Here is a 56,434-nt window from a genome sequence, read left to right as displayed (position 1 = left end):
TCCCGGTCCCGGTCGACCACGACAAGCGCCTGCAGACCGTCGCCCTCGCCCGCGAGCTGGAGCGCTGCAAGGAGTCCGGCCTGGTCCCCATGGCCGTGGTCGCCACCGCGGGCACCACCGACTTCGGTTCCATCGACCCGCTGCCGGAGATCGCCGGGCTGTGCGGGCAGTACGGCACCTGGATGCACGTCGACGCCGCCTACGGCTGCGGGCTGCTCGCCTCGCTGAAGTACCGGGACCGCATCGCCGGCATCGAGCACGCCGACTCGGTCACCGTCGACTACCACAAGTCCTTCTTCCAGCCGGTGAGTTCCTCCGCCGTGCTGGTGCGGGACGCCGCCACGCTGCGGCACGCCACCTACCACGCCGACTACCTCAACCCGCGGCGCGCGGTGGCCGAGCGCATCCCCAACCAGGTCGACAAGTCCCTGCAGACCACCCGCCGCTTCGACGCCCTCAAGCTGTGGATGACGCTGCGCGTGATGGGCGCCGACGGCATCGGCCGGCTCTTCGACGAGGTGTGCGACCTCGCCGCCGTGGGCTTCCGGATGCTCGCCGCCGACCCGCGCTTCGACGTGGTCGTCGAGCCGAGCCTGTCCACGCTGGTCTTCCGCTACATCCCGGCGGCCGTCACCGACCCGTCCGGGATCGACCGCGCCAACCTCTACGCCCGCAAGGCCCTGTTCGCCTCCGGCGACGCCGTGGTCGCGGGCACCAAGGTGGGCGGGCGCCACTACCTGAAGTTCACCCTGCTCAACCCCGAGACCACGACGGCCGACATCGCGGCCGTCCTCGATCTGATCGCCGGCCACGCCGAGCAGTACCTGGGAGAGTCCCTTGACCGCGCTTGCTGACACCTCGACGAGGACCTACGACTTCGTGGGGATCGGGCTCGGGCCCTTCAACCTCGGCCTGGCCTGCCTCACCGAGCCCATCGCCGAACTCGACGGCATCTTCCTGGAGTCCAAGCCGGACTTCGCATGGCACGCCGGAATGTTCCTGGACGGTGCCCATCTGCAGACGCCGTTCATGTCGGACCTGGTCACCCTCGCCGACCCGACGTCCCCCTACTCCTTCCTCAACTACCTGAAGGAGAAGGGCAGACTCTACTCGTTCTACATCCGGGAGAACTTCTACCCGCTGCGCGTCGAGTACGACGACTACTGCCGCTGGGCCGCGAGCAGACTGAGCAGCATCCGCTTCGGCACCACCGTCACCGAGGTCATCTACGACGGCGAGGCGTACGTGGTGCGGACCGACACCGGTGAGTCCTTCATCGCCCGCCACCTCGTCCTCGGCACCGGCACCACGCCCCACGTCCCGGAGGCCTGCCGGGACCTGGGCGGCGACTTCATCCACAACTCCCGCTATCTGCACCACAAGGAGCAGCTCCAGCGGAAGAAGTCGATCACCCTGGTGGGCAGCGGCCAGTCCGCCGCCGAGATCTACTACGACCTGCTCAGCGAGATCGACGTCCACGGCTACCGGCTGAACTGGGTGACCCGCTCCCCGCGCTTCTTCCCGCTGGAGTACACCAAGCTCACGCTGGAGATGACGTCCCCGGAGTACATCGACTACTACCACGCCCTGCCGGAGCAGACCCGCTACCGCCTGATGGCCCAGCAGAAGGGCCTGTTCAAGGGCATCGACGGCGATCTGATCAACGAGATCTTCGACCTGCTGTACCAGAAGAACCTCGGCGGCCCGGTGCCGACCCGGCTGCTCACCAACTCGGCCCTCACCGGCGCCCGCCACGAGAACGGCACGTACACCCTCACCTTCCACCAGGAGGAGCAGGACAAGGACTTCGAGATCGAGTCCGAGGGGCTGATCCTCGCCACCGGCTACCACTACGTCGAGCCGGAGTTCCTCAAGCCCGTGCGCCAGCGGCTGCGCTACGACTCGCAGGGCAACTTCGACGTCGCCCGCAACTACGCCATCGACGTCACCGGCCGGGGGATCTTCCTGCAGAACGGCGGGGTCCACACCCACAGCATCACCAGCCCCGACCTGGGCATGGGCGCCTACCGCAACTCGTACATCATCCGGGAGCTGCTCGGCACCGAGTACTACCCGGTCGAGAAGACCATCGCGTTCCAGGAGTTTGCCGTATGACCTTCACCTTCCGTCCCGTCGACCCGCTGAAGGACGCGGAACTGCTGCACGCGTGGGTGACCCACCCCAAGGCCGCCTTCTGGATGATGCAGGACGCCAGGCTGGAGGACGTCGAGCGCGAGTACATGAAGATCGCCGCCGACGAGCACCACCACGCGTACCTCGGCCTGCACGAGGACGGCACGCCCGCCTTCCTGATGGAGAAGTACGACCCCGCGCACCGGGAGCTGGTCGGGCTCTACGAGCCGGGGCCCGGCGACGTCGGCATGCACTTCCTCACCCCGCCGACGGACCGGCCGGTGCACGGGTTCACCCGGTCCGTCATCACCGCCGTGATGGCGCACCTCTTCGAGGACCCGGCCGTCCGGCGGGTCGTGGTCGAGCCGGACGTGGAGAACAAGGCCGTGCACGCGCTGAACGAGGCGGTCGGGTTCGTGCCCGAGCGCGAGATACAGAAGCCGGAGAAGAGGGCCTTGCTGAGTTTCTGCACCCGGGAGCAGTTCCTCGCGGCGACGGGAGTGGCCGCGTGAACCTCGCCGACGCCGTCGCCCATCTGACCCCCGAGCACTGGGAGCGGGCGAGCCGCCTGCTGATCCGCAAGGCGCTCGCCGAGTTCGCGCACGAGCGGCTGATCGAGCCGGAGCGGACCGGCGAGGGCAGCTACGTCGTCCGCTCCGACGACGGGCTGACCGAGTACCGCTTCACCGCCGCCCGCCGCGCCCTCGACCACTGGCAGGTGGACGCGGCCTCCATCACCCGGCACCGGGACGGGGCCGAACTGCCGCTTGCGGCCCTGGACTTCTTCACCGAGCTGCAGAAGTCCCTCGGCCTGAGCGACGAGGTGCTACCGGTCTACCTGGAGGAGATCTCCTCCACCCTCTCCAGCACCTGCTACAAGCTCACCAAACCGCCCGTCACCGCCGCCGAGCTGGCCCGCGCCGACTTCCAGACCGTCGAGACCTCGATGACCGAGGGCCACCCCTGCTTCGTCGCCAACAACGGGCGGCTCGGCTTCGGCATCCACGAGTACCTGTCCTACGCGCCCGAGGCGGCCGGCCCGGTGCGGCTGGTGTGGCTGGCCGCGCACCGCTCGCGGGCCGCGTTCACGGCCGGCGTGGGCATCGAGTACGAGTCCTTCGTCCGGGACGAACTGGGTGCCGAAACCGTCGAGCGCTTCCACGGCGTGCTGCGCGGCCAGGGACTCGACCCGGCCGACTACCTGTTCATCCCGGTCCACCCCTGGCAGTGGTGGAACAAGCTCACCGTCACCTTCGCCGCCGAGGTGGCCCGACGGCACCTGGTGCTGCTCGGCGAGGGCGACGACGAGTATCTGGCCCAGCAGTCCATCCGCACCTTCTTCAACCGCTCCGACCCGCACAAGCACTACGTCAAGACGGCCCTGTCGGTGCTCAACATGGGCTTCATGCGCGGGCTGTCCGCCGCCTACATGGAGGCCACCCCGGCGATCAACGACTGGCTGGCGCAGCTGATCGAGCGGGACGAGGTGCTGCGCTCCACCGGCCTGTCGATCATCCGGGAGCGGGCCGCGGTCGGCTACCGGCACCTGGAGTACGAGCAGGCCACCGACCGCTACTCGCCCTACCGCAAGATGCTGGCGGCGCTGTGGCGGGAGAGCCCCGTGCCCTCCCTGAAGGAGGGCGAGCAGCCGGCCACCATGGCCTCCCTGGTGCATGTGGACCACCAGGGGGCGTCCGTCGCCGGTGCGCTGATCGAGCGGTCGGGCCTCGCCCCCGCCGAGTGGCTGCGCCGCTACCTGCGGGCCTACTACGTCCCGCTGCTGCACAGCTTCTACGCCTACGACCTGGTGTTCATGCCGCACGGCGAGAACGTCATCCTGGTGCTGAAGGACGGCGTGGTGCAGCGGGCGATCTACAAGGACATAGCCGAGGAGATCGCGGTGATGGACCCGGAGGCGGTGCTGCCGCCGGAGGTCTCCCGCATCCGAGTGGAGGTCCCGGAGGACAAGAAGCTGCTGTCGGTCTTCACGGACGTCTTCGACTGCTTCTTCCGCTTCCTGGCCGCGAACCTCGCCACCGAGGGCGTCCTCGACGAGGACACCTTCTGGCGCACGGTCGCCGAGGTCACGCGCGAGTACCAGGAGTCCAGGCCGGAACTCGCGGAGAAGTTCCGGCAGTACGACATGTTCGCCCCGGAGTTCGCGCTGTCCTGCCTCAACCGGCTGCAGCTGCGCAACAACCAGCAGATGGTCGACCTCGCGGACCCCTCGGGCGCCCTCCAGCTGGTCGGCACGCTGCGGAACCCGATCGCCGGGTTCTGACCCGCCCCGCAGGCGGGCATCCAGACGGACGGGCACCCCGGAGTACGGTCCTCCGGGGTGCCCGTCAGCGCGTTCCGGCGCCGGTGTCAGTCCTCGTCGCGCAGCTGGGCGGCCAGCTCCGCCAGCGCCTCGGCGTGCGGACGGGCGGCCGTCCGGCGGTGGTTCAGCCGGTGGTGTCCGGCCAGGGCACCTGCGGCGACCGGTAGTAGCCGATGCCGAGGGCCTCCCAGCGCGGGGCCTGGGCGGCCAGCCGCTCGCGGTAGTCCGCCCAGTCGTGGGTGGCGGCCGGTGACCAGCCGAGCTCGGCGACGCCGGGCAGCCTCGGGAAGGCCATGAACTCCAGATGCCCGGAGTTCTCCAGCGTCTCCGTCCACAGCGGCGCCTCGACGCCGCGGATCGCGGAGGCGGGGGCGCCGGGCAGATAGGTGCCCGGGTCCCAGTCGTAGGACCGCTGCACCTCGACATAGCCGGCCCAGGACAGACCGAGCGGGGTGTTCTTGTCGTACTTCATGTCGAGGTAGACCCGGTCGGCGGGCGAGAGGATCAGCCCGGTGCCGTTGCGCGCGGCGGCGGCCACGCGTTCCTTCTCCGCGTCGCTGGTGCGGTCCAGGCCCCAGTACTGAACGAGCGCGCCGGGCGCCGGGTTGGCGCCGGTGAGCTGGTGCCAGCCGATGACGGTCTTGCCGTACTTGGCGACGACCGGCTGCACGCGGTCCATGAACGTCACGTACTCGTCGTGCGGGGTGGCGTGCGCCTCGTCGCCGCCGATGTGCAGATAGCGGCCCGGGGTGAGCGCGGCCACCTCGCGGATCACGTCCTCGACGAAGTCGTAGGTGATCTCCTTGCCGACGCACAGCGAGCTGAAGCCGACCGCGGTGCCGGTGTACAGCGGCGGTGCCACGCCGTCGCAGTTGAGCGGGGCGTAGGAGGCGAGGGCGGCGTTGGTGTGGCCCGGCATGTCGATCTCGGGCACGACCTCCAGGTGGCGGGAGGCGGCGTAGCGGACGATCTCCTTGTAGTCGGCCTTGGTGTAGTAGCCGCCGGGGCCGCCGCCGACCTCGGTGGAGCCGCCGTAGGTGGCCAGGCGCGGCCAGGAGTCGATGGCGATGCGCCAGCCCTGGTCGTCGCTGAGGTGCAGATGCAGCTTGTTGAGCTTGTAGAGGGCGATCTGGTCGATGTAGCGCTTGACCTCGGCGACGGAGAAGAAGTGCCGGGAGACGTCCAGCATGGCGCCGCGCCAGCGGAAGCGCGGGCGGTCCTCGATGGTGCCGCCGGCGACCAGCCAGGGGCCGGGCTGCACGGAGTCCTTCTCCACGGCGGCGGGCAGCAGCTGACGGAGCGTCTGCACGCCGTGGAAGAGCCCGGCGGGCCGCGCGGCGGTGATGGTGACGCCGGAGCGCCCGCTGCGCAGGCGGTACCCCTCGTCGCCGAAGGGGCCCTTGCCCAGGCGGAGTTGGATGCCGCCATGGCCGTGGGTGGTGACCGGGAGCCGGTAGCCGGTGGAGGGCCGCAGGACGTCGGCGAGGTACTGCCCGACGGAGCGGGCCTCGCGCGAGCCGTCGGTGCGGATGTGGGTGCCGCGGGTGATGCGATAGGGGGAGCCGCCCGGCTGCACCGAGGCGGGGGCCGGGACGACGCGATCGAGCGGGACGGGGGCGGGGGTCCGGTTCTCGGCGGCGGCGGGGGCGGCCCCGGTGACGGAGACGCCCAGAGCCGTGGCGAGCAGCAGGGAACCGAGAAGGCGGAACGTTCTGTGGTGCGGTCGTACACAGCGTTCTCTCACAACCGTGTCCCTTCCGTGCGCAGTTGCGCTCAAAGAGGTCTGGACCACCCTCTCGCGAGTGAGGTGGAACAATCCAGACCATGGCGGAAATCATCCAGAGGGACGGCACCTGGACCTTCGACGGCGATGCACTCCGGCTGACCCCCGGACGGGACAAGAGCGTCGGTCTGCTGCGCAGGACCCTGGGCGAACTGGTGGTGCCGCTGGGCGCGTTGGCGGGGATCTCGTTCGAGCACGGCAAGAAGTCGGGGCGGCTCAGGCTGCGGCTGCGCGACGGCGCCGACCCGCTGCTGCTGGCGACCGGCGGACGGCTGACCGAGCCGCACGACCCGTACCAGCTGGTGGTGGACTCCGACCGGTACGGCGTCGCCGAGTACTTCGTGGACGAGGTGCGCAACGCCCTGCTGCTGGACGAGGTTCCGTCCGGCCCGGTGGACTCCCTCCTGCTGCCGGGTCCCTCCGTCCTGCTGTCCGTCTCCGCCGGGGACGGCACGGTGAGCTTCGACGGGGAGCGGGTCCGCCTGGAGTGGAACTGGAAGACGGAGGACGCCAAGGCCGCCGCGGGCACCCGCACCCTGGCGCTTGAGGACATCGCCTCCGTGGAGTGGCAGCCGGCCGCCGGCCTGGAGAACGGCCATCTGCGGTTCCATGTGCGGGGCGCCGCGACCAAGGCGCCCGCGAAGTACGACCCGAACGCGGTGGAGCTGTGGGGCTTCAAGAAGGACCCGCTGATGGCGCTGGTCGCCGCCGCCGTCCAGGCCCGCCTGCCCCACCCGAAGGCGGCCGGCCCGGCCCACAGCCTCCAGAAGGCGCCGGACACCTCCGCACCGGCTCCCGCCGACCCGCCCCCCCCCGCTCCCGCTCCCGCCCGGGCCGAGGACGATCATGACGCCCTGCTCCGCCGCCTGCGCGAGCTGGGCGAACTGCACCGTTCCGGGGTGCTCACCGACGAGGAGTTCTCCCTGGCCAAGCAGGCGATCCTGAAGCGCATGTAGCAGGACTGCCACAGTCCTGCCCGATATCGGGCAGAATTTTTGCGTCAGAGTCCCCGGTAATCCAGGATCATCGAGTGCACGACGAACTTGTTGATCACCTGACGCGGTCCACGCCCCTCAGCCGGGGCGAGGCGCTGCGGGTGATCCAGGACGTGCTCGCCTACTTCGACGAGACGACCGAGGAGTACGTCCGTCGCCGCCACCGCGAGCTCCAGGCCCAGGGCCTGGTGAACGCGGCGATCTTCGAACGGATCTCGGCGGACCTCAGATATCGCGCGGTAGCCCCGCCGGAGCTCTCGCTCCGGCAGCTGCGGCGCATCGTCTACGGCTAGGAACACACCCATATGTGCGGAATCGTCGGATACATCGGCAGACGTGAGGTCGCTCCCCTGCTGCTCGAGGGACTGCAGCGCCTGGAGTACCGGGGCTACGACTCGGCGGGCATCGTCGTGACGTCCCCGAAGACGGCCGGCCTGAAGATGGTCAAGGCCAAGGGCCGGGTGCGCGACCTGGAGGCCAAGGTCCCCGCCCGCTTCAAGGGCACGGTGGGCATCGCCCACACCCGCTGGGCCACCCACGGCGCCCCCTCCGACGTCAACGCCCACCCCCACCTGGACGCCGAGGGCAAGGTCGCCGTCGTCCACAACGGCATCATCGACAACGCCGCCGACCTGCGCCGCAAGCTGGAGGCGGACGGCGTGGAGTTCCTCTCCGAGACGGACACCGAGGTGATCGTCCACCTCATCGCCCGCTCGCAGGCGGAGAAGCTGGAGGACAAGGTCCGCGAGACCGTGCGCCTCATCGAGGGCACCTACGGCATCGCCGTGGTGCACGCCGACTTCCCGGACCGAATCGTGGTGGCCCGCAACGGCTCCCCGGTGGTGCTCGGCATCGGCGAGAAGGAGATGTTCGTCGCCTCGGACATCGCCGCTCTGGTCGCCCACACCCGCCAGATCGTCACCCTCGACGACGGCGAGATGGCCACCCTCAAGGCGGACGACTTCCGCACCTACACCACCGAGGGCACCCGCACCACGGCCGAGCCCACCACCGTGGAGTGGGAGGCCGCCTCCTACGACATGGGCGGCCACGACACCTACATGCACAAGGAGATCCACGAGCAGGCCGACGCCGTGGACCGGGTGCTGCGCGGCCGGATCGACGACCGCTTCTCCACCGTGCACCTCGGCGGCCTCAACCTGGACGCCCGCGAGGCCCGCCGGATCCGCCGGGTGAAGATCCTGGGCTGCGGCACCTCGTACCACGCGGGCATGATCGGCGCCCAGATGATCGAGGAGCTGGCCCGCATCCCCGCCGACGCCGAGCCGGCCTCGGAGTTCCGCTACCGCAACGCGGTCGTGGACCCCGACACCCTCTACGTGGCCGTCTCCCAGTCCGGTGAGACCTACGACGTGCTGGCGGCGGTGCAGGAGCTGAAGCGCAAGGGCGCCCGGGTCCTCGGCGTGGTCAACGTGGTGGGCTCCGCGATCGCCCGCGAGGCGGACGGCGGCATCTACGTCCACGCCGGCCCGGAGGTCTGCGTGGTCTCCACCAAGTGCTTCACCAACACCTGCGTCGCCTTCGCCCTGCTCGCCCTGCACCTCGGCCGCACCCGTGACCTCTCGGTCCGCGACGGCAAGCGGATCATCGAGGGCCTGCGCAAGCTCCCGGAGCAGATCGCGGAGATGCTCAAGCAGGAGGAGGAGATCAAGCAGCTGGCGCTGAAGTACGCCGAGGCCCGCTCGATGCTCTTCATCGGCCGGGTCCGCGGCTACCCGGTGGCCCGCGAGGCATCCCTGAAGCTCAAGGAGGTCTCGTACATCCACGCCGAGGCCTACCCCGCCTCCGAGCTCAAGCACGGCCCGCTGGCCCTGATCGAGCCGGCCCTGCCGACGGTCGCCATCGTCCCGGACGACGACCTGCTGGAGAAGAACCGCGCCGCGATGGAGGAGATCAAGGCCCGCAGCGGCCAGATCCTCGCGGTGGCGCACCAGGAGGAGTCCAAGGCCGACCACACCATCGTGGTGCCGAAGAACGAGGACGAGCTCGACCCCATCCTGATGGGCATCCCGCTCCAGCTCCTCGCCTACCACACGGCCCTGGCCCTGGGCCGGGACATCGACAAGCCCCGCAACCTCGCCAAGTCGGTGACGGTGGAGTAGGACCCGGCCGGTGACGGTCGAGCAGGGCCTGACCGGTGACGGTCGAGCAGGACCCGGCCGGTGACGGTCGAGCAGCACCCGGCCCCCGACGGCCGGGCAGGGCCCGCTCAGACGTCCGAACGGACCCCAGGTGTGCCACCCACACACCGGGGTCCGTTCTCGTTCGCCGGGAGCCGCCCAACTCCCGGCCGCCGACGGGCTTTCACACGGCTAGCCGGTGGCCGTCACTCCCCGGCCCGCGCGCCGCGGAAGCACCGTCGGCCAGTGCGCGTACGCGGCCGTCGCCGCGTACCAGGCGACCGCCCCCGCCGCGACGGCGAACCAGCCGCCCACCTTCGCCAGGCCGTCGTTGCCGGCGAACGAGGCGACCGCCATCAAAACCAGCGCGACCAGGAACAACCCGTAGGTGCCCTTGGCGAGTTGGTCGCCCGGTGCCGCGGTGAGGGTCAGCGCCACCAGCGCGAACAGCAGCAGGAACAGGCCCGTGGCGTTGGCGGACGCCGGCTCGGCGACCGCCCAGGTGAACCACAGGGCGCCGAGGACCGTGTACGCCGTTCCGGAGACCGAGTCACGGTCGCGGAAGGCGAACAGCCCCACGAGGAACAGTGCGACACCGCCCACGTACTGGGCGATGGATCCGGCATCGGCCGCGGTCACGCCGTTGATGACACCGGTGGTCCCGAGTCCGAAGGCCAGCAGGGTGATGCCCAGGGCGAGTCGGCCGACCACGGTGGTGATTCCGCTTCCCGCGGAGACGTCGTTGTCCACGGCGGGCTCCCTTCGTGCATGTGCAGTTGTGCGGTGAGCGATATATGCCCTTCACAAGGGCACAAACACCTCTACGCGCGAGTAGGTTCACACATCCGCGGAAGGGGCTGACGAGTTCCCAGATCTCATCTCGCCTGGGACAACGAGCAGTTACGGAATCACAACGACGGGCCGCTGCGCCCGCTTGGCGAGCCGCCCGGCCACCGAGCCGAAGATCCGGCCCACGATGCCGTGCGTGGAGCCCACCACGATCGCGTCGGCCTCGTACTCCCGGCCGACCTCTTCCAGTTCGTGACAGATGTCACCGCCGCGCTCGACCAGGATCCAGGGCACCTCGGCGAGGTAGTCGGCACAGGCCAGCTCCAGGCCCAGCACCTCGGTGCGGTGATCCGGGATGTCCACGAAGACCGGCGGCTCACAGCCGGCCCACACCGTGGTCGGCAGCCGGTTGGCGACATGGACGATGATCAGTCCGGAGCCGGAGCGCCGCGCCATGCCGATCGCATAGGCGAGGGCCCGCTCGCTGGAGGTGGAGCCGTCGAAGCCGACGACCACTCCGTGCCGGAAGGCGGGATCACAGGAATGGCGTGGCTGTTCCGCCGCCAGAGGATCGGCCGCCGTCGGGTCGGCGACCGGCCGCTTGCGGTCCGCTGGTTCGAAGAATTCGTGACCGGCCATGGCTGTCTCGGCGTTGTGATCCTTTTATGGGGGACGACAGTGTGCGGCGGAGCTGTGTCCGGGAATGGTCTTCCCAACCCCATACCCCCAAGGGTACGGCGGCACGCCTCCTAAGCCCAGATCCCGTACACGCTGGCAGCGGGTTCCCCGGAGCATGCACGAGCCGGTGCCCGTAACGCAACGGTTGCTGCGTTGTACAGGCGGTTTGCACAGGATTCAACATTCCTCTGCTCTCCGGGCTCGTCCCGCTGCTTTCCCGGTTGTCGGGGCGGGAAACGCGGGGACGGTGCAGTGACCGAGAGCAGCGCCGCGCGTTGAACTGAGTGAGCCACGCCACAGGGAGCACGCCATGCCCGGACCCGGTCCCGCCCCGGAGGCGGACCGCGCGATCACCGACGTGGTCCGCTGGGCGGCGTTCAGCTGTCTGCTCGTCCCCGTCGTCCTGCTGTGGTGCGGCTCCTCCCTGGCCGGCGCCACCGGCGTGGCCCTGGGCCTCGCCGCCGTCACCGGCGCCTGTCACGTCCTGATCCACCGCTCCGCAGGGGCCGCCGCCCGGCCGCTCGGGGGCGGCGCGACGGGCGGCCCGCCCGCCGGATCACCGCCGCCGCAGGGGTCGCCTCAGGCCGGTGCGCCGCGGCGCGGCCGGCGCCGCCGGCCGTCAACGGCCGCCCTCCGCAGCCGGGGTGGCACCCACCGAAGCGGGCGGCGCGGCGGAGATACACCGGTCGGCTGACCGGTTTCCATGCACCGGGCCGCATGTTTTCAGCCAACTTCCGGTTCCTGTGCATCACCGCCCCGCACCACCCGGTAACCCGCATCCGACCTGCACGGAAAGGGTCGCACGGGGTCTGCGCACCCTACGGGGTTTGGCCACTGCGACGAGGCGTACTTCCCTGCACCCTCCCCTAGTGCAACGCTTCGTGATCGAATGCTTCACGCCAAGTTGCCAAGTCGACAATGAGCCGGGTGCCGAACTGGCCACCCGGGCGCGACCGGACACAGTAGATTCGATCTTGACTGTTACGGCGGGGGACTCGTGCAAAACCGAGGGGAAACGTGCAGGAGCGACACGACCGAGGAGCCACGACCACCGAGGGGGGCTTAGCAGCATGAGCCACGACTCCACTGCCGCGCCGGAAACCGCGGCCCGGAAACTCGCCGGGCGCCGCCGCAAGGAGATCGTCGCGGTGCTGCTGTTCAGCGGCGGCCCCATTTTCGAGAGTTCCATACCTTTGTCGGTGTTCGGGGTTGACCGCCAGGACGCCGGCGTGCCGCGCTACCGACTGCTGGTGTGCGGCGGCGAGGAAGGCCCGCTGAGGACCACAGGGGGCCTGGAACTCACCGCGCCACACGGCCTGGAGGCGATCTCCCGCGCGGGCACGGTCGTCGTACCGGCCTGGCGCTCGATCACCTCACCGCCACCGGAGGAGGCGCTGGAGGCGCTGCGCCGCGCCCACGAGGAGGGCGCACGCATCGTCGGGCTGTGCACCGGCGCCTTCGTCCTCGCGGCGGCGGGACTGCTGGACGGCCGTCCGGCGACGACCCACTGGATGTACGCACCGACGCTGGCGAAACGCTATCCGTCGGTGCACGTCGATCCCCGCGAACTCTTCGTGGACGACGGCGACGTGCTCACCTCCGCGGGCACGGCCGCCGGGATCGACCTGTGTCTGCACATCGTGCGCACCGACCACGGCAACGAGGCGGCCGGAGCGCTCGCCCGCCGTCTGGTGGTGCCGCCGCGCCGGAGCGGAGGCCAGGAACGCTACCTGGACCGCTCTTTACCGGAGGAGATCGGCGCCGACCCGCTCGCCGAGGTCGTCGCCTGGGCGCTGGAGCACCTCCACGAGCAGTTCGACGTGGAGACGCTGGCCGCCCGTGCGTACATGAGCCGTCGTACATTCGACCGCCGCTTCCGCTCGCTGACCGGCAGCGCGCCGCTGCAGTGGCTGATCACCCAGCGGGTGCTGCAGGCGCAGCGGCTGCTGGAGACGTCGGACTACTCGGTGGACGAGGTCGCCGGCCGCTGCGGCTTCCGCTCACCGGTGGCGCTGCGCGGGCACTTCCGGCGGCAGCTGGGCTCCTCCCCGGCCGCCTACCGGGCCGCCTACCGTGCGCGGCGCCCGCAGGGCGAGCGGAACCAGGGCGCCGACGGCGGTGCGCAGACCGCGCAGGGGGGCACGGCCGCACCGGAACCGCAGCAGCCTCCGGCCCGGCCGCAGGCGTCGCTGCACCCGGAGGGCCAGGTCCCGCACCAGTCCCGGCGCTCGGCGAGCGCCGCGCTGGGCCTGACGGCCGCGGGCAGCGTCCCGGGCCAGCGCGGCGCACCGTGAGCCGGCCGCCACGATGAGCGACGTACGGGCCGGGGGTCATGAGGCCCCCGGCCCGTCCCGCATGCCCGCCACCGCCCGCGGCGGGCACAAGAGCGACGACCCCACACCCCCTGCGCCGCGGTGCGCCGTAGGGTGAGACACATGAACGATCGCATGGTGTGGATCGACTGCGAGATGACCGGCCTCTCGCTGTCGGACGACGCGCTCATCGAGGTGGCCGCCCTCGTCACCGACTCCGAGCTGAACGTGCTCGGGGAGGGCGTGGACATCGTCATCCGTCCGCCGGAGCGGGCACTGGAGACGATGCCGGAGGTGGTGCGTCAGATGCACACCGCGTCCGGGCTGCTCGCCGAGCTGGAGGGCGGCACGACACTCGAGGACGCCGAGCAGCAGGTCCTCGCGTATGTGAAGGAGCACGTCAAGGAGCCGGGCAAGGCCCCGCTGTGCGGAAACTCGGTCGGTACCGACCGCGGGTTCCTCCTGCGCGACATGCCCACCCTGGAGGACTACCTCCACTACCGCGTCGTCGACGTCTCGTCGATCAAGGAGCTGGCGCGCCGCTGGTATCCGCGGGCCTACTTCAACAGCCCCGAGAAGAACGGCAACCACCGCGCCCTCGCCGACATCCGCGAGTCCATCGCGGAGCTGCGCTACTACCGCGAGGCCATCTTCGTGCCGCAGCCGGGGCCCGATTCCGACACCGCGAAGAAGATCGCCGCCAAGTACGTTCTGCCTGCTCAGTAGGCAGAACGGGGGGCCTGGAGGGGGCGCCGCACAAGTCGTGCGCGAGCACCCCTTCGGACCCTGTACACTTTTTCTCGGCCGGTCAGGGAGAACGACTTCTTCCCAGCACCGGTCGTGGTGGGTGTAGCTCAGCTGGTAGAGCACCTGGTTGTGGTCCAGGATGTCGCGGGTTCAAGTCCCGTCACTCACCCTGAATGACGAGGGGCTGACCTGTGAAAACGGGTCAGCCCCTCGGCGTTGTCCGGGGCCTCCGGCGCTCAGGACGACGACCGCTCCACCAGCTCCGTCGGCAGCACCACGTGGCGGCGCTCGAGGGCGCGGGAGACCGCCGGGCGGCGGTCGGCTATCTCGGCGAGCAGCAGGTCGATCATGCTGCGGCCCATCTCCTCTATGGGCTGGCGCACGCTGGTCAGCTGCGGGTCCATGTGGCGGGCGATGGCCGAGTCGTCGTAGCCGACCAGCGCCACGTCACCGGGGATGCGGCGGCCCGCCTCGCGCAGGGCGTGCCGGGCGCCGGCCGCGGTCACGTCGGAGGCGGCGAAGACCGCGTCCAGGTCGGGCCGGCGTTCGAGCAGCGCGGCCATCGCGCGGCGGCCGCCCTCCTCGGTGAAGTCGCCCGGCTCGACGAGGAGTTCGTCCACCTCGTGGCCCGCCTCGCGCAGCGCGTCGCGGTAGCCGTCGATACGGCGCTGGGCACCGTAGACGTCCAGGCGGCCGGTGATGTGGGCGATGCGGCGCCGGCCGCGGGCGAGCAGATGCTCCACCGCCTGCCGGGCACCGCCGTAGTTGTCGGAGTCGACCGAGGTGAGTGTCTCCTCGGCGGACCTCGGGCCGCTGATCACCGCCGGGATGTCCAGCTGGGCGAGCATGTCGGGCAGCGGGTCGTCGGCGTGCACGGAGACCAGCAGCACCCCGTCCACCCGGTGGGCGGCCAGGTACTGGGCGAGACGCTGCCGCTTGCGGTCGCTGCTGGCGAAGGTCAGCAGCAGCTGCATCTCGGTGTCGGACAGCGCCGAGCCGACGCCGCGCAGCATGTCGGAGAAGTACGGCTCGGCGAAGAACCGGGTCTCCGGCTCGGGGACCACGAGGGCGATCGCGTCGGTGCGGTTGGCGGCCAGGGCGCGGGCCGCGGTGTTGGGGACGTAGCCGAGTTCGGCGACGGCGGCCTCCACGGCGGCACGGGTGGCCTCGCTGACCCGGGGCGAGCCGTTGATCACGCGGGAGACCGTGCCGCGGCCGACGCCGGCGCGCGCCGCCACCTCTTCGAGGGTGGGCCGACCGCCGCTGCGGCCCCGCGCTCCGTGGCCTGCCATCGAAGCCCCGCCTTCCGTCGTAGGTCACCGGCTGGAATGTAACAGCCCTGCAGACCGCCATGGCCGGACGGCGGCCGCGGCCACCGGTCCCCGGCGCCTTCGGGCCACTTCCCCCGGTCCGGTTAACAGCCCGATAACTGAACGCAATTCGCTCCGTCTGCTCCCTTGACACCCCCGGCCGGAGCCGCGACTCTTCAACACATCACTTGTGGGAGCGCTCCCACAGTACCTGACACATACACATCCCGCACGTTCCCCGCCCGAGCCGCAGCGAGCACACTACGGGCCCGACCATGCCGTTGGCCGGGGGGTCGGCACGTCAGGGCAACAGGAGGACCGCAATGCGAGCACGTACCCTCCCCCAGTCTCGATCGCGCTCGAAACGGGGGAAGCCTTTCGCGCGCAAGGCGCTGGCCGTCGCGGCCGTGGTGTCGCTGGGCACGGGGCTGCTGGCCGGCTGTGCCGACGACGGCGGTGACGACGGCTCCGGCTCCTCGGCCGGCGGCGAGGGCAAGACCACGATCACCCTGGGTCTGTTCGGCACCTTCGGCTTCAAGGAGGCCGGCCTCTACGACGAGTACGAGAAGCTCAACCCGGATATCAAGATCGCCGAGAATGTCGTCGAGCGGAACGAGAACTACTACCCGGCGCTGCTGAACCACCTCACCACCAACAGCGGCCTGCAGGACATCCAGGCCGTCGAGGTCGGCAACATCACCGAGATCGTGAACACCCAGGCCGGCAAGCTCGAGGACCTGTCCAAGGCGCCGGGCGTGAAGAAGAGCAACTGGCTGGACTGGAAGTGGCAGCAGGCCACCACCAAGGACGGCCAGACCATCGGCCTCGGCACCGACATCGGCCCGATGGCGATCTGCTACCGCAAGGACCTGTTCGAGAAGGCCGGCCTGCCCACCGACCGCGAGGAGGTCGGCAAGCTCTGGGAGGGCGACTGGGCCAAGCTGATCGAGGTCGGTGAGGACTACCAGAAGAAGGCCCCCAAGGGCACCACCTTCATGGACTCCCCCGGCGGCCTGATCAGCGCGATCCTCAGCAGCGAGAAAGAGCGCTTCTACAACTCCTCCGGCGAGATCATCTACAAGACCAACCCCGCCGTGAAGCGGGCCTTCGACCTGACCGCCGAGGCCGCCGAGAAGGGACTCGTCGGCGCCCAGACGCAGTTCCAGCCGTCCTGGGACCAGACGATCGCCAACAGCAAGTTCGCCGCGATCTCCTGCCCGCCGTGGATGCTCGGCTACATCAAGGGCAAGTCGAAGCCGGACGCGGCCGGCAAGTGGGACGTGGCCCTGGCGCCCAAGTCCGGCAACTGGGGCGGCTCCTTCCTGACCGTGCCCAAGAGCGGCAAGAACGTCGAGGAGGCCAAGAAGCTCGCCGCCTGGCTGACCGCGCCCGAGCAGCAGGCCAAGCTGTTCAGCGTGCAGGGCAGCTTCCCGAGCTCGCCTCCCACCTACACCATGTCCGAGGTCACCGGTGCCAAGAACGACATGACGGGTGACGCGCCCATCGGCAAGATCTTCGCCGAGGCGGCCAAGCAGATCCCGCTCCAGGTCATCGGCCCGAAGGACCAGATCATCGGACAGGGCCTGGCGGACAACGGCGTCATCCTGGTCACCAAGGGCAAGTCGCCGGAGGAGGCCTGGGAGACGGCCACCAAGACCATCGACAACAACCTGGACAAGTGACCCGCATGGCCACCCGCCACGTCACCGCCGCGCCCCCCGCCAAGGGGGGCGCGGCCCCGGGCCGCCCACCCGGTGCGACGAAGACCAAGGGCCCCATGGACAAGGACGAGCGCCGCCGGGCCAGGCAGTCCCGCCGCTGGCAGCGGGACGTCCGCTGGAGCCCGTACGCCTTCGTCTCCCCGTTCTTCCTGCTGTTCCTCGCCTTCGGCCTGTTCCCGCTGATCTACACGGGCTGGGCCTCGCTGCACCAGGTGGAGCTGACCGCGCCCACCGAGATGAACTGGGCGGGGCTGCGCAACTACACCCGGATCTTCGACGACGACTTCTTCTGGAACGCGGCGCACAACACCCTGACCATCGGCCTGATCTCCACCGTTCCGCAGCTGCTGATGGCCATGGGCATCGCGCACATCCTCAACTACAAGCTGCGCGCCTCGACCTTCTACCGGGTCGTGATGCTGGCCCCGTACGCCACCTCGATCGCCGCCGCCTCCCTGGTCTTCGTGCTGCTCTTCGGCCGCGACTACGGCATGATCAACTGGGGGCTGGACCTCATCGGCATCGACCCGGTGGACTGGCAGGGCGACAAGTGGCCCTCGCAGATCGCCGTCTCGACCATCATCATCTGGCGCTGGACCGGCTACAACGCGCTGATCTACCTGGCCGCGATGCAGGCGATCCCGCAGGACCTGTACGAGTCGGCGGCGCTGGACGGCGCCAACCGCTGGCAGCAGTTCCTGCATGTGACGCTGCCGTCGCTGCGCCCCACGATCCTGTTCACCGCGGTCGTCTCCACCATCGGCGCCAGCCAGGTCTTCGGCGAGCCGCTGCTGTTCGACGCCAACAAGGGCGCCTCCGGCGGCGCGGAGCACCAGTTCCAGACCCTGGGCCTGTATCTGTACGAGCAGGGCTGGGTGAACCAGCACCTGGGCCGTGCCTCGGCGATCGCCTGGACGATGTTCGCGATCCTGATCGTCATCGGCATCGTCAACTACGTCATCTCGCGCCGGCTGCGCGCCAGTAGTTAAGGAGTTCCGGCCGTGACGACGACGGACACACCCCCCGCCGCCCCGACCCCCGCCAAGGAGCAGAAGCACTCGCGCCTGCCGAAGTCGGCGCGGGCCGGCGGCACGCTGCACGGCGGCCCGATCGCCTACGCGATCCTGGTCGTGTTCACCATCCTGTCGCTGTTCCCGCTGGTGTGGACGGCGATCGCCGCCTCCCGGGACAACCAGCGCCTGGCGCAGACGCCGCCGCCGTTCTGGTTCGGCTCCCATCTCTTCAAGAACCTGGAGATCGCCTGGAAGGACGCCAACCTCGGGGAGGCGTTCCTCAACACCACGATCGTGGCGGGCATCTCGGCGGTGACCATCGTGGTGCTGTCCACGATCGCCGGGTTCGCCTTCGCCAAGCTGCGCTTCAGAGGCCGCAACGCGATGATGCTGATCGTGATCGGCACGATGATGGTGCCGCCGCAGCTGAGCGTCATCCCGCTGTACATGATGGTGGCCAGGCTGGACTGGACCGACCAGCTCCAGGCGGTCATCTTCCCATCGCTGGTGAGCGCGTTCGGCGTGTTCTTCATGCGGCAGTACCTGCTCCAGGCGCTGCCGGACGAGATCATCGAGGCGGCGCGGGTCGACGGCGCGAGCAGCTGGCGCGTGGTGTGGCACGTGGTGTTCCCGGCGGCGCGGCCGGCCATGGCCGTGCTGGGCATGCTGATGTTCGTGCAGGCCTGGAACGACTTCCTGTGGCCGTTCCTGGTGCTGACCCAGAGCGGCAACCCGACCGTGCAGGTCGCGGTCGCGGGCCTGGGCCGCGGCTACACCCCGGACCAGTCCCTGATCATGGCCGGTGCTCTGCTGGGCACGCTGCCGCTGCTGCTGGTCTTCGCGATCTTCGGCAAGCAGATCGTGGGCGGCATCATGCAGGGCGCGGTGAAGGGCTGACGCCCCCGCCGCGCGGGCTGTCCCGACGCGTCCGCGGGGCCGGGTCACCGCCGCCCCGGCCCTCCCCCTCCTCCACCTATCTGTCGGTCTTCCACGACCATCTATGGGAGCGCTTCCATGTCTGACTCCGCCACGTCGGCGACCCCGGCGACCTTTCCCCACTCCTTCCTCTGGGGCGCCGCGACCTCCGCGTACCAGATCGAGGGGGCGGTGCGGGAGGACGGACGGACCCCGTCCATCTGGGACACCTTCAGCCACACGCCGGGCAAGACGGCCGGCGGCGACACCGGTGACATCGCGGTCGACCACTACCACCGCTACCGCGAGGACGTGGCGCTGATGGCGGAGCTGGGCCTGACCGCCTACCGCTTCTCCGTCTCCTGGTCCCGGGTCCAGCCCACCGGCCGGGGCCCGGCGGTCCAGCGCGGCCTGGACTTCTACCGGCGGCTGGTGGACGAACTGCTGGAGCACGGCATCAAGCCGGCCGTCACCCTCTACCACTGGGACCTGCCGCAGGAGCTGGAGGACGCGGGCGGCTGGCCGGAGCGCGCCACCGCCCACCGCTTCGCCGAGTACGCGCAGCTCGTCGGCGAGGCGCTCGGCGACCGGGTGGAGCAGTGGATCACGCTCAACGAACCCTGGTGCAGCGCCTTCCTGGGCTACGCCTCCGGGGTGCACGCCCCCGGCCGCACCGACCAGCAGGCCTCGCTGCGGGCCGCCCACCACCTGAACCTGGCGCACGGTCTGGGCGCCGCCGCCCTGCGCTCGGTGATGCCGGCCCGCAACTCGGTCGCCATCAGCCTCAACTCCTCGGCGGTACGGCCCCTTTCACCGGACAGCGCGGCGGACCTGGCGGCGGTGCGCAAGATCGACGACCTGGCCAACGGGATCTTCCACGGCCCGATCCTGCACGGCGCCTACCCCGAGACCCTGCTGGAGTCGACCTCCGCGATCACCGACTGGTCCTTCCTCCAGGACGGCGACCTGGACCTGATCCACCAGCCGCTGGACGCGCTGGGCCTCAACTACTACACGCCCACCGTGGTCTCGGCGGCCGCGCCCGGCGCCGAGGTGCCGCGGGCGGACGGCCACGGGGCCAGCGAGCACTCGCCGTGGCCCGGCGCCGACGACGTGGCCTTCCACCAACTGCCCGGCGAGCGCACCGAGATGGGCTGGTCCATCGACCCGACCGGCCTCTACGAGCTGATCATGCGCTACACCCGTGAGGCCCCGGGCCTGCCGCTGTACATCACCGAGAACGGCGCGGCCTACGACGACAAGCCCGACGCCGACGGCCGGGTGCACGACCCGGAGCGCATCGCCTATCTGCACGGCCACCTCACCGAGGTGCGCCGGGCCATCGCCGACGGCGCCGATGTGCGCGGCTACTACCTGTGGTCCCTGCTGGACAACTTCGAGTGGGCGTACGGCTACGAGAAGCGCTTCGGCGCGGTCTACGTCGACTACGCCTCCCTGGAGCGCACGCCCAAGTCCAGTGCCCTGTGGTACGGGCGGGCGGCCAGGTCGGGCGCGCTGCCCGAGCCGGAGCGGATCTGACCGTTCCGCACCAGACGGGGGGCGGGGCGCGGCGCCCTAGGGGAGTGCCGCGCCCCGGCTTCCCCCCCATGGGTGCCTGACTCCCCTGACCTCCAAGCCGGGTCAGGGCGCGCGGACGCCCCGGCCTGGTGCTGGGGGGGAACCGGCCGGGGCGTCGCGCTCCCCGTTTTCCTCAGTGGCTCGTGCGTCTCAGTGCCGCGCCTTCCTCATGAGGTGTCTTCGCTCTCACAAGGCGTCGCCGCCGCGGCTCACTGGTAGGCCGCGAACTCCTTGCTGAAGGCGAAGGGCTGCTGGTCGATGGAGCTGCAGGTGGCGTCGGCGGACGGCTTCGGGCCGCCGGGGCAGGCCTTGTCGCGGGTGCCGGACCACATCGACAGCCAGCCGAGCCCCTTGGACTTGGCGAAGTTCACCAGCTGGGTGGCGTCGTCGGTCTTGAAAACCTCGGTGACCACGTCGTTCACGCCGATCATCGGGGTGACGGCCACCTTCTTCCACGCCTCGTCGTCGCTCAGCCCGAGCACGCCCTTGATCTGGGCCTGGGTGGCGGTGGCGGCCTGCTCGGCGTAGGTGCCCATGTCGTCGCTGAAGGCGGGGCCGTAGTCCATCGCCATGATGTTGACGGCGTCGATCCGCACGCCGTTCTTCCTGGCGTCCTCGAGCAGGTTGACGCCGTCCTGGGTGAGGCCCTGCGGCATCACCGGCAGGGTGAAGGAGACGTCCAGGCCGGGGTGGTCCTTCTGCAGCTTGGCGATCGCCTGGGCGCGGCGGGTGTTGGCCGCGGCGTTGGGCAGCGCGCCGCCCTCGACGTCGAAGTCGACCTTGGTGAGGTCGTAGGCGTCGACGACCTTCTCGTAGGCCGCCGCGAGCGCGTCCGCCGAGGTGCAGGTGGTGCCGAGTTCGGAGCCGGCCGCGCCGCCGAAGGACACCCGGACATCGCCGCCCTTGGCGCGCAGCTCGCCGATCTGCCCGGCCACCGGGTTGCTGCCCAGGTCGCCGGTGCCGCCCCACTTGGGGGTGCAGCCGCCGCCGTCGGTGATGAAGGCCAGGTTGTAGTGCTTGACGCCGGTCGCCTCGGCGGCGGCGAGCAGGTCGAAGGCGGGCTGGAGGGAGGTGTCGACGTAGGGGGCGAACCTCGCCGATGCCTTGGTGCCGTTGCCGGGGTCCGCGGTGGGCTCCGGCTTCTCGGTCTCGGACGGCTTCTCGGTGGGCGTCGGCGACGGGGTGGAGGCGGGGGTGCCGGTGGGACGGCCGCTGGGCTCCGGGGCCGGGCCGCTGTCCGACGAGCAGCCGGCGCCGTCGATCCGGCAAGCGGTGGGGTTCGCGGTGCCGTTGACCACGAAGCCGACGGTGACGGACTCGCCGGGGGCCAGTCCGTCGGTGTCCCACTTGGGCGGGGTGACGGTGACGCGCTGCCCGTTCACCTGGGACTCGCCGTTCCACAGCGAGCTGAGCTTGCTGCCGGCCGGCAGCTCGAACTCCAGCTTCCAGTCCGCGTCCGGCCGGCCGCTGTCGTTCTTCACCACGTACTGGGCGGTGTAGCCGGTGGACCATTCGCTCGTCTTCGTGAACACGGCACCGACACCGGCCGCCGAGGCGGTGCTGGTGAACACGAGCGCGCCACCGCCGGCCACGGCTGCGGCGACCACGGCTCCGATCGCCTTGTTCCTGCCACTGATCCTGCGCCGGTGGGTGCTCATCGCGTGCCTGCCTTCGCTGCTGGTCATGGGGGATTCGATGCGCCCGGTGGATGAGGGGGTGGGCGCGGCAGCACGCTAGCGAGCCGGATTCGGACAAATGACCTGATCCGGCCACCGGTCGAGGATCTTAGGGTGCGCTTAAGGAAGGGATCGGGGACGGTTAAAGGTCGAGACCAATCGGCGGGAGAGCGATCTCCCGGACCGCCTGCGCCGGACCGCTCCGCGGTGGCCGCGCCGCCCCGGTGTCCGCTGGCGTCCGTCGAGTTGGATCCACACGCGAACCTCGGTCCCGCCGAGCACCGAGGAGCCGATCCGTACGTCGCCGCCGGTCGACTCCGCGAGCCGGCGCACGATGTCCAGGCCGAGCCCGGTCGAGCCGTCGCTGCCCGAGCCCCGGCCGCGGGCCATCGCCGCCTCGGGGTCGGGTATGCCGGGGCCCGCGTCGGAGACGAGCACGATCACCGCGTCCTCGCCGTTGTGCACATCGACCGCGAAGGCGGTGCCCTCCGGGGTGTGCCGGAAGACGTTGCCGAGCAGCGCGTCGAGGGCGGCGGCCAGATCGGCGCGGGCCACGGGGATGCGCACCGGCCGGTCCGCCCCGGCCACCCGCCACTTGCGGCCCTCGTCCTCGGCGAGCGCGGACCAGAACGCCATCCGCTCGCGGACCACCTCGGCGGCGTCACAGCCGGCGCCGGGACCCGCGGCGGCCGTCTGCGGTTTGGCCTCCCGGGCGGTGCGGATGATGGTGTCGACCTCCCGCTCCAGCTGCTCGACCGCGGCCCGGGTCTGCTCGGCCGCCGGACCGTCGCCGAGCGAGGCGGCGTTGAGCCGCAGCACGGTGAGCGGGGTGCGCAGCCGGTGGGAGAGGTCGGCGGCCAGCTCCCGCTCGTTGGCGAGGAGCTGGACCACCTGGTCGGCCATGGAGTTGAACGCCACGGCGGCCAGGCGCAGTTCGGTGGGCCCTTCCTCGGGCACCCGGGCCCCGAGCTTGCCCTCCCCCAGCTCGTGCGCCCCCTCCACCAGCCGCTGCGCCGGGCGCACCATCCGCACGCCCAGCCGGTCGGCCACCGCCACCGAGCCCAGGACCAGCGCGACCCCGACCCCCGCCAGCACCGCCCAGGCCGTGCCGACCCCGGCGGTCACCTCGGACTGGGGGACGTACACCTCGACCACGGCGATCTCACCGGTGCTCAGCGCGACCGGCTGCAGCAGCGCCGAGCCGCCGGGCACCGAGGCGGTGGAGGCACGCCCCACCTTGCGTACCGCCGCGACGTCCACGGCGGGGGCGCGGCCCCGCCCGATGTCCGAGGCCTGCTCGCCGTCCGCGGCCGGCAGGTGCACCGCCATCTCGCCGCCGGCCGAGGCGACGACCCGTTCGAGCTGGTCGCGGTCGGTGGTGATGGACAGCGCCGGGGCGAGTGCCGCGGCCTCCCGCTCGGCGTTGGAGAAGGCCCGGTCCCGGGCCAGTTCCCGGATGACCAGGCCGAGCGGCACCGCGAAGGCGAGCACCACCATCGCGGTGACCGCCAGCGACACCTTCACCAGGGCCCATCTCATCGTGCCTGCTCCGCACCGGGCGCCGCCTCCGCGGGCGGCTCCAGCTTCACGCCCACGCCCCGCAGGGTGTGCAGATAGCGCGGCCGGGCCGCGGTCTCGCCGAGCTTGCGGCGCAGCCAGGACAGATGGACGTCGATGGTCTGGTCGTCGCCGTAGGACTGCTGCCACACCTCGGCCAGCAGCTCCTTGCGCGGCACCACCACTCCGGGCCGGGCGGCGAGAAAGGCGAGCAGGTCGAACTCACGTCTGGTCAGATCCAGCCGCACACCGTCCAGTTCGGCCTGGCGGCGCAGCGGGTCGACGGTCAGGCCGCCGACCTGCAGCACGGGCGACGGCTCCGCCTCGGCCCCGCCGGACCTGGCGCGGCGCAGCACCGCCGCCATCCGGGCCGAGAGATGCTCCACGGAGAAGGGCTTGGTCAGGTAGTCGTCCGCGCCGGCGTTCAGCAGCCGCACGATCTCCGTCTCGTCGTCCCGGGCGGTGGCCACGATCACCGGCACGTCCGTGATCCCGCGCAGCATCTTCAGGGCCTCGGAGCCGTCCAGGTCGGGCAGTCCGAGGTCCAGAACGACCACGTCGAAGCGGAAAAGGGCGACCTCGCGCAGCGCCTCCAGCGCCGTGCCCACGCTGCGCACGGTGTGCGAGGCGTCGGTGAGGTGCCGGATGAGCGCCGAACGTACGAACTGGTCGTCCTCGACCACGAGAACACTTGCCATGGGCGGCACCGTACGCCATACGGGCGACCCCGGCGCCGGGCTGTGGACAACTCCGAAGCCGCCTGCGAAGCCCGTCCCGTCCTGCCCGGGTCCTGTCCCCGGACCGCGACACGAGTGTGGCGGGTGAGGCAGTATGGGCCGACGATGCGCAGAGGACTCGTACACGTACTGGCCTGGCTGCTCGCCACGGGCGCGGCGGTCACGCTGTCGTGGTGGGGTGTCCACACGGTGATGGCGGCCACCGCCTACACCCCACCCCGCGCCCTGTCCGTCTCGGCGGCCGACTCCACGACGCAGGAGTCCAAGCCGGTGTCGTCCTCCACGCGACGCCCGTCCGAGACCGGGGGCGCGGAGGACACCGAGAAGGCCGCGAAGAGCGGCGGGGACACCAAGGCCCCGGCGACTCCCTCGACTCCCGCCGGCGGGAAGTCCGCATCGGCCCCGGACCGGACGCAGGCACCCGCGCCCACCGCCTCCGGCCAGGTGAAGAGCTACGACACCAAGGGCGGCCGGGCGGTGTTCGACCTCGGCGAGACCTCGGCGACGCTGGTGTCGGCGACGCCGGGTGCCGGCTGGTCGATGCAGGTGTGGAAGACGGAGACCTGGATCCGGGTGGAGTTCAGCTCGGGCGCGGACAGGGTCTCGGTGTTCTGCACCTGGCACGACGGTCCGCCGCGCGTGGAGACCGGGACGTACTGAGGCGGATCGCCGCGCACCACCCGGCCGTTCGGCCGCCCGGTCGTCGCGTCGCTCGGCCACTCGCCACTCGGCCACTCGGCCGCTCGGCCGCTCAGTCCCTCCGTCGCTCAGCGGAAGACGGACGGCGGAGGCGCCGGCGAGGCGACCGCCGCGTGATCGGTCACCGGCACGGCCCCGCCCGTGAAGTCGCGCAGCTCCCTGCCGTGCTGGACCCGCCCCGGATGCGGGTCGGAGGCGGACCGGCGGGTCAGCTCGGCGACCGGCAGGGGCGCGTCGGAGGCGACCAGCACCGCGTTGCCGAAGCGCTTGCCGCGCAGCACCGCCGGGTCGGCGATCAGCGCGAGTCCGGCGAACCGGGCGGCGGCGGTGGCGATCTGACCGCGCAGGTACGGCAGCGGCGGGCCGTCGGCGATGTTGGCCGCGTAGATCCCGCCGGGTGCGAGCGCCCGGCGCACCTCGTCGAGGAACTCGGTCGAGGTCAGATGGGCCGGGGTCCGTGCCCCGCTGAACACGTCGGCGATGACCAGGTCCGCCCATCCGTCGGGCACCTTGGCGAGCCCGTCCCGGGCGTCCGCCGAGCGCACCCGGATGCGGTCCCTGGGCGGCAACGGCAGTGTGCTGCGGACGAGTTCCACCAGCGGTGCGTCCCGCTCGACGACCTGCTGGGTGGAGCGGGGCCGGGTCGCGGCGACGTACCGGGCGAGGGTGAACGCGCCGCCGCCCAGGTGCACGGCCCGCACGGGCTTCCCGGCCGGGGCGCACAGATCGACGACATGCCCGAGCCGCCGCTGGTACTCGAAGGAGAGGTACTCGGGGTCGTCGAGATCGACGTACGACTGCGGGGCCCCGTCGATCAGCAGGGTCCAGCCGCGGGCCCGGTCGGGGTCGGGCACCAGCTGGGCGAGCCCGCCGTCCACCTGAACGGCGAGATCCTCGCGTTCGCTCTGCCGCCGCCTCCTGGCCTTTCCCATGCCCGCATTGTCACAAGCGGCCCGCTCACCCGCCGTGGCGGCGGTCCCGGCCGGGCGGCCTCATCCGCTCACTGGCAGCTGTCGGCCGCGTCGATCAGGCGCCGCGCCTCGCCCAGCGCCTCCCGCAGCACCGCCGGGTCCGTCGCCAACTCCGCCTCGCCGGGCGGCAGCAGCCACTCCCCCGTCTCCGCCACCGGTTCCGTCTCGGTGCAGACGCTGCCCGGCACGTCCCACGCCGCGGCCGTCCCCGGCGGCACCAGGAAGGCGAGCGTGTCCCCGCCGTCGTCGTGCAGCACGGGCCCCACCGCCTCGTCGCCGGCCCCCCGCCGCAGGATGTCCACCGCCTCCAGGCCCTGCCGGGCCGGCACCGTCACCACATCGCACGCGGCAACCGGGGCGCCCACAGAATCCGCCGAACCTGCCGCACTGGTCACCATCTCGGCCTCCACACCAACTCCGCGCACGGAACCCTGCACAGGGTTCAACGCCGCGAGGCGTCAACGGCTACGCCGGAAGTGCGCCGCAAAGGATGGCACTTCATGGCAGATCACGGATGAGATATCCGGTTTTGTAGCCAAACCCTGCGTGGCGGCTCCGTCACAGCAGGTACGTTCTTGCCCGCCGGAAACAGGGCGTCTCACGGGCAAACCGCCCGCGACTCACCCCGCTTCCGGCATGGTTCGACGGTTCGCAGAGAGGACCCGGCCATGGCGTCGTCAACGGTGCCCTCACCCCAGCCAGCCCAGCCGCACCGGCCACCCCGGCCGAATCTCGTCTTCCGGGAGCTGCGCGGATCGCGCTCCCCTGCCGAGTTCGCCGCGGCGGTCCGCCGGGCCGCCCGCGAGATCGGCGAGCGGGTCAGCTGCGACGCGCGGTACGTGCACCGGGTGGAGACGGGCGAGATCCGCTGCCCCAACTACGCCTACGAACGGGTCTTCCTGCACATGTTCCCCGGCCGCACGCTCACCGACCTGGGCTTCCTGCCCCGCTCGGCGGTACGCGGGCGCCGGGCGCGGTACGACGACGGGGCCACGCCCCCGCCGGACACCGCGGACCCGGCGAACGCGACGAGTGAGACCAGCGGGGCGTACGAGCCGTATGACACGTATGACACGTCGGACCCGTACGACACGCACGACAACGAGGAGAGCGACGTGCTGCGTCGCGCATTCATGACCGGCGGCGGTGCCACGGTGGCCGCCGCCTCACTGGGCCCGCTGGCATTCGCCGCGGACGCCTCGGCGGCACAACGCACGGTGCGCCGTGCCGGGGCCGGCGACGCGCGCGCCCTGGAGGAAGCGGTGCGCCGGATCCGGCTGCTGGACGACCGGCACGGGGCCGACGGGCTCTACCGGCGGGCGGCCGCCCCGCTGCGCGCCGCCTACGCCCTGCTGGACGCGGGCACCACCCGGCAGCGCACGGCGGACCGCCTGTACTCGGGCGCGGGTGAACTGGCGATCTCGGTGGGCTGGCTGGCGCACGACTCGGGCCGCTTCGACGACGCGCGCTCGCACTACGCGGAGGCCCTGGCGACCGCGCGGATGGCGGGGGACGCGGGCCTGGAGGCGCACGGCTTCTGCAACACGGCGTTCCTGGCGCGGGACGCGGGCCGGCCGCGGGAGGCGGTGCGGGCGGCGCAGGCCGCCCAGCGGGTCGCCCGCCCGCTGGGCTCGGCCCGGCTGATGTCGCTGCTGGCGCTGCGGGAGGCCGGCGGCTGGGCGGGGCTCGCCGACCGCGCGGGCTGCGAGCAGGCCCTGGCCCGGGCGCAGGCGTACTTCGACCGCGGCCCGAGCGACGCCGACCCGGAGTGGATGACCTTCTACGGCGAGGCCGAGCTGGAGGGTCTCGAGGCGCAGTGCTGGTCGACGCTGGGCGACTGGCCGCGCGCCGCCCGGCACGCCCGCCGGGCCGCGGAGCTGCAGGACCCGCACTTCACCCGCAACATCGCCCTCTACACGGCGGAGCTGGCCGACGACCTGGCCCGCGGCGGACGTCCCGACGAGGCGGCGGACGCGGGCATGCGGGTGCTCGACCTGCTGACGGACGTGCAGTCGTCCCGTGTCCAGACGATGCTGGTGGGCACCGCCCGCGTGCTGCTGCCGCACCGCCGCACCTCGGGCGTCTCGGCCTTCCTGGACCGTCACGCCTCGCTGTCCGAGCCGGGCTCCCGCTCGCTGTCCGCGTAACCCGCCCGCGGTTCCTGCAAGGTCCCCTGCTCCTCGCCGCTGCCGACGTATGCCCGCGTACGTCCACGTATGCCTGCGTGCCGTCCGCGTCAGCGGCGAGAGGCGGGACCTTACGGGACGAAATTCACAGGCATGATCTCCCCGCGATCGCGCACCCTGTTCCGGAGCAACCCCGAGGGCGATCTCGACGTCTCTCAGGGCCGAGGGCGCCCCACGCGAGGCGTCTACCACACCGTAGAGTGGCTGACCGCCGACGGGCCGCGTCGCACGAAGAAGAACGGGGAGGGCGGTCGGATGCCGCACAGCGAGACACCGGGCACCGAGGGAGCCCCGGCGACCCGGCTGCGCTGGTGGACCGAGCTGCCGCTGATCGTCGTGGTGTACGCCTGCTACTCGGCGGGCCGGCTGATCGTACGGGGCGATGTCGCGGACGCCGTGGACCACGGTCTGGCGATCCTGCGAATAGAGAAGGCGCTGTACCTCAACGCCGAGCACCCGCTGAACCGCCTCTTCACCAACGAGCCCTGGATCGGCATACCCGCCGACTTCTGGTACGCCTCCCTGCACTACCTGGTCACGCCGGCGATCCTCGTCTGGCTCTTCCGCTCCCGCGCCGTGCGCTACCGCGCGGAGCGCACCTGGCTGATGACCTCGACGTTCATCGGTCTGATCGGCTTCACCCTGCTGCCCACCTGCCCGCCGCGGCTGCTCGAGGCGCGCCACGGCTTCGTGGACACCATGGCCCAGTTCAGCTCCTGGGGCTGGTGGGGCGGCGAGGCGAGCGCCCCGCGCGGCCTGGGCGGCATGACCAACCAGTACGCGGCCATGCCGAGCCTGCACGTCGGCTGGGCGCTGTGGTGCGGAGTGATGCTGTGGAAGTACAGCAGCAGCCGCTGGGCCCGGACCGCCGCCGTGGTGTACCCGCTGGTGACGACGATCGTGGTGATGGGCACCGCGAACCACTACTTCCTCGACGCGGCGGCCGGTGCCGCCGTGATGGGCGCCGGTCTGCTGCTCACGCCGTTCGCGATGCGCACCGCGGACCGGGTCGAGTCGCGCCTGCGGACGGGCGCCGCGGCGGCCGTTCCCGCGGCGGGCTCCGCTTCCGGCGCGGCGGTTACGCCGTCCGCCGCCGCGGACACGTCCGGTGCGGGTTCTCCGATTGTCAGTGCCGGATGCCAGACTTCCGCGGGTGAGCGAATTCCACGGCAGCGAGCGTCACGGTTCGAGTCTGGAGCCGAGCAGCCGGGTGCCTCCTCCTCGGACGCGGGAGAAGGCGCTGCGGCACCGGCTCGCTGAGCTGCGCGGCCCGGAGGTCCAGGCCAAGGCGCTGGACGCGCGGGCCCTGGCCGCCCTCGCCGCCAACCCGGGCTGCCGGCGCCGCGCCATCCTCGACGGCGCCGGGGTGGACAAGGCGAGGCTGGCGAGCGCGCTGGGCGCCCCCTCGGTCTTCGGTCAGTCGCAGTTCGCCTTCGTGCGGGGCAACGCCTTCGAGGCGAAGGTCAAGGCCGACGGCGGCACGGAGCTGCTGCGGCTGGCGCACGAGAAGCTGGACCGCTCGGCCGAGCCGCCGGCCGGCGCGAGCGTGCCGGACCTGACCGCGCAGGGCCCCGAGGGCCGCACCGCGCGCACCGTCCTCGCCCTGCGCGAGGCCACCGAGGCGACCGGCACCTGGACGCTGCTGGACCACCCGATGCTCGCCCTCGACGTGGCGGGCTCCCCCGCCTTCCTGGAGCCGGACGCGGTGATCGTGCACCCCGACGGCAGCTGGTCCGTCGTGGAGATCAAGTCGTTCCCCATGCTGGACGGCTCCGCCGACCCGGCGAAGGTCGGCGCCGCGGCCCGGCAGGCGGCCGTGTACGTGCTGGCGCTGGAGGAGGTGGCCGCGCGGCTCGGCCCTCCCGCCCGGGTGCGCCACCGCATCCTGCTGGTCTGCCCCAAGGACTTCTCCAACCTGCCCACGGCCTCCGCCGTGGACGTGCGCAAGCAGCGCGCGGTGACCGCCCGGCAGCTGACCCGGCTCACCCGCATCCAGGAGATCGCCGACGCGCTCCCCGAGGGCGTCTGCTTCTCGCCCGAGCTGCCCGCCGAGCAGCTGGCGGCAGCCGTGGAGTCGGTCCCGGCGACGTACGCGCCGGAGTGCCTGTCCGCCTGTGAGCTGGCCTTCCACTGCCGGGAACGGTCCCGTGAGGCCGGCGCGGTGACCTGCCTGGGCCGCCCGGTCCGCGCCGAGCTGGGCGGTCTGTCGACGGTCGACGAGGTGCTCGCGGCGGCCCGCGGCGAGGCCGGCGACCCGGAGGATCCGGCGGTGGCGGCGCTGCGCCGCGCCGCGGCCCTGCGCGCGGAGGCGCTGGCGGCGCGGGAGGTGACCGGGTGTCGCTGATCACCACCCTGGCCCGTCTCGAGGCGGTCAGCAGCGGCCGGGCGCAGCCCGCCGCGACCGTCCGGCACCGGCATCTGTCGGACCGTCCGCTGGTGTTCGTCCCGCTGACCACCGCCGGTGAGGCGGGCGCCCCGCTCGGCGCGCTGGTCGGCACCGACCGGGACGCGCCGAGGCTGCTGGTGGTGCCCCAGCCGCGCGACCGGGACCTGCGGTTCGCGTTCCTCGCCGAACTGGCCGACGTGGTGCTGCCGTACGTCGACTCCTACGGCGAGACGGTGGAGGCCGCCGAGCGCACCGAGACCGATCCGGAGACCGGCAAGCGGGTCAAGGTGGAGGTCGAGCTGTGCGCGGACGCGCCCCAGCTGATCGTGCCGAGCCGGGCCGGCATCGAACTGGTGCGGCTGCTGGGCCGTTCGATGCGCTTCCGGCGCACGGCCGAGGAGGACCCGCAGGCTCCCTTCCCGGCGCCGCCGCGGGTGCCGCTGCTCGGGCGGTGGCTGACGCACTTCGGGGAGCGGGCGCGGGTGCCCGGGTCCTCGCTGCTGCTGGCGATGACCGATGTGCTGTCCCGGCACTGGGCGACCGGCCAGTCCAGCCTGGAGGACCAGCACTTGGGGGCGCTGCTGGCGTGGATCGCCCCGCCCGAGGGGCGCAGCGGTGCGGAAGCGGCCCGGGAGCGGGAGCTGGCGCGGGACGCCGACGGTCAGCTGCTGCACCCGCCCGCCGGCCCAGCCACCGACCCGGCGTTCGACAACAAGCTGCTCGCCCCGGCCATCGAGGCCTACGACCGGGCGCGTTCCGCGCTCGCCGCGGCCGAGGACGGCATCGAGGCCGACGCCCGGCTCGGCGACCTCACCGCCGCCGAACGGCGCATCCGCGACCTGGTGGAGAGCCGTACGCTGCCCCCCTGGCGGGCGGTGTGGCAGGGCCTGGATTTGCTGCGGGAGCTGCCCGAGGGCGCGCATGTGGCCGAGCGGTGGACCCGGGACCGCTGGTCGTACACCGGCCACCGGGAGCGGGTGCTGGCCGGTGAGCCGCCGCAGCCGCGCCGGGACGACGCGGTGACCGCGGCGACCAAGCTCGCCACCCGGGAGCGTGAGCAGGCCCGTCTGGAGGCCCAGGAGGCGCTGGACGACCCGCTGGTGATGGCGGCCCGCCGGCTGTCGGGGGAGGCGTTCGCGGGCGAGGTCACCGATGTGGTGATGACCTGGACCGAGAGCAAACGCCCCAGTCCCCGCCCGCTGGTGACCGTCCGCACGGACGACCGCCCGCATCTGGCCGAGGGCGCGCGGGTGTACCGCTCGTCGAACGGCAAGCCGCAGACGGCGGAGCTGGTGGCGCGCGAGGAGGACGGCGGCGTGCTGGTGCTGCGCGTGCTGGACCGGATGGGACGCGCCCGCGAGCCCGAGCCGGGGTCGGTGCCGGAGAAGGGCGACCGGCTCTGCTTCACGCTCTTCGAGCACGAACCGCGCGGCGGCGCCAAGCTCCCCGACCCGGAGGAGACGCCCTGGACCCATGGCGGCCCGCCCGGTGAGGAGCCGGTGGCCGAGCCCGCCGACCCGGTGACGGAGGAGGACATCCTGTGACCGCTGAGGTCATGCGCGACGTGGCCGACCCGGGCGCCGCCGCCGCGCTCGCCACCGAGGCGATCCTGCGCGACACGCTGCACGGCTCCGCGCGCGGTGTGGTCGTCGACTCCCCGCCCGGCGCCGGCAAGTCCACGCTGGTGGTGCGCGCCGCGCTGGAACTGGCCGCGGCGGGCCGCCCGCTGATGGTGGTGGCGCAGACCAACGCGCAGGTGGACGACCTGGTGCTGCGGCTCGCGGAGAAGAACCCGGACCTGCCGGTGGGCCGCCTGCACAGCAGCGACTCCGACCCCTACGACAAGGCGCTCGACGACCTGCCGAACGTCCGCACCTCGGCGAAGGCGGCGGACCTGGCCGGCCTGGACGTGGTGCTGTCGACCGCGGCGAAGTGGGCGCACGTCAAGGGCGTCGAGCCCTGGCGGCACGCCATCGTCGACGAGGCGTACCAGATGCGCTCGGACGCGCTGCTGGCCGTGGCGGGGCTGTTCGAACGGGCGCTGTTCGTCGGCGACCCGGGCCAGCTGGACCCGTTCGCCATCGTCGGCAGCGAGCAGTGGGCGGGCCTGTCGTACGACCCCTCGGCCTCCGCCGTCACCACGCTGCTGGCGCACAACCCCGATCTTCCGCAGCACCGGCTGCCGGTCTCCTGGCGGCTGCCCGCCTCGGCGGCCCCGCTGGTGTCCGACGCCTTCTACCCGTACACGCCGTTCCGCAGCGGCACCGGCCCGGACGACCGCCGGCTCACCTTCGCCGTCCCGTCCGACGGTTCGGCCCCGGACCGGGTGATCGACGAGGCCGCGGAGACCGGCTGGGGGCTGCTGCGGCTCCCCGCCGCCCACACCCCGCGCACCGACCCGGAGGCGGTCGGGGCCGTGGCCGCGGTCGTCCGCCGGCTGCTGGACCGCGAGGGAGCGGCCATCTCCGAACGCTCCCCCGATGCCGCCCCGTTGACCGCCGACCGCATCGCCGTCGGCACGGCCCACCGAGACCAGGCGGCGGCGGTGCGCGCGGCGCTGGCGCGCCTGGGCGTCACGGAGGTCACCGTCGACACGGCGAACCGGCTCCAGGGCCGCGAGTACGACGTCACGGTCGTCCTGCACCCGCTGTCGGGCCGCCCCGACGCCACCGCGTTCCACCTGGAGACCGGCCGCCTGTGCGTGCTGACCTCCCGCCACCGGCACGCCTGCATCGTGGTCTGCCGGGACGGCGTGACCGAGCTGCTGGACGACTACCCGTCCACCGAACCGGTGCAGCTCGGCACCGTGGTGAAGTTCCCGGACGGCTGGGAGGCGAACCACGCGGTCCTGGCGCACCTGGCCGGCCACCACGTGGACTGGACGCCGTAAACCCCCTGCAGACGGCCCCCAGGCCGCGACCAAAGTCGCACTCCCGTAGACCATCGGCCGATGACACGGCACGGGCGCCGACGCCCTCCTCAAGGCCCGCGCCGGCGCCCGCAAACGAGACGACACCGACGACGCCCGCGAACTCCGCGAGGAGCTCAAGCGCCTCGGCGTGACCGTACGCGACGAGAAGAACCGCCAGTACTGGCGGTCGTCCCCCCGCCGCACCTGAGCACGGGACACGCAGGTCGCGGAGCCGCTCACGTCCCCGCACGGCCCGCGCCCCGGAGCGACCGGGACGCGGGCTGCTGCTCACAGGGCCAGCAGCGCGCGGGCGGTGATGGTCCCGTCCCCCAGTGGCCTGAGCGCCAGGCGGACCAGGGCAGCCTGCGCCGCCGGCGGCCCGCTCCTCCCGCAAGGCACCCGCACGGAATAACCGGAGACCGTCTCCTGTTAGGGCACAGCGCAGCGCTGCACCGCGCAGCACAGCACGCCCAAGTACGGCCCAGTACGACAGGAGGCACCCCACCGTGACCGCAGACGACGAGACAGGCGACGAGATCCGGGGCACCGCACGCGGCACCGCCCCCGTGCCCCTCTCCGTCCTCGACCTGGTCACGGTCGGCGCCGGGCGCACCGCGAGCGACGCGCTGCGCACCAGCGTGGCTCTGGCCCGGCTCACCGAGTCCCGCGGCTATCACCGGTACTGGGTCGCCGAGCACCACTCCATGCCGGGCGTCGCCTCCTCCTCCCCGGCCGTGATCCTCGCCCACCTCGCCGCCCACACCGACCGCATCCGGCTCGGCTCGGGCGGTGTGATGCTGCCCAATCACGCGCCCCTGGTGATCGCCGAGCAGTTCGGCACGCTGGAGGCCATGGCGCCGGGCCGGATCGATCTGGGGCTCGGCCGCGCTCCGGGGACGGACGGGGCGACCGCGGCGGCCCTGCGCCGCACCGACCACCTGAACGAGGGCGCCGACGACTTCCCGGAGCAGCTCGCGGAGCTGACCCGGTTCCTGGACGACGACTTCCCCGACGGGCACCCCTACCGGCGCATCCACGCCGTGCCGGGGCCGGTCCAGGGGACCTCCCCGGGCGGTGTGCAGTCGCCGCACCGGCCGCCGATCTGGCTGCTGGGCTCCTCCGGCTTCAGCGCCCGGCTGGCCGGGATGCTCGGGCTGCCCTTCGCCTTCGCGCACCACTTCTCCGCGCGGAACACCATCCCCGCGCTCGACCTCTACCGCGAGTCCTTCCGGCCCAGCGCCGTCCTGGACCGGCCCTACGCTCTCATCGGGGTCGCCGCGCTCGCCGCCGACGAGGAGAAGGAGGCCCGCCGGCAGGTGCGGGCCGCCGCGCTCAGCATGGTGCGGCTGCGGACCGGACGGCCGGGCCTGGTGCCGACCCCGGAGGAGGCCGAGGCGTACCCCTTCTCGCCCATGGAGCGGGAGTTCGTCGACTCCTGGAACGCCAACGTGGTGCACGGCACCCCGGACGAGGTCCGTGCCGGTCTGGACGAGCTGCAGAAGCGCACCGGCGCCGACGAGTTGATGCTCACCGCCAACGCCCACAGCGGTGAGGCGCGGCTGCGCAGCTATGAGCTGATCGCGGACGCGTACGGTTTCCCGGCCGGCTGAGCATCGTCGTCCACGGCCAACTGATGGCCGGGGGGCTAGGACTTGCCCGCGCCCGCCTGGACCCAGGCCTCGGGGCTGTCCAGCAGCTCGGAGATACGATCCGGCGGCACCGGCCGGGAGTAGAGCCAGCCCTGGCCGGTGTCGCAGCCGATGCGGCGCAGGCGGGTGGCCTGGGCCGAGGTCTCCACGCACTCGGCGGTGACCGTCAGGCCCAGCCGGTGGGCGAGTTGGACCATCGCCTCGACGATGACCTCGTCCGCCGGGTTCGGCGATGCGGCGGCACGCTCCTCGTACTGGAAGCCGCGGACGAAGGAGCCGTCGAGCTTGAGGACGGACACCGGCAGGCGGCTGAGGTAGGCCAGGTTGGAGTAGCCGGTGCCGAAGTCGTCGATGGCGATGCGCACGCCCATGTCGCTGAGCGCCTTGAGCGCCTGCAGCGGGCGGCCCGCCGAGCCCATGACGGCCGACTCGGTGAGTTCCAGCTGGAGCAGATGCGGCGGGAGGCCCGTCTCCTCCAGGGTCTCCGCGACGTCCGTCACCAGGTCCGAGTCCCACACCTGGCGCACCGCCACATTGACGCTCACGAAGATCGGCGGCTCGTCGGGGTGCTCCACCTGCCAGCGACGGGCCTGGCGGCAGGCGGTGCGCAGCACCCAGCGGCCCAGCGGGACGATCGAGCCGTCCTCCTCCGCCAGTCCGATGAACCGATTCGGCGTCAGGGTGCCGAACTGCGGGTGGTTCCAGCGGATCAGCGCCTCCACGCCGTGCACCCGGTCGTCCTCCATGCCGACCAGCGGCTGGTACTCCAGCGCGAACTCGCCCCGCTCGATGGCGGGCCGGAGGGTGGAGGCGAGGGCCTGCCGGGTCATGCGGTGGGCGTTGCGCTCGGGGTCGAACAGCGTCCAGCGGGCCTTGCCGTCGGCCTTGGCCCAGTAGAGCGTGGTGTCGGCGGCCTGCATCAGCGCGGTGGGGGTGGTGCCGGCCGCATGGCGTTCGACCACGCCGATGGACGCCGACACCGACAGCCGCTGCCCGGCCAGGTCGTACGGCTCCTGGATGGCGGCGAGCAGCGACTCGGCGAGGTCGGCGACCTGCTCGGTGCCGGTGGTGTCCTCCACCAGCAGCGCGAACTCGTCGCCGCCGAGCCGCGCCACCAGCGGGGTGCCGGCCCTGGTCGCCCGGGCCCGCCCGGCCTCCTCGGCGCAGCGGACGAGGCGTTCGGCGACGGCGGACAGCAGCCGGTCGCCGACGCGGTGGCCGAGGGTGTCGTTGACGGCCTTGAACCCGTCGAGGTCGAGGTAGCACAGGCCGATCCGGCCGGTGCCGCTCTGCTCGTAGGACTCGGCCTCCAGCGCGGCGGTGAGGCGTTCGAAGAACAGGGTGCGGTTGGGCAGCCGGGTCACCGGGTCGTGCATCTGCAAGTGCCGCAGCCTGGCCTGGAGTTCGCGGCGGGAGCTGATGTCGGTGACCGAGAGCAGGAGGGGACCGTCCGCCTCGGGCAGCGGGGTGACGGTGACCTGCACCCACACCGAGTGGCCCTCGGGGTGCTTGAGCCGGCGCGTGCAGCGCAGCTTCGCCTGCCGGCCGCGCAGCACCTCGAGGTAGGCGTGCCAGGTGCGGGCGTCGGAGGACAGGTCCACCAGGTCGGCGGCGACGGCCCCGGTGAGGCTGTCCGGGTCGCTGCCCAGCAGGGCGGCGAGGGTGCCGTTGGCGCTGACGACCATGCCCTCGCGGTCGACGACGGCCATGGCGAGCGGGGCGGCCGTGAAGACGGAGTGGTAGGGCGGCCCGGCCTCCGGGTCCGGCCCGGTCAACGGGTCGGACGGGGCGGCCAGGGCTGCCGGCTGCGGCGTGGATTCGGTACCGGGAGACGTGACAATCTCACTCTCTGTGACGACCGGCCGGTCGAGATGTGCGGGCGCCGGCCCTTCGGACGTTCCGCTCACCGCTCGCTCCCGCAGTGCACTCGATCGCTGTCCGTGCAGGAAAGTCTCAGGAAAGTGTGCCGATCATAGAGGCTGGCCCAGGGGCCTTCCAGCCACTGTCCCGTCTCGGGGACGGTCCCGCATCTCTGCCAGAGCGTTTCTGCCCGCAGTTGGAAGCGTTCTTCGGGCCTCCGACCACTTGTGACGTTCCGTGAGTGGTTCGGGGGTGTCGGAACGCACGGACGGACGCACTCCTCACCCGAGCGGCCCAGCCGAACAGGGCGCAGTACGACAAATCCTCCCAATCTGGGTGCGGTGTCCCGTGAGCCGTCCCCCGGAGGTCCCCGTGCCGCGTCAGCTCCCCCTGAGAGGACTCGGCCGCGAGGCTCTGAGGGGATTGGGCCGACTGGGTGGACGGACTCGGCCGGCCGGGCGACTGACGGCCACCGCCCGGCCCCGGCTGCGCACCACGGCCGCGATGTGCACCACCATGTCCGCGCTCGCGGCGACCTCGCTCGTCACCGCCCCCTCGGTCGACGACGAACCCTTCTCCACCGCCGCGTGCACCCTGACCAGGACCGAGGCGCACCACTCGGAGGGCCTGGACACCTGGAACGCCGCCTACCCCCGGCCCCGCCGCGAGCTGGACGCCGTGATGGTGTTCCTGTCGTTCCCGGACTCCCACCCGCTGACCACGCCCGCCGAGCTGGCCGCCGACCATTTCCCCTCCACCAGCGACTTCTTCCGGCGCTCCTCCTACGGCAAGTTCACCCTGCGCCCGCACCCGCTGCGCCAGTGGATCCGTATGCCGCGCCCGTCCACGGCATACGCCATACAGCGCGACTGGACGGTCTCCCACCGGGCGGCCTATCTGCGGGACGCGCTCACGGCATCCGACGCGCACGTGGACTTCTCGCGGTACGACATCGTGTACTTCGTCGCCGACCCGGACGCGCCGGGTGTGGACTCCGACGCCACCAAGGTCGTCAATCTGGACTCCCCGCTGCGGGCCGACGGCCGGGACATCCGCCGCTTCGTCACCGTGTTCGAGAACCATCCCCCGGACCGGCTGGTCCTCGCCCACGAGACCGGCCATGTCTTCGACCTGCCCGACCTCTACAACCGGCCGGTGGACGGCAAGGGCGACTGGGACACCCATGTCGGCGACTGGGACCTGATGGGCAGCCAGTTCGCGCTCGCCCCCGACCTGTTCGCCTGGCACAAGTGGAAGCTGGGCTGGCTGGAGCCGCGCCAGGTGCGGTGCGTGCGCGGCGGCGGTCCGGTGCGGCTGACGCTGGAGCCGCTGGGCGCGGGGCCCGGGGTGCCGGTGACGGGCGCCGCCGGGGCGCCGTCCTTCGGGCTCGGGCGGGGGGTGAAGCTCGCGGTGGTGCGCACCGGCCCGGACAGCGCGCTCGCCTTCGAGGCGCGCGGCCCGGTCGGCAACGACGCGGCGGCCTGCCGGGAGGGGGTGCTGGTCTACCGGGTGACCAGCGGCACCCGGTCCGGCAGCGGCCCCATCGAGGTGATCGACGCCCACCCGGGGACGGAGGCCTGCTGGGAGGACTCGGTCTACCCGCCGCTGGCGGACGCCCCGGTCGCCCTCGGCGAGAGCTTCACGGTGCCGGACGAGAACGTGCGGGTGGAGGTGGAGGAGCGTACGGCCTCGGGGGCCTGGACGGTGAAGATCACCACCGGGTGATCCGGCCCGGCAGCCGCGAGGCCGATCTCGGGCACAACGGGTCAGGGATCCCGGGAACGAGGAAGACCCTCCGCTCTCGCGGAGGGCCTTCCTCGTGTCGTGCGCCGCCAGGGACTCGAACCCCGGACCCGCTGATTAAGAGTCAGCTGCTCTAACCAACTGAGCTAGCGGCGCCTGCTGACGTCGTAGACATTAGCACCCTGGTCCAGGGGAGGAAAAATCGATATCCGCACCGCCGCACGGGCCGCCCGCACGGCCGCCCACAGCAGCACCTCCGGGCCCGGCAGCCAGGGGTGACGCGTGTCCGGGGCCACCAGCCAGCGCGATCCGGAGCGCTCCCCGGGCACCGGGCCGACGGGGGCCGGGACGGTCACCGCGTCGCCGGTGCCGTGGCACAGCAGCGGGGGCACCGCATCGGCGCGGCCCCGGGACCTGCCGCCGGAACCCCACTCCTCCCACTCCAGCAGCGCCGGGAGCCGCCGGGCGGTGCCGGCCGCGGCGAACAGCAGCATGCGGCCGCGGAACTGCGCGACCGGGCCGGAGCCCGGCCCCTCCTCCCACATCCGGTCCAGCATCCGGCGCCCGAAGATCGCGGGGGTGCTGACCACGTCGAAGGCGACCCCGCAGGGCAGCACCACCGGAGCGTCCGGCCGCTCCCGCCAGTACGAGAGCGTGCTGCGGGGATACGTTCCTGCCGAGGCCAGCCAGGCGGCGCCGTCCGGGGTGACACCGCTGACGTCGGGGGCGTTCCGTGCGCTGCTCATGACGTCCAGATCTACCGGTGGTGAGCGCACGGTCGCCGATGGTTGCCGGAAACCGGGACAGCGGGGGCGGACGGGGAGTATCGTGCCCGCCCGGCATATGCCACGCGCGTTCGACCACGAGCCGTCGGCACCCGCCGTGCGGGGCCGCTACACGGGGTCGGCGAAGCCGTGTCCCTCGCCGCCGCGCAGCAGATCCCGGCCGAACTCGACCATCCGCCTCGCGTAGTCCTCGGTCCACTCGGCGCGTTCGGCGATGTCCGCCGTCGTCAGCCGGTCGAAGCGGCGGGGGTCGGCGAGCTGGGCGGCCGCCATCGCCTGGAACTCCGCCGCCCGGTCCGCCGCCGCCCGGAACGCGAGCGTCAGCTCCGTGGCCCGCTCCAGCAGTATGCGCGGATCGTCGATCGACTCCAGGTCGAAGAAGTGCTCCGGGTCGGAGGCCGCCTCCGCGGGCTCGAAGAGCAGGGGCGCGGGGCGTAGCCGCGGCTGGTCCCGACGCGGCGCGTGCTCCGCCATGTCTTCTCCTTCTCGTGCGTCGCGATCGACCCTCTGGCAAGTGGGCCACCGTCCATTGTCCCGCGTCCGCGCAAGAGGGCGTCGGGCCGGCCCGGGAGCCTCCCTCCCCAGGGCTCTTCCCCGTGACAGGCAAGTCAATACTTGCATATCCTGTCCGGCATGGCGGAGGATGTGTTCAAGGCACTGGCCGATCCCACCCGTCGGCGCATTCTCGACGAGCTGGTGGAGCGCGACGGCCAGACGCTGTTCGAGATCTGCACGCGGCTGGTGACCAAGCACGGGCTGGGGCTGTCCCGCCAGGCGATCAGCCAGCACCTCGCCGTCCTGGAGGCCGCGGATCTCGTCCGCACCCGCCGCCAGGGCCGCTACAAGTTCCACGATCTGAACACCGCACCCCTGGAGCACATCGTCACCCGATGGCTCCGGCCCGACCCCGATGAGGGCAGACCATGAGGATCCACCTGACCAGCGTCTTCGTCGACGACCAGGAGAAGGCGCTGCGCTTCTACACCGATGTGCTGGGCTTCGTGAAGAAGCACGACGTGCCGATGGGCGACCACCGCTGGCTGACCGTGGTCTCCCCCGAGGAGCCGGACGGCACCGAGCTGCTGCTGGAGCCGTCCGTCCACCCGGCGGTGGCGCCGTACAAGTCGGCCCTGGTCCAGGACGGCATCCCGGCCGCCTCCTTCGCCGTGGACGACGTCCGGGCCGAGTACGAGCGGCTGCGCTCCCTCGGGGTGGCCTTCACCCAGGAGCCCCTGGAGATGGGCCAGATCACCACCGCCGTCCTGGACGACACCTGCGGCAACCTGATCCAGATCATCCACGCCAAGTGAGCCGTACGCGTCCACATGCAGTGAGCCGTACGCGTCCACGCGAAGTCTGCCGTACGCGTCCGCGCGAAGTGAGCCGCGCGGGCCTCTCACCCGCGGACCGCGGACGCCTCACACCTGGACGATCGGCTCCCTGGTGAACAGCGAGCCCAGCGACGGCGCGTTGACCCGGCGGTCGGCCAGGCGCAGGCCCTCCCAGACGGTGACCTGGTTGGCGGTGAGCACCGGCTTGCCGAGCTCCTTCTCCAGGGCCGGGATGTGGGCGACGGTGTGCAGGGCGGTGTCCGGCAGCAGCAGGGCCTCGGCGTCGGGCTGGTCGGCGGCGCGGGCCAGCGCGAACACCTCCTCCTCGCCCCAGGTGCCGACCTCGGCGGCCGTGATGATCCCGGAGCTGCGCACGCCGGTCACCTCCAGACCGCCGGCCCGCAGGAAGTCCGCGAACAGCCCGGCCACGTCGTCGGGGTAGGTGGCGCCGACGGCGACCCGGCGCACCTCGATCTCCCGGGCCGCGTTGACGAAGGCGAAGGACGTGGAGGAGGCCGGCATCCCCGCCGCCAGGGCAAGCGAGCGGACCTGCTCGTGCGCCCCCTCCCAGCCGAGCACGAAGCTGCCGGAGGTGCAGGCCCACACCACCGTGTCGGCGCCCGCGCGCCGCAGTTCCCCGACCCCGGCCGCCAGCCGCTCGGCCGAGCCCATCTCCCGCAGCGCGTCCACCCGGTGCGCGTCCTCGCCGATGTCGGTGTGCACGACGTCCACCCGTACGTCGCTGCCCAGAAGCTGCTCGATGCGCGGATAGTCGTCCTCGGCGGAGTGGCCCGGGTAGAGGATGCCCAGTGCGGTCATGTCCAGCCTTCCTGCTGCTTCTCGTCCGACCTGTCGGTAAGGCCCTGCGCGGGTCGCGCGTCCTGCACGTTCTGCGCGTTCTGCACCACGGAGCCCGGCCGCGGGTCCGGCAGTGCGGGTTTGGAGCGCGCCGACTCGTCGATCAGCGCCTGATACGGTCCCACCGCGGGGGTACCCAGCCGGCGCAGCGCCGCCCACATGGTCACCTGGTTGGCCGAGATGACCGGTATGCGTAGTTCCGCCTCGAGCTGCGGGATCACGTCGTAGGTCGGCAGGTTGGTGCAGGACAGGAAGAGCGCGTCGGCCGCGCCGAGCCGGCCGCGCACCGCCGCCCGCCGGGCCATGTCGACCACCTCGCGATAGGTGACCTTCCAGATGTGGCGGGTCAGGCTCATGTAGGCGCAGCCGGTGACCGTGACGCCCGCCTGCGCGACATAGCTCTCCAGCACCCTCGTCACCGACACCGTGTACGGCGTCACCAGCGCCACCCGGCGCACGTCCAGCTCCACCAGCGCCTCCAGCAGCGCGCCGGAGGTGGTGATCGCCGGGACCGATCCGGCCCTGCTCATCGCCTCGCACATGGCCCGCTCGCCCACCACGCCGCCGACGAAGCTGCCGGAGGTGCAGGCGTAGGCGACGACCTCGGGCGCCACCGCGGTGAGGGTGCGCACCGCGTCGCCGAGAGTCTCGTGCTCGCTGATCATCCGCGCCAGGTCCAGGCTCACCTCGACCGGCACGTAGGGGGTGCGGGTCAGATGCAGGGACACCTCGTCGGGCACCCAGCGCCACAGCTCGCGGTCCAGCGCGAAGTCGAAGGGGGCGACCACCCCGACCCCGCGCTGCGGGCCCGGTCCACCGAGAAAGGAGACGTCCATGACAGCACCGGCCTCACGCTGGAAGGAGAGCACGCGAAGAGCCATACAACGGTTCGCCGAAACGCCCGTGTTGACGACGGTAGGTTCGGGTGCGAGCGTGGTCAATCCGCGCATCTCAGACGCCCGGAACAACCCGGGAAGGCAACCGGTCCACGCGGAGAAACGGCGGCCCATGACCACCCCCGTACTGCTCGTCCTGGACGCCGAGCCGCCGCCCCGGCTCGGCCGGCTCACCGGCCGGGTGCGGATCGAGCACGCCGACGAGTCCACGCTCGCCGAGCGGCTGCCGCACGCCGATGTGCTGCTGGTGTGGGACTTCACCTCGCACGCCGTGCGCAAGGCCTGGCCCGGCGACGGGCCCCGCCCGCGCTGGGTGCACACCGCCAGCGCCGGCGTGGACCATCTGATGTGCCCGGAGCTGGCCGCCTCCGACACGGTGGTCACCAATGCGCGCGGGGTCTTCGACCAGCCGATCGCCGAGTACGTCGCCGCCCTGGTGCTCGCGCTGGCCAAGGACCTGCCGCGCACGCTGGAGTTCCAGTGGGAGCGGACCTGGCGGCACCGGGAGTCGCGCAAGGTCGCCGGGACCCGGGCGGTGGTGGTCGGCTCGGGGCCGATCGGGCGGGCGATCGACCGGACGCTGAAGGCGCTGGACGTCACCACCGCGCTGGTCGGCCGCACCCGGCGGGCCGGGGTGCACGGCCCGGAGGACCTGGACCGGCTGATCGCCCGCGCGGACTGGGTGATCGCCGCCGCGCCGCTGACCGAGCAGACCCGCGGCATGTTCGACGCGCACCGCTTCGGCGTGATGCAGCCCTCCGCCTGCTTCATCAACGTCGGCCGCGGCCCCCTGGTGGTCGAGGAGGCGCTCGCCGAGGCGCTGCGCCGGCGCTGGATCACGGCCGCCGCCCTCGACGTCTTCACCTCGGAGCCCCTGGACCCGGCGAGCCCGCTGTGGGAGGTGCCCGGCCTGATCGTGTCGCCGCACATGAGCGGGGACACGGTCGGCTGGCGCGACGAACTCGCACAGCAGTTCATCCAGTTGTACGAACGCTGGGAGGCCGGACAGCCCCTGGTGAACGTGGTCGACAAGCAGCGTGGGTATGTACCCGGACACTGACGATCCCTGGAGGGTGGATGACCGAGCTCACCGAGCTGACCGCCGTGGAACTGCTGGACGGCTACCGCCGGGGCCAGTTCGGCCCCGTGGAGGCCACCCGGGCCGCGCTGCGCCGGGCCGAGGAGATCCAGCCGGAGCTGAACGCGTTCGTGCGCATCACCGCCGAGGAGGCTCTGGAGCAGGCCCGGGCCGCCGAGGAGCGGTGGCGGCGCGGCGAGCCGGGCGGCCTGCTCGACGGGGTGCCGGTGACGGTGAAGGACATCCTGCTGCTGGCCGGCCATCCCACCCTGAAGGGCTCGCTGACCGTCGACCCGGAGGGCCGCTGGGACGAGGACGCCCCGTCGGTGGCCCGGCTGCGGGAGCACGGCGCGGTGTTCCTCGGCAAGACCACCACCCCCGAGTTCGGCTGGAAGGGCGTCACCGACTCCCCGCTCAGCGGGATCACCCGCAACCCGCACGACCCGGCGCGCACCCCGGGCGGCTCCAGCGGCGGCGCCGCGGCGGCCGTGGTCCGGGGCGCGGGGCCGCTGGCGCTCGGCACCGACGGCGGCGGCAGCGTCCGCATCCCGGCCGCCTTCTGCGGGATCTTCGCGCTGAAGCCGACGTACGGGAGGGTGCCGCTGTATCCGGCGAGCGCCTTCGGCACGCTCGCCCATGTCGGGCCGATGACCCTGGACGCGGCGGACGCGGCGCTGCTGCTGGACGTGATCGCCCGGCCGGACTCGCGGGACTGGTCGGCGCTGGGCCCGGCGCCGGGCTCGTTCACCGAGCAACTGGCCGGCGGGGTGCGCGGGCTGCGGGTGGCGTACTCGCCGTCGCTGGGCGGCCAGGTGGCGGTGCAGCCGGCCGTGGCGACGGCGGTGCGGCGGGCGGTGGAGCGGCTGGCGCAGCTCGGCGCGTACGTGGAGGAGACCGACCCGGACTTCAGCGAGCCGGTGAAGGCCTTCCACACCCTGTGGTTCGCGGGGGCCGCCCGGGTGGTGCAGCACCTCACCCGCTACCAGCGGGAGCTGCTCGACCCCGGGCTGCGCGAGATCTGCGCGGAGGGCGCACGCTACTCGGCCCTGGACTACCTGGCCGCGGTGGACGTCCGGATGGACCTGGGCAGGCGGATGGGCCGCTTCCACGACACCTACGACCTGCTGGTCACGCCGACCCTGCCCATCACGGCGTTCGAGGCGGGCGTGGAGGCGCCGAAGGGCTCCGGGCACCGGCGCTGGACCGGCTGGACCCCGTTCACCTACCCGTTCAACATGACGCAGCAGCCCGCGGCGACCGTGCCGGTCGGCACGGATGCCGACGGCCTGCCCATCGGGCTTCAGCTGGTGGCCGCCCGCCACCAGGACGCGCTGGTGCTGCGGGCCGCCCACACGCTGTACGAGGCGGGGGTGGCCGCCCCGGTCAGGCCCGGCGGAAGCTGAGCGTCTCCCCCGCCGCGCCGGTGCGCCACAGGTCGTTGCAGGCCTCGGCCAGCTCCGGCAGCCCCTCCGTCACCTGCCCCCAGACGATGCCGGGCACCCAGCCGACGTCGCCGTTCAGCAGCAGGTTGTTCCGCTCGTAGAACAGGGCGAGGTCCACCACCGTCGTCCCCGGCCGGACCTCCCGGTCGTAGCCGTAGGCCTTGGTGCCCAGCTCGGCGCCCGCGAAGGAGAAATAGCAGAGATCTCCCGGGATAGGGGTGACTGTCGGGTTTTCCAGGGGTGGCTCCGATTCCGCGAACGGCGGGAAAAGGGCGTAGATCTCGTTGCGTGCGTACTTGGCGTGGTAGACGTCGCCGGACAGGGGCAGGGAATTCCAGACGGCCGCGCAGGTGATCGGCGCCCGGTCGTCGAGCAGACGCGCGGTCCCGGTGATTCCCCGCTTGACCAGCGAGATCTCGATGTATCGGTCAGCCATGCGTCCCATGGTCCCGTGCCGGTCAAGACCGCCCCACCGCCGATCGGGGCCGAAATTGGCCGGAATAACTCGCATCGCATCGGGTAGCTGCGCCGCCATGGCTCCACCACTGGGACAACCACTGAGACGAAGCGCATCCTCATCACGCTTCTCACGTTCATCAGGGCCCTCGCGCCGGTCGCTGCTCGCGGGGGTCGCGGCGCTCGGCGCGCTGGGCGCGGCGGGCTGCTCGCGCGTGCCCACCGAGGCGGCCGCCGACGGAGGAGATCTGCTGGAGCGCCTCAGGGCCGCGGGTGTCGCGCGGCTCGGAATCGCCGGGGAAATACCATTCGGCTACATCGACAACGACGGCGAGCTGACCGGTGAGGCGCCGGAGCTGGCCAAGGTCATTTTCAAACGCCTCGGCGTGGACCGGGTACAGCCCGTGCCGACCGAGTTCGGCTCGCTCATTCCGGGCCTGAACTCCCAGCAGTTCGATGTCGTCGCCGCCGGTATGTACGTCAATCCCGAGCGCTGCGAGCAGGTCATCTTCTCCGACCCCGATTACCAGATGCTCGATTCCTTCATCGTCCGCAAGGGCAACCCGAAAGGGCTGCACAACTACCGGGACGTCGTGGAGAAGAAGGCGAAGTTCGCCACCGGCACCGGCTACGCGGAGATCGCATACGCCGTCGAGGCCGGCTACAAGGAGAGCGACATCCTGATCGTCCCGGACCAGGTGGCCGGGCTGAACGCCGTGGAGGCGGGACGCGTCGACGTCTTCGCCGGCACCGCGCTGACCACCCGCGAGGTGGTGAAGAAGTCCAGCAAGGCCGAGGCCACCGAGCCGTTCAAGCCGATCGTCGACGGCAAGCCGCATGTCGACGGCGGCGCGTTCGCGTTCCGCCCGACGGAGACCAAGCTGCGGGACGCCTTCAACGCCGAGCTGCACAAGCTCAAGGAGAGCGGTGAGCTGCTCCGCATCCTCAAGCCGTTCGGGTTCACCGAGGCGGAGATGACGGATCTGACCGCGAAGGAGCTCTGTGGCGGATGACCTCTGGACTGTGGATACGCGTACTCGAGGGCGTCTGGGTCACGGTCCAGCTGCTCGTGCTCAGCGGGCTGCTCGCCACCGCGGTGTCGTTCGTGGTCGGCATCGCCCGCACCCACCGCCTGTGGATCGTCCGCTTCCTCGCGGGCTTCTACACCGAGGTGTTCCGCGGCACCTCCGCGCTGGTGATGATCTTCTGGGTGTTCTTCGTGCTGCCCCCGGCCTTCGGCTGGCAGCTGGTGCCGCTGTGGGCGGGCACCCTGGCCCTCGGCCTGACCTACGGGGCGTACGGCTCGGAGATCGTGCGCGGTGCCCTCGCCGCCGTGGACCCGGCCCAGCGTGAGGGCGGCATCGCCCTGAGCTTCACGCCCTGGCAGCGGATGAAGCTGATCCTGCTGCCGCAGGCGGTGCCGGAGATGATCCCGCCGTTCTCCAACCTGCTGATCGAGCTGCTCAAGGGCACCGCCCTGGTGTCGATCATGGGCATGGGCGACCTGGCGTTCAGCGCCAACCTGGTGCGCCTGGCGCTGCAGGAGAGCGCGGAGATCTACACCTACGTCCTGCTCATCTACTTCGTGATCGCCTTCCTGCTCACCCGGTCGATGCGCGGGCTGGAGAGGAAGCTGAAGGCCGGCGTCGGCAAGGCGCCGCAGAAGCAGGCCGCCGCCGAGCGCGTGCCCGAGGGAAGTGGTGTCGCATGACGTGGGACTGGGGCGCGGTCGCCGATTTCATGCCGTACTTCTGGGACGGTCTGCTGGTCACCCTGCAGATCCTGGTGCTCGGCTCGTTGATCTCCTTCGCGCTGGGCCTGGTGTGGGCGCTGCTGATGCGGGCGCCGACGCGCTGGGTGACCTGGCCGGTCGGCGCCTTCACGGAGTTCGTCCGCAACACCCCGCTGCTGGTGCAGCTGTTCTTCCTCTTCTACGTGCTGCCCGAGTGGGAGATCACCTTCTCGGCGCTGACCACCGGTGTCTTCGCCATCGGGCTGCACTACTCGACGTACACGATGCAGGTCTACCGCGCCGGTATCGAGGCCGTGCCGGTGGGCCAGTGGGAGGCGGCGACGGCGCTGAACCTGCCGCTGCGCCGGACGTGGACCGTGGTGATCCTTCCGCAGGCCGTGCGCCGGGTGGTGCCCGCGCTCGGCAACTACGTGATCTCGATGCTGAAGGACACCCCGATGCTGATGGCCATCACCGTGCTGGAGATGCTCGGCCAGGCGCGGCTGTTCGCCCAGCAGAACTTCCAGTTCACCGAGCCCCTGACGGTGATCGGCGTGGCCTTCATCGTCATCTCCTACCTGGCCTCCCTTGCCCTGCGAGCCCTGGAGCGACGCCTTGTCCACTGATACTCACGCCCCGTTCGAGAAGAAGCCCGAGACCCCGCGCTCCACCGGTGAGCTGATCCGGCTGGAGCGGGTCACCAAGCGGTTCGGCAACCACACGGTCCTGGACAACCTGGACTTCTCGGTCGACGCCGGCAAGCACGTGACGCTGATCGGCCCGTCCGGTTCCGGCAAGACCACGATCCTGCGGCTGCTGATGACGCTGCTGAAGCCCGACGAGGGCACGATCACCGTGGACGGGCAGCAGCTGTTCCCGGCGCCCGAGAAGCAGGTCCGCGAGGTCCGCAAGAAGATCGGGATGGTGTTCCAGCAGTTCAACCTGTTCCCGAACATGACGGTGCTCAGGAACATCACCGAGGCGCCGGTCACCGTGCTCGGCATGCCCAAGGACGCGGCCGAGGAACGGGCCCGGGAGCTGCTGGAGATGGTCGGCCTGACCGACCACGTCCACAAGCACCCGGCGCAGCTGTCCGGCGGTCAGCAGCAGCGGGTGGCGATCGCGCGGGCGCTGGCGATGCGGCCGCAGGTGCTGCTGCTGGACGAGGTGACCTCGGCGCTGGACCCGGAGCTGGTCGCGGGCGTGCTGGACGTGCTGCGCGACATCGCCCGGTCCACCGACATCACCATGCTCTGTGTGACCCACGAGATGAACTTCGCCCGTGACATCTCCGACCAGGTGCTGATGTTCGACTCGGGCCGGGTCATCGAGGCCGGCTCGCCGGACAAGATCTTCAACGAGCCGGAGCAGGACCGGACCCGGGAGTTCCTCAGCGCGGTCCTGTGACCACGTACCGTCCCGGGGCCCTTTCGCCCCGTTCATGGCGGGCTCTGCCCGGCGCCCGGACCGACGTACGAGGTCCGGCGCCTGGACATTCCCGTGGCATGTGCCAGGGGGCCGATGCCGCAGCTGAGGGCCCCGCGCGGAGCGTCGGCGGAGGGCCGGAATCTCGTCAACACCCGCTCCGGGACTGCTCCTTGACGGCTATCGTGGACGGGAATCGCCGACCGGACCGCGGCCCCGACCAAGCGAGTGCAGCGCGAGGTGAGCAGTGATGAGGCTGGAGCCGACCACGCCGTACCGCTCGGTCCAGGGCGCCCTGCGGGTGCTGGAGACGGTGGCGCGGCACGGCGGCGGGATCGGCGAGGCGAAGCTCGCCCGGGAGAGCGGCCTCGGGCCGGACCGGCTGGCCCCGCTGCTGCGGATGCTCATCCGCGAGTCCTACGTCGAGCGGCTCGCCGACGGCAGCTGTGTCACCGGCGACGCCCTCGCCCGCCTCGGCTCCGCCCAGGATCACGACGATGCCCTGCGCGCCAAGCTCCAGGCCACCCTGGACCGGCTGCGGGACAGCGTGGGCGCCGCCGTCTATCTCAGCCGGTACGTCGACGGCGAGGTCAAGGTCACCCAGTACGCGGACAACCCGGCCACCCCGAAGGTCAACGAGTGGGTCGACTTCCGGGTGTCCGCGCACGCGACGGCGGTCGGCAAGAGCCTGCTCACCCAGCTCGACCACCAGGGCCGGCGCGATCATCTCGCCCGGTACCGTCCGGCCCGGCTCACCTCGCGCACCATCACCAGCGACAAGGTGCTGCTGTCCCGGCTGGCGGCGCAGCCGCCGACCGTGCCGGTGCTGGACCTGCAGGAGTACGCGGTCGGCACGGTCTGCGCTGCGGTGCCGATCACCGCGGGGTCCTCGGTGGGGAGCCTCGCCCTGTCCCTGCCCGTGGAGCACGCGCACCGGCTGCGCCAGGCCGCCGAGACCCTGAACCGCAGCGCGGCCCCCGTGCTGCTGTCCCTGGCGATCTGAGCCCCCGGTCGGCCGGCCCCTGCGGTGGTGGTCAGGAGCACCCTTTCGGACCAGGTAGTATTTACGTCGACGCCGCCCGCGGGGAAGCGGACGGCGTGAGTCATGCGCCGCTAGCTCAGTTGGTTAGAGCAGCTGACTCTTAATCAGCGGGTCCGGGGTTCGAGTCCCTGGCGGCGCACGCAGAAGGGCCTCTCGTGGGAGCGGGAGGCCCTTTGCCATGCCCGGACACGCCCTGCGGCCTTCAGCCGCTCGGCGCCCCGTCTGGCCCGGTCCGTCCGGCGCGGGGGTGACCTGCCCACGCCGGACGGACCGGTGGCTCACGGAAGGCTCGGAACGTGGCCTTCGGGTGCGGTGGTCAGAACTCGACGTCCGAGCAGGCGTAGAACGCGTTGCCGGTGTCGGCGATCGTCCAGACCGCGAGGATCACATGGTGGCCGCTGAGCCCGGTGGGGAGCCGGCCGCTGTGCGAGAGCGTCTGCGGCGGGCGCTGGCCGTTGTAGGGCACGGTCAGGAACGGGGTGAGGTTGAGGTCGGACCGGGAGAGCTTGTGGTTCTGGTTCCAGCCCGGCTTGGTGACGTAGTACTTGAAGTCGGTGGTGGCGTGCATGGCGGTGAACTGCCACCGGAAGGTGTAGTTCTGGCCGCCGGTCACCTTGGTGGTGGGCCAGGCGCCGCCCGAGGGGGTGCGCGGGTTGTCGAGCTGGCCGAACCGGGTGTTGTTGCCCGAGCAGATCTGGCCGTCCGCCGGTCCGCCGGAGGGGAAGCCCTTGGGGCCCTCGACGCTCTGCGGCTCCCACTGGATGTCGCCGCAGTTGGTGACCGTGCCGTTCTGGCAGAGCTTCTGCCGGCTGATCGGCAGATCGGTGTAGCCGTGGCCGCTGGCCCCGCCGGAGGAGAGCACGAGGGCTCCCGTCGTGGCCAGTCCCACCGCGGCTGCGTACAGCTTGGTCCGTGTGCGCATGCTGCCGCTCCTGGAGTGTGGGGGAAGATCAGTGAGCCGTGCACTAGGTCTAGACCAAGCGTCAGAGTATGGCCGTTGGTTGAACATGTCCATACCAATCGACCGACCTGTTCGGCCGGCCGGTCACGGACCCGTCTGGCTCCGCCCCACGCAGAACGCCACCGTCAAGTCCCTTACCAGCGCCTTGCGTTCGTAGTCGTCCAGCTCGACCAGGCCCCGCACGGTCAGCCTGGTCACGGTGTCCTCCACCGAGTCCACGACCGCGTTCAGCACGCTCGCCCGGTGCTGGGCGTCCAGCGCGGCGATCCGGCGGCGGTGCATCGCGGCGGCCACCTCGGGGGCGTACTCCACCCGGACCGGCCGCACCGCGAACACCTCGATCCCCACCGGCGCCGCGTCCTGGGCCACCGCCCGGGTCAGCGCCTCCTGCGCCGCCTCCATCGCACCCTTGCCCGCCCCCGGCTCCTTCACGGGGACCCGCAGCAGTGCCGCCTCCACGCACTGGCGCAGATAGGTCTCGTGGTCCTCGACCCCCAGCGTGGCCCGCGCGGTGTCCCGCACCCGCCACACCACCAGCACCACCACCCGCAGCGCCACCCCACTGCGGCCGGCCGCCTGCATCGGCTCGCTGCGCCAGTGCCGCAGCCGCACGTCGACCCGGCGGCGCAGCAGCAGCGGGTTCACCCAGAGCAGCCCGGTGCGGCGCACGGTCCCCCGGTAGCGGCCGAACAGGTCGAGCACCCAGGCGCGTCCGGTCCGCCCGCGGGCCAGCCCGCCGAAGCCGAACAGCCCGAGCGCCGCCGCGCCCGTGTACGCCGCCCACTGCGCGGGGCCGAGCCCCGCCGCCGGAGACGCGAGGCCGGACGCACCGGCCACGGCCGACGGCAGCAACCCCGCCCACCAGGACGTGGCCAGGCACCCGGCCACCCCGCACAGCCCGGCCACCACGCCCGCGGCACCCGGCAGCACCCGGGCGGGCCGCTCCACCAGCTCGGGGTCGGCGCACAGCTCCGGGCGCGGCCCCTCGGCGGCCGGGCGGCGCAGCCGCGCCTGTTCCCCCGTGCCCTCCCGGCGGCCCACCACCGCGGGCCGCAGCGGCGGCGCCGCCGGGTCGGGGTCGTCGCGGAACAGCAGATGGACGGGGATCTCGGTGGTGGACCCGGTGTGGATGAGCCGGGCGGACCGGGGCGCCGCGGCGGCGGTCACCGCGGTCTGCTGCCCGGTGTCCCGGCCGGACTCCGGTGCGGATTCCGGTGTGGACTCGGGGGTGGACTCCAGGGTGTGGTCGGTGGTCGTGGTCATGCGTGCCTCCAGCCTCCGCGCCAGATGCGTCACATCGGACAGTGCCTTGGGGCCGGCTCACCGAAGCGGGCTCGGCAGCCGGCTCACAGGAACAGCCGTCGCCAGGTCTCCGGGCCCGGGTGGCCGTCCGCGGCACCGCCCCGCCAGCCCTGGGCCCGCTGGAAGTCCTCGACGTTGCGGCGGTCCGCCTCGGTCCAGCGCGGGCCCGGACCGGTGGTGTAGTGCCGGCCGAACCCCTTCCTCACCAGCTGCCGCCCCAGCCGGGTGACGTACGCGTTCTCGGCGCCGGGCCGGAAGGCGGCCCGCCCCGGATAGCCCGGCACCCCGTGCGAGGCGGGAGCCTGAGCGGCCCCGGAGGGCGGCGCGGAAGGCGTCGGCGCGACGGAAGCGGAAACTCCGCTCTTGGTGTCGCGCGGGATGTCCTGGCCCCGGCCGGTCACCAGCAGGTCCCAGGTCACCGGCCCCGGCAGCCCGTCCGCCGCGGTCCCCCGCCGGCCCTGGGCCTGCTGGAACGCCCGGGTCGCCCTGCGGTCCGCCTCCGTCCACCGCGGCCCCGGCCCCACGGCGTAGAAGCGGGCCCCGCCCCGGCCGGAGAGCATGCGCCCGAGCTCCGTGACGTACGCGTTGACGGCACCGGGGCCGAAATGCGACGCCCCCGGGAACGGCGTCCGGCGCGGCACGGCCGCCGGGACGGAGCCCGCCGTGGAGGCGGTCACGCCCTTGTAGCGGTACGGGACGTAGCGGCTGGAGTCGGTCCAGTAGGCGTACGGGGTCGTCCGGGCGCGGGCGTACGGCGGCACCAGCTCGTAGGCCAGGTAGGAGGTGCGCTCGGTGTCGGACCAGCCCCCGAAAAGGACGACATGGGATCCCTGGAGAGGGTCGGCCGCATTGTGGAACAGCAGCATGTCGCCCGGCTGGAGTTCGCTCTTGGAGATTTTCTCGGCGTAGCTCGCGAGCGATCCGGTCCATTCGTTGCGGGGCAGGTTCCAGGCCATCGAGACATAACCCGAACAGTCCTGCCGGTAACCGTCGGACCAGTACGCGTTCATGCGGTACGGCACCTTCTCGGTCACCCATTTCCGCGCCCTGCGGATGATCTCCGCCCGGGTGATCGCGCGGATCTGCGCCGGGGCCGCGAGCGGCGCGGCCTGCCCGCCGGGACCGTACAGCGGCCCCTGCGGACCCTGCGGCGTCTCCTGCCCCTGATCTGCGGAATCGCCGGGAAGACCGGTCTTGCCGGGCGCCTGCGAGGGGGACGGGGCGGCCACCGCCAGGATCGCGCCGCCGCCGAGCGCCGCGGCCGTCGCGGTGGCCACCACCAGCGGCCTGCGCGCCGCCGGATGTCCGGCCGCACGGCCGGCCGGGGAAAGCGGAAGAACGCGCCGCCAGTGCACGCATCCGGGGCAGTCGCAGTCGCTCGCGGGCTCGAATTCCTCGAATACCGGCGACTCCATGCGATTCCCCTCACATTTCCCTGGACCACCCTGACCACTGTCGCACCTGTCCACGGAGATCAGTTTCCCAACTGTCTGCGTCGGGCGCATGTTGACGGTCCGAATGATGTACCTGGCGCCGGCCGCTCCCGCCCCGCCCGCGACGGGGTGGTCGGAAGCACCCCTCGGGGTCCTGTAGAGTTACCGCGTCAGCCGGCGCCGCTAGCTCAGTTGGTTAGAGCAGCTGACTCTTAATCAGCGGGTCCGGGGTTCGAGTCCCTGGCGGCGCACCGACCGGACGGGCTCCTCGTGATCACGAGGAGCCCGTCCGTTTTTGGCCTGATTCCGACGGGTCCCCGTTGAGCGCGCACCTCTTGCCGCACGTATGCATCAGTGGCCCCACCAGTCCTCCACACCCGTCACAATGGACACGTATGGCCGGTGAACACCGCGTTTCGCATCTTGCGATCATGATGGACACCGGAGACCCTGGGTTCTTCACGTCTGCCGCGGGTTGCGCGGCCGTGGAGGGGGCGGGAAAGCGGTTGCCGTCGGCGCGGGACGAGGGGTCCCGCTCATGATGCGATGCCGTGGGGGGCATCATGCAACCGGAAGAGCGCTGAACGGTGTCTATAAGCTGTGGATGACGTGGTGACAGCGGTCTACCACTGATACGTCTGTGAAGGTCGAGGGGGACTGGAGCGGACGCTAGGAAGCGACGAAACACGTGGTGGAGCCACGTGTGGGGGGATGACTCATGACGTCGACGCCTACGGGCGCCCGCGGGGACCACGACCCGTCCCGGACCACCCAGCTGAGGGTGCCGCAGAGGGGGTGGAACACGGGCACGTTCCGGCGGATCAAGAAGACGCTGCCGCGCTACGACTACGAGCACTACAGCCGGCTCGCGGGTCCCCTCACCCAGCCCGACCCGAACAAGCCCTACCGCGTCCAGTACCGCTCGCTGATCGGCCAGGAGCCGCACCGCATCCGCATCGGGCTGATGCTGGCCGCGGCCCCGGTGCTGTCGCTGGTGCTGCTGGTGTGGCTGCTGCAGCCCTCGCACTGGACCGAGCGCGACTACCCGGCGTTCGAGTGGCTGCCCGCCCTCGACGTCGTGATGCTGGTCTCGATCGGTCTGATCGAGTTCTTCCGCTGCATGAACGTGCTGTCCAACGCGCACGCCACCCTGGTCGCCCGCGACCCCATCCCGGTGGTGCCCGAGACCGGCACACGTGTGGCGTTCCTCACCTCCTTCGTGCCCGGCAAGGAGCCGCTGGAGATGGTGACCAAGACCCTGGAGGCGGCCGTCAAGATCCGCCACCGGGGCACCATGCACGTCTGGCTGCTGGACGAGGGCGACGACCCCGAGGTGAAGGAAGTCTGCGCGCGCCTGGGCGTGCACCACTTCTCCCGCAAAGGCGTCGCCAAGTGGAACCAGAAGAAGGGCCCGCACCGCGCCAAGACCAAGCACGGCAACTACAACGCCTGGCTCGAGGCGCACGGTGACGACTACGACTTCTTCGCCTCGGTCGACACCGACCACGTGCCGCTGCCCAACTACCTGGAGCGGATGCTCGGCTTCTTCCGCGACCCGGACGTCGGCTTCGTCATCGGCCCGCAGGTCTACGGCAACTACGACAACTTTGTCACCAAGGCCGCCGAGTCCCAGCAGTTCCTCTTCCACGCGCTGATCCAGCGCGCGGGCAACGCCTACGGCGCCCCGATGTTCGTGGGCACCTCCAACGCGGTGCGCATCAAGGCCATCAAGCAGATCGGCGGCCTGTACGACTCGATCACCGAGGACATGGCGACCGGCTTCGAGATGCACCGCGCCCGCAACCCGGAGACGGGCAACAAGTGGCGCTCGGTCTACACGCCGGACGTGCTGGCGGTCGGTGAGGGCCCCAACGCCTGGACCGACTTCTTCACCCAGCAGATGCGCTGGTCCCGCGGTACGTACGAGACGATCCTCAAGCAGTACTGGAAGGGCTTCTTCTCGCTCCCGCCGGGCAAGCTCTTCAACTACACGATGATGATCATCTTCTACCCGATGTCCGCCCTGAACTGGATCCTCGCGGCCATCAGCTGCGCGCTGTTCCTGGGTCTGGGCGCCTCGGGTGTGAACATCGACCCGGCTGTCTGGCTGATGCTCTACGGCAACGCCTCGGCGCTGCAGATCGGCCTGTACATCTGGAACCGCCGCCACAACGTCTCGCCGCACGAGCCCGAGGGCTCCGGCGGTGTGGCCGGCATGATCATGTCCGCGCTGTCGGCACCGCTCTACGCCAAGGCGCTCATCGACTCCATCCTGCGCCGCAAGAGCAAGTTCGTCGTCACCCCGAAGGGCGACTCGGCCAGCCCGGACACGTGGTTCGGTACGTTCCGCTACCACTGGTACTTCATCCTGATCTTCGGTGGATCCATCGCCGCCGGATTCGTCTACGGACACTCCCACCCGGCCATGGTCATCTGGGCGTCGTTCGCGCTGCTGATCACCGCGGCGCCGATGTTCGCCTGGCGCCACGGCATGCGTCAGGACCGCAAGCGACGGCCGGGGCAGGAAGGGGGGCAGCCGCAGCCGGCGCCCGCCTTGGGAACCGCCGAGGACTCCCGGACCCAGGCATTTCCGCGGATACCGCAGCCGCATGCCTCGCACGCCCCGCAGGTCCGCCCCAGCTGGGCCGGCTCGCACGGCGCTCCGGGAGCAGCAGGAGGTACCGGGGGAGCCCCCGGCAACGACCAGACCATGCAGATCGCCCTTGGTGGACTTGGGGGACGTAAGGAATGAAGGACCGTGCAGGCCGCCGTCGCGCCCGTCGCCTCGCGATAGGCACGGCGGTGGTACTAGGGTGCGTTTCGAAAGTGCTGGTCACAGCCATTCGTTGATGGCTGCGACCAGTACGGTCGCTTCGTAGCGGA

General features: G+C 71.7%; 50 protein-coding genes, 4 tRNA genes and 1 pseudogene (1 of these 55 cut by a window edge). 36 read left to right on the top strand and 19 right to left on the bottom strand.

Annotated features, from left to right (window positions below):
- The 4 genes in view from desA to ABD198_RS12985 are tightly spaced (each overlapping or abutting the next) and all read left to right on the top strand, a layout consistent with a single transcriptional unit that may run on beyond the window.
- Positions 1-854, top strand: partial view of a lysine decarboxylase DesA gene (gene desA, locus ABD198_RS13000; RefSeq protein ID WP_344000567.1) — the 3' portion only. Its footprint begins 589 nt before the window's first position; only the last 854 of its 1,443 coding nucleotides appear in the window; its start codon lies off the left edge, out of view; the stop codon is at positions 852-854.
- The gene (locus ABD198_RS12995) at positions 838-2,115 is read left to right on the top strand and encodes a lysine N(6)-hydroxylase/L-ornithine N(5)-oxygenase family protein (protein ID WP_344000565.1); all 1,278 of its coding nucleotides are present in this window, start codon (positions 838-840) and stop codon (positions 2,113-2,115) included. Before desA ends, ABD198_RS12995 begins: the two co-directional genes overlap by 17 nt.
- Complete coding sequence (locus ABD198_RS12990) at positions 2,112-2,645, top strand: GNAT family N-acetyltransferase (protein WP_344000563.1); 534 nt, start codon at positions 2,112-2,114, stop codon at positions 2,643-2,645. The genes ABD198_RS12995 and ABD198_RS12990 overlap by 4 nt, the downstream gene beginning before the upstream one ends.
- Positions 2,642-4,414 carry an IucA/IucC family protein gene (locus ABD198_RS12985; RefSeq protein WP_344000561.1) on the top strand — a complete coding sequence of 591 codons (1,773 nt, stop codon included), beginning with the start codon at positions 2,642-2,644 and terminating at the stop codon, positions 4,412-4,414. The genes ABD198_RS12990 and ABD198_RS12985 overlap by 4 nt, the downstream gene beginning before the upstream one ends.
- A 163-nt stretch (positions 4,415-4,577) precedes the next feature.
- Here ABD198_RS12985 and ABD198_RS12980 read toward each other — a convergent pair whose 3' ends face one another.
- A complete protein-coding gene (locus ABD198_RS12980; protein WP_344000559.1) occupies positions 4,578-6,197 on the bottom strand; it encodes a beta-N-acetylhexosaminidase in 1,620 nt (539 codons plus the stop codon).
- 80 nt (positions 6,198-6,277) lie between these two features.
- On the opposite strand from ABD198_RS12980, the gene ABD198_RS12975 reads away from it, so the two are divergent.
- The 3 genes from ABD198_RS12975 to glmS all read left to right on the top strand — a co-directional run bounded on the left by ABD198_RS12975 (position 6,278) and on the right by glmS (position 9,354).
- Entirely contained in the window at positions 6,278-7,192 is a 915-nt protein-coding gene (locus tag ABD198_RS12975; protein ID WP_344000557.1) for a DUF4429 domain-containing protein, read from the top strand.
- Positions 7,193-7,266: 74 nt separating this feature from the next.
- Positions 7,267-7,524, top strand: a complete 258-nt coding sequence (locus ABD198_RS12970; protein ID WP_167994051.1) for a hypothetical protein — start codon at positions 7,267-7,269, stop codon at positions 7,522-7,524.
- Positions 7,525-7,536: 12 nt separating this feature from the next.
- Positions 7,537-9,354, top strand: coding sequence for a glutamine--fructose-6-phosphate transaminase (isomerizing) (glmS, locus tag ABD198_RS12965; protein WP_344000554.1), 1,818 nt, complete (start codon positions 7,537-7,539; stop codon positions 9,352-9,354).
- A gap of 210 nt (positions 9,355-9,564) precedes the next feature.
- On the opposite strand, the gene ABD198_RS12960 is transcribed toward glmS, so the two are convergent.
- Both ABD198_RS12960 and ABD198_RS12955 read right to left on the bottom strand, forming a co-directional pair.
- Entirely contained in the window at positions 9,565-10,122 is a 558-nt protein-coding gene (locus ABD198_RS12960; protein ID WP_344000552.1) for a hypothetical protein, read from the bottom strand.
- Positions 10,123-10,272: 150 nt separating this feature from the next.
- Entirely contained in the window at positions 10,273-10,800 is a 528-nt protein-coding gene (locus tag ABD198_RS12955) for a universal stress protein (RefSeq protein WP_344000550.1), read from the bottom strand.
- A 349-nt stretch (positions 10,801-11,149) separates the two neighbouring features.
- Here ABD198_RS12955 and ABD198_RS12950 point away from each other — a divergent pair, with 349 nt between their 5' ends.
- From ABD198_RS12950 to ABD198_RS12935, 4 genes are all read left to right on the top strand, one after another.
- Positions 11,150-11,533, top strand: a complete 384-nt coding sequence (locus ABD198_RS12950; RefSeq protein WP_344000548.1) for a hypothetical protein — start codon at positions 11,150-11,152, stop codon at positions 11,531-11,533.
- 376 nt (positions 11,534-11,909) lie between these two features.
- Positions 11,910-13,133 carry a helix-turn-helix domain-containing protein gene (locus ABD198_RS12945; RefSeq protein ID WP_344000546.1) on the top strand — a complete coding sequence of 408 codons (1,224 nt, stop codon included), beginning with the start codon at positions 11,910-11,912 and terminating at the stop codon, positions 13,131-13,133.
- A gap of 141 nt (positions 13,134-13,274) precedes the next feature.
- Positions 13,275-13,877: an oligoribonuclease gene (orn, locus tag ABD198_RS12940; protein WP_344000544.1), complete on the top strand. Its 603-nt coding sequence runs from the start codon at positions 13,275-13,277 to the stop codon at positions 13,875-13,877.
- Between the two features lie 117 nt (positions 13,878-13,994).
- Positions 13,995-14,067 (top strand) — tRNA-His (locus ABD198_RS12935).
- A gap of 67 nt (positions 14,068-14,134) precedes the next feature.
- Here ABD198_RS12935 and ABD198_RS12930 read toward each other — a convergent pair.
- A complete protein-coding gene (locus ABD198_RS12930) occupies positions 14,135-15,190 on the bottom strand; it encodes a LacI family DNA-binding transcriptional regulator (RefSeq protein ID WP_344000542.1) in 1,056 nt (351 codons plus the stop codon).
- A 341-nt stretch (positions 15,191-15,531) separates the two neighbouring features.
- Between ABD198_RS12930 and ABD198_RS12925 the strand changes: the two genes are divergently transcribed.
- The 4 genes from ABD198_RS12925 to ABD198_RS12910 all read left to right on the top strand — a co-directional run bounded on the left by ABD198_RS12925 (position 15,532) and on the right by ABD198_RS12910 (position 20,396).
- The gene (locus ABD198_RS12925) at positions 15,532-16,890 is read left to right on the top strand and encodes an ABC transporter substrate-binding protein (protein WP_344000540.1); all 1,359 of its coding nucleotides are present in this window, start codon (positions 15,532-15,534) and stop codon (positions 16,888-16,890) included.
- Positions 16,891-16,895: 5 nt separating this feature from the next.
- Positions 16,896-17,918: a carbohydrate ABC transporter permease gene (locus ABD198_RS12920; RefSeq protein WP_344000626.1), complete on the top strand. Its 1,023-nt coding sequence runs from the start codon at positions 16,896-16,898 to the stop codon at positions 17,916-17,918.
- 12 nt (positions 17,919-17,930) lie between these two features.
- Positions 17,931-18,839 carry a carbohydrate ABC transporter permease gene (locus ABD198_RS12915; protein ID WP_344000539.1) on the top strand — a complete coding sequence of 303 codons (909 nt, stop codon included), beginning with the start codon at positions 17,931-17,933 and terminating at the stop codon, positions 18,837-18,839.
- A 117-nt stretch (positions 18,840-18,956) separates the two neighbouring features.
- Positions 18,957-20,396, top strand: a complete 1,440-nt coding sequence (locus ABD198_RS12910; RefSeq protein WP_344000537.1) for a GH1 family beta-glucosidase — start codon at positions 18,957-18,959, stop codon at positions 20,394-20,396.
- Positions 20,397-20,644: 248 nt separating this feature from the next.
- Here ABD198_RS12910 and ABD198_RS12905 read toward each other — a convergent pair whose 3' ends face one another.
- From ABD198_RS12905 to ABD198_RS12895, 3 genes are all read right to left on the bottom strand, one after another.
- Positions 20,645-22,093, bottom strand: a complete 1,449-nt coding sequence (locus ABD198_RS12905) for a cellulose binding domain-containing protein (protein WP_344000624.1) — start codon at positions 22,091-22,093, stop codon at positions 20,645-20,647.
- A 138-nt stretch (positions 22,094-22,231) separates the two neighbouring features.
- On the bottom strand, positions 22,232-23,650 hold the full coding sequence (locus ABD198_RS12900; protein WP_344000535.1) for a sensor histidine kinase: 1,419 nt from the start codon (positions 23,648-23,650) through the stop codon (positions 22,232-22,234).
- On the bottom strand, positions 23,647-24,366 hold the full coding sequence (locus ABD198_RS12895) for a response regulator transcription factor (RefSeq protein WP_344000533.1): 720 nt from the start codon (positions 24,364-24,366) through the stop codon (positions 23,647-23,649). Before ABD198_RS12895 ends, ABD198_RS12900 begins: the two co-directional genes overlap by 4 nt.
- 144 nt (positions 24,367-24,510) lie before the next feature.
- Between ABD198_RS12895 and ABD198_RS12890 the strand changes: the two genes are divergently transcribed.
- A complete protein-coding gene (locus ABD198_RS12890) occupies positions 24,511-25,065 on the top strand; it encodes a hypothetical protein (RefSeq protein WP_344000531.1) in 555 nt (184 codons plus the stop codon).
- Positions 25,066-25,172: 107 nt separating this feature from the next.
- Here ABD198_RS12890 and ABD198_RS12885 read toward each other — a convergent pair whose 3' ends face one another.
- Complete coding sequence (locus ABD198_RS12885) at positions 25,173-26,036, bottom strand: spermidine synthase (RefSeq protein ID WP_344000529.1); 864 nt, start codon at positions 26,034-26,036, stop codon at positions 25,173-25,175.
- A 68-nt stretch (positions 26,037-26,104) separates the two neighbouring features.
- Positions 26,105-26,473 (bottom strand): hypothetical protein, encoded by a 369-nt coding sequence (locus ABD198_RS12880; RefSeq protein ID WP_344000527.1) that lies wholly within the window; start codon positions 26,471-26,473, stop codon positions 26,105-26,107.
- Between the two features lie 270 nt (positions 26,474-26,743).
- Between ABD198_RS12880 and ABD198_RS12875 the strand changes: the two genes are divergently transcribed.
- The 7 genes and pseudogenes from ABD198_RS12875 (at position 26,744) to ABD198_RS12850 (ending at position 35,168) form a co-directional block, all read left to right on the top strand.
- On the top strand, positions 26,744-28,222 hold the full coding sequence (locus tag ABD198_RS12875; RefSeq protein WP_344000525.1) for an NsdA family TPR-like regulatory protein: 1,479 nt from the start codon (positions 26,744-26,746) through the stop codon (positions 28,220-28,222).
- Between the two features lie 294 nt (positions 28,223-28,516).
- Positions 28,517-29,521, top strand: coding sequence for a phosphatase PAP2 family protein (locus ABD198_RS12870; protein WP_344000622.1), 1,005 nt, complete (start codon positions 28,517-28,519; stop codon positions 29,519-29,521).
- On the top strand, positions 29,472-30,605 hold the full coding sequence (locus ABD198_RS12865; RefSeq protein ID WP_344000523.1) for a hypothetical protein: 1,134 nt from the start codon (positions 29,472-29,474) through the stop codon (positions 30,603-30,605). Before ABD198_RS12870 ends, ABD198_RS12865 begins: the two co-directional genes overlap by 50 nt.
- Positions 30,596-32,191, top strand: coding sequence for a hypothetical protein (locus tag ABD198_RS12860; protein WP_344000521.1), 1,596 nt, complete (start codon positions 30,596-30,598; stop codon positions 32,189-32,191). The genes ABD198_RS12865 and ABD198_RS12860 overlap by 10 nt, the downstream gene beginning before the upstream one ends.
- 11 nt (positions 32,192-32,202) lie before the next feature.
- Positions 32,203-33,537: an AAA family ATPase gene (locus ABD198_RS12855; RefSeq protein ID WP_344000620.1), complete on the top strand. Its 1,335-nt coding sequence runs from the start codon at positions 32,203-32,205 to the stop codon at positions 33,535-33,537.
- 85 nt (positions 33,538-33,622) lie between these two features.
- A pseudogene (locus ABD198_RS30710) lies at positions 33,623-33,766 on the top strand (CysS/YqeB C-terminal domain-containing protein); the annotation flags it as partial.
- A 298-nt stretch (positions 33,767-34,064) separates the two neighbouring features.
- Positions 34,065-35,168 (top strand): LLM class flavin-dependent oxidoreductase, encoded by a 1,104-nt coding sequence (locus ABD198_RS12850; RefSeq protein ID WP_344000519.1) that lies wholly within the window; start codon positions 34,065-34,067, stop codon positions 35,166-35,168.
- 35 nt (positions 35,169-35,203) lie between these two features.
- On the opposite strand, the gene ABD198_RS12845 is transcribed toward ABD198_RS12850, so the two are convergent.
- Positions 35,204-37,114, bottom strand: a complete 1,911-nt coding sequence (locus ABD198_RS12845; RefSeq protein WP_344000517.1) for a putative bifunctional diguanylate cyclase/phosphodiesterase — start codon at positions 37,112-37,114, stop codon at positions 35,204-35,206.
- Between the two features lie 457 nt (positions 37,115-37,571).
- Between ABD198_RS12845 and ABD198_RS12840 the strand changes: the two genes are divergently transcribed.
- Entirely contained in the window at positions 37,572-38,792 is a 1,221-nt protein-coding gene (locus tag ABD198_RS12840) for a M6 family metalloprotease domain-containing protein (RefSeq protein ID WP_344000514.1), read from the top strand.
- A gap of 100 nt (positions 38,793-38,892) precedes the next feature.
- Here ABD198_RS12840 and ABD198_RS12835 read toward each other — a convergent pair.
- From ABD198_RS12835 to ABD198_RS12825, 3 genes are all read right to left on the bottom strand, one after another.
- Positions 38,893-38,966: transfer RNA gene (locus ABD198_RS12835), tRNA-Lys, on the bottom strand.
- Positions 38,957-39,556, bottom strand: coding sequence for a bifunctional DNA primase/polymerase (locus ABD198_RS12830; RefSeq protein WP_344000512.1), 600 nt, complete (start codon positions 39,554-39,556; stop codon positions 38,957-38,959). Before ABD198_RS12830 ends, ABD198_RS12835 begins: the two co-directional genes overlap by 10 nt.
- A 147-nt stretch (positions 39,557-39,703) precedes the next feature.
- Complete coding sequence (locus ABD198_RS12825; RefSeq protein ID WP_344000510.1) at positions 39,704-40,069, bottom strand: hypothetical protein; 366 nt, start codon at positions 40,067-40,069, stop codon at positions 39,704-39,706.
- 159 nt (positions 40,070-40,228) lie between these two features.
- On the opposite strand from ABD198_RS12825, the gene ABD198_RS12820 reads away from it, so the two are divergent.
- Positions 40,229-40,522 (top strand): ArsR/SmtB family transcription factor, encoded by a 294-nt coding sequence (locus tag ABD198_RS12820; RefSeq protein WP_344000508.1) that lies wholly within the window; start codon positions 40,229-40,231, stop codon positions 40,520-40,522.
- Positions 40,519-40,905, top strand: coding sequence for a VOC family protein (locus ABD198_RS12815; protein ID WP_344000506.1), 387 nt, complete (start codon positions 40,519-40,521; stop codon positions 40,903-40,905). The genes ABD198_RS12820 and ABD198_RS12815 overlap by 4 nt, the downstream gene beginning before the upstream one ends.
- 108 nt (positions 40,906-41,013) lie before the next feature.
- Here ABD198_RS12815 and ABD198_RS12810 read toward each other — a convergent pair whose 3' ends face one another.
- Both ABD198_RS12810 and ABD198_RS12805 read right to left on the bottom strand, forming a co-directional pair.
- Entirely contained in the window at positions 41,014-41,745 is a 732-nt protein-coding gene (locus ABD198_RS12810) for a maleate cis-trans isomerase family protein (protein WP_344000504.1), read from the bottom strand.
- Positions 41,742-42,620, bottom strand: coding sequence for a maleate cis-trans isomerase family protein (locus ABD198_RS12805; RefSeq protein WP_344000618.1), 879 nt, complete (start codon positions 42,618-42,620; stop codon positions 41,742-41,744). The genes ABD198_RS12810 and ABD198_RS12805 overlap by 4 nt, the downstream gene beginning before the upstream one ends.
- A 172-nt stretch (positions 42,621-42,792) precedes the next feature.
- Between ABD198_RS12805 and ABD198_RS12800 the strand changes: the two genes are divergently transcribed.
- Complete coding sequence (locus ABD198_RS12800; RefSeq protein ID WP_344000502.1) at positions 42,793-43,740, top strand: D-2-hydroxyacid dehydrogenase; 948 nt, start codon at positions 42,793-42,795, stop codon at positions 43,738-43,740.
- 17 nt (positions 43,741-43,757) lie between these two features.
- On the top strand, positions 43,758-45,161 hold the full coding sequence (locus ABD198_RS12795) for an amidase (RefSeq protein WP_344000500.1): 1,404 nt from the start codon (positions 43,758-43,760) through the stop codon (positions 45,159-45,161).
- Here ABD198_RS12795 and ABD198_RS12790 read toward each other — a convergent pair.
- Positions 45,142-45,636 (bottom strand): DUF3830 family protein, encoded by a 495-nt coding sequence (locus ABD198_RS12790; RefSeq protein WP_344000498.1) that lies wholly within the window; start codon positions 45,634-45,636, stop codon positions 45,142-45,144. The two genes, ABD198_RS12795 and ABD198_RS12790, sit on opposite strands and share 20 nt — an antisense overlap.
- A 97-nt stretch (positions 45,637-45,733) precedes the next feature.
- On the opposite strand from ABD198_RS12790, the gene ehuB reads away from it, so the two are divergent.
- The 6 genes from ehuB (at position 45,734) to ABD198_RS12760 (ending at position 49,994) form a co-directional block, all read left to right on the top strand.
- On the top strand, positions 45,734-46,669 hold the full coding sequence (gene ehuB / locus ABD198_RS12785; protein ID WP_344000495.1) for an ectoine/hydroxyectoine ABC transporter substrate-binding protein EhuB: 936 nt from the start codon (positions 45,734-45,736) through the stop codon (positions 46,667-46,669).
- Positions 46,666-47,367: an ectoine/hydroxyectoine ABC transporter permease subunit EhuC gene (gene ehuC / locus ABD198_RS12780; protein WP_344000493.1), complete on the top strand. Its 702-nt coding sequence runs from the start codon at positions 46,666-46,668 to the stop codon at positions 47,365-47,367. The genes ehuB and ehuC overlap by 4 nt, the downstream gene beginning before the upstream one ends.
- Positions 47,364-48,014, top strand: coding sequence for an ectoine/hydroxyectoine ABC transporter permease subunit EhuD (gene ehuD / locus ABD198_RS12775; protein ID WP_344000491.1), 651 nt, complete (start codon positions 47,364-47,366; stop codon positions 48,012-48,014). The genes ehuC and ehuD overlap by 4 nt, the downstream gene beginning before the upstream one ends.
- Entirely contained in the window at positions 48,004-48,795 is a 792-nt protein-coding gene (gene ehuA / locus ABD198_RS12770) for an ectoine/hydroxyectoine ABC transporter ATP-binding protein EhuA (RefSeq protein WP_344000489.1), read from the top strand. Before ehuD ends, ehuA begins: the two co-directional genes overlap by 11 nt.
- 268 nt (positions 48,796-49,063) lie before the next feature.
- Positions 49,064-49,816, top strand: a complete 753-nt coding sequence (locus ABD198_RS12765; RefSeq protein ID WP_344000487.1) for an IclR family transcriptional regulator — start codon at positions 49,064-49,066, stop codon at positions 49,814-49,816.
- 104 nt (positions 49,817-49,920) lie between these two features.
- Positions 49,921-49,994 (top strand) — tRNA-Lys (locus ABD198_RS12760).
- A 177-nt stretch (positions 49,995-50,171) separates the two neighbouring features.
- Here the strand turns inward: ABD198_RS12760 and ABD198_RS12755 are convergent.
- From ABD198_RS12755 to ABD198_RS12745, 3 genes are all read right to left on the bottom strand, one after another.
- Complete coding sequence (locus tag ABD198_RS12755; protein WP_344000485.1) at positions 50,172-50,777, bottom strand: lytic polysaccharide monooxygenase auxiliary activity family 9 protein; 606 nt, start codon at positions 50,775-50,777, stop codon at positions 50,172-50,174.
- A gap of 123 nt (positions 50,778-50,900) precedes the next feature.
- Positions 50,901-52,079, bottom strand: a complete 1,179-nt coding sequence (locus tag ABD198_RS12750; protein ID WP_344000483.1) for an SPFH domain-containing protein — start codon at positions 52,077-52,079, stop codon at positions 50,901-50,903.
- Positions 52,080-52,162: 83 nt separating this feature from the next.
- On the bottom strand, positions 52,163-53,533 hold the full coding sequence (locus ABD198_RS12745; protein ID WP_344000481.1) for a peptidoglycan-binding protein: 1,371 nt from the start codon (positions 53,531-53,533) through the stop codon (positions 52,163-52,165).
- 195 nt (positions 53,534-53,728) lie between these two features.
- On the opposite strand from ABD198_RS12745, the gene ABD198_RS12740 reads away from it, so the two are divergent.
- Both ABD198_RS12740 and ABD198_RS12735 read left to right on the top strand, forming a co-directional pair.
- A tRNA-Lys gene (locus tag ABD198_RS12740) sits at positions 53,729-53,802 on the top strand.
- Positions 53,803-54,269: 467 nt separating this feature from the next.
- On the top strand, positions 54,270-56,303 hold the full coding sequence (locus tag ABD198_RS12735; RefSeq protein WP_344000479.1) for a glycosyltransferase family 2 protein: 2,034 nt from the start codon (positions 54,270-54,272) through the stop codon (positions 56,301-56,303).
- The last annotated feature ends 131 nt before the right edge of the window (positions 56,304-56,434 follow it).

Source organism: Streptomyces thermocarboxydovorans, from assembly GCF_039524635.1.
Taxonomy (GTDB): Bacteria; Actinomycetota; Actinomycetes; order Streptomycetales; family Streptomycetaceae; genus Streptomyces; species Streptomyces thermocarboxydovorans.
This window is presented reverse-complemented; position numbering and strand designations above follow the sequence as displayed.

Bases quoted from the DNA above. Each gene is read 5' to 3' on its own strand.
- ABD198_RS12910 (WP_344000537.1), top strand. From the start codon at position 18,957: ATGTCTGACTCCGCCACGTCGGCGACCCCGGCGACCTTTCCCCACTCC.
- orn (WP_344000544.1), top strand. From the start codon at position 13,275: ATGAACGATCGCATGGTGTGGATCGACTGCGAGATGACCGGCCTCTCG.
- ABD198_RS12975 (WP_344000557.1), top strand. From the start codon at position 6,278: ATGGCGGAAATCATCCAGAGGGACGGCACCTGGACCTTCGACGGCGAT.
- ABD198_RS12815 (WP_344000506.1), top strand. From the start codon at position 40,519: ATGAGGATCCACCTGACCAGCGTCTTCGTCGACGACCAGGAGAAGGCG.
- ABD198_RS12990 (WP_344000563.1), top strand. From the start codon at position 2,112: ATGACCTTCACCTTCCGTCCCGTCGACCCGCTGAAGGACGCGGAACTG.
- ABD198_RS12955 (WP_344000550.1), bottom strand. From the start codon at position 10,800: ATGGCCGGTCACGAATTCTTCGAACCAGCGGACCGCAAGCGGCCGGTC.
- ABD198_RS12920 (WP_344000626.1), top strand. From the start codon at position 16,896: ATGGCCACCCGCCACGTCACCGCCGCGCCCCCCGCCAAGGGGGGCGCG.
- ABD198_RS12870 (WP_344000622.1), top strand. From the start codon at position 28,517: ATGCCGCACAGCGAGACACCGGGCACCGAGGGAGCCCCGGCGACCCGG.
- ABD198_RS12790 (WP_344000498.1), bottom strand. From the start codon at position 45,636: ATGGCTGACCGATACATCGAGATCTCGCTGGTCAAGCGGGGAATCACC.
- ABD198_RS12735 (WP_344000479.1), top strand. From the start codon at position 54,270: ATGACGTCGACGCCTACGGGCGCCCGCGGGGACCACGACCCGTCCCGG.
- ABD198_RS12885 (WP_344000529.1), bottom strand. From the start codon at position 26,036: ATGGGAAAGGCCAGGAGGCGGCGGCAGAGCGAACGCGAGGATCTCGCC.
- ehuD (WP_344000491.1), top strand. From the start codon at position 47,364: ATGACGTGGGACTGGGGCGCGGTCGCCGATTTCATGCCGTACTTCTGG.
- ABD198_RS12825 (WP_344000510.1), bottom strand. From the start codon at position 40,069: ATGGCGGAGCACGCGCCGCGTCGGGACCAGCCGCGGCTACGCCCCGCG.
- ABD198_RS12895 (WP_344000533.1), bottom strand. From the start codon at position 24,366: ATGGCAAGTGTTCTCGTGGTCGAGGACGACCAGTTCGTACGTTCGGCG.
- ABD198_RS12855 (WP_344000620.1), top strand. From the start codon at position 32,203: ATGCGCGACGTGGCCGACCCGGGCGCCGCCGCCGCGCTCGCCACCGAG.
- ABD198_RS12930 (WP_344000542.1), bottom strand. From the start codon at position 15,190: ATGGCAGGCCACGGAGCGCGGGGCCGCAGCGGCGGTCGGCCCACCCTC.
- ABD198_RS12820 (WP_344000508.1), top strand. From the start codon at position 40,229: ATGGCGGAGGATGTGTTCAAGGCACTGGCCGATCCCACCCGTCGGCGC.
- ABD198_RS12765 (WP_344000487.1), top strand. From the start codon at position 49,064: ATGAGGCTGGAGCCGACCACGCCGTACCGCTCGGTCCAGGGCGCCCTG.
- ABD198_RS12805 (WP_344000618.1), bottom strand. From the start codon at position 42,620: ATGGACGTCTCCTTTCTCGGTGGACCGGGCCCGCAGCGCGGGGTCGGG.
- ABD198_RS12745 (WP_344000481.1), bottom strand. From the start codon at position 53,533: ATGGAGTCGCCGGTATTCGAGGAATTCGAGCCCGCGAGCGACTGCGAC.
- ABD198_RS12890 (WP_344000531.1), top strand. From the start codon at position 24,511: ATGCGCAGAGGACTCGTACACGTACTGGCCTGGCTGCTCGCCACGGGC.
- ABD198_RS12945 (WP_344000546.1), top strand. From the start codon at position 11,910: ATGAGCCACGACTCCACTGCCGCGCCGGAAACCGCGGCCCGGAAACTC.
- ABD198_RS12950 (WP_344000548.1), top strand. From the start codon at position 11,150: ATGCCCGGACCCGGTCCCGCCCCGGAGGCGGACCGCGCGATCACCGAC.
- ABD198_RS12905 (WP_344000624.1), bottom strand. From the start codon at position 22,093: ATGAGCACCCACCGGCGCAGGATCAGTGGCAGGAACAAGGCGATCGGA.
- ehuB (WP_344000495.1), top strand. From the start codon at position 45,734: ATGGCTCCACCACTGGGACAACCACTGAGACGAAGCGCATCCTCATCA.
- ABD198_RS12925 (WP_344000540.1), top strand. From the start codon at position 15,532: ATGCGAGCACGTACCCTCCCCCAGTCTCGATCGCGCTCGAAACGGGGG.
- ehuC (WP_344000493.1), top strand. From the start codon at position 46,666: ATGACCTCTGGACTGTGGATACGCGTACTCGAGGGCGTCTGGGTCACG.
- ABD198_RS12810 (WP_344000504.1), bottom strand. From the start codon at position 41,745: ATGACCGCACTGGGCATCCTCTACCCGGGCCACTCCGCCGAGGACGAC.
- ABD198_RS12800 (WP_344000502.1), top strand. From the start codon at position 42,793: ATGACCACCCCCGTACTGCTCGTCCTGGACGCCGAGCCGCCGCCCCGG.
- glmS (WP_344000554.1), top strand. From the start codon at position 7,537: ATGTGCGGAATCGTCGGATACATCGGCAGACGTGAGGTCGCTCCCCTG.
- ABD198_RS12900 (WP_344000535.1), bottom strand. From the start codon at position 23,650: ATGAGATGGGCCCTGGTGAAGGTGTCGCTGGCGGTCACCGCGATGGTG.
- ABD198_RS12830 (WP_344000512.1), bottom strand. From the start codon at position 39,556: ATGAGCAGCGCACGGAACGCCCCCGACGTCAGCGGTGTCACCCCGGAC.
- ABD198_RS12795 (WP_344000500.1), top strand. From the start codon at position 43,758: ATGACCGAGCTCACCGAGCTGACCGCCGTGGAACTGCTGGACGGCTAC.
- ABD198_RS12880 (WP_344000527.1), bottom strand. From the start codon at position 26,473: ATGGTGACCAGTGCGGCAGGTTCGGCGGATTCTGTGGGCGCCCCGGTT.
- ABD198_RS12840 (WP_344000514.1), top strand. From the start codon at position 37,572: ATGTGCACCACCATGTCCGCGCTCGCGGCGACCTCGCTCGTCACCGCC.
- ABD198_RS12750 (WP_344000483.1), bottom strand. From the start codon at position 52,079: ATGACCACGACCACCGACCACACCCTGGAGTCCACCCCCGAGTCCACA.
- ABD198_RS12875 (WP_344000525.1), top strand. From the start codon at position 26,744: ATGGCGTCGTCAACGGTGCCCTCACCCCAGCCAGCCCAGCCGCACCGG.
- ABD198_RS12755 (WP_344000485.1), bottom strand. From the start codon at position 50,777: ATGCGCACACGGACCAAGCTGTACGCAGCCGCGGTGGGACTGGCCACG.